We start from the raw sequence: 57,671 nt of genomic DNA on the forward strand, positions 1-57,671 counted from the left end.
CCAAACTTCCGTTGCCTCACTGCCTCCCGACCCCGCAATTTTTTGAAAAAAATTGAGTAAAACTTTAGATGCGAAACAGGTTCTAAGCTCCTGACTAGGGCGGGGCTGGCAAAGCTTTTCGTTTCGGGGTCAGCCGATCCAGGTGAAGCGGGGGATGGGTTTCCCGTCCCGCTCGACATCGCCGAGGAACATCTCAAGCGGACGCACCCAAAGTGCCTGCTCCCCATAGAGTGCGCGGTATACAACCAGCTCTTCGAGCGTCTCGCTGTGCCGCGCGCAGCCGACCACCTCGTATTCGTTCCCCTTGAAATGGCGGTAGCGCCCGATTTGTAACGTGCGGGGTTCCGGTCTGGCCGGTTCCGGCTGGGAAACCGCGGCAGGGAGGTCTGCCTGCTGGACATACTGCTCATAGACATGCGGCTCCACAAAAATCCGCGCTCCATATGCGGGCAGTTCGAGCTTGAAATTACCATCGTTGGTTTCAAACCGGGTACCGGTGAACAGATCAACCAGCGCAGAGGTCCTTCCGCGGAATTCGATATACTCCGGATGCTCGGAAAGGTTGAGCGCAACATAAACCTGTTGTTCAGGGGTGGCACGCAAAAACGCAAGCTGCTCGTTCTTCACGGTGAGCTGGTCGTACCCGCCATATTGGAGGGCAGGCAGCGCGTGACGGATTTTTCCAAGCGTTTTCAGGTGGTTGAGCAGCGCGAGGTTGGGGCTGGGAATGCTGCCCAGGTCGAGGCAGGGCCGCAGAGGCGCGTCTGAATGGTTTTGCCGGACCCCCTGAACGCCCCATTCGCTGCCATAGTAGAGCGATGGGACGCCGGGCATGGTGTAAAGCAGGGTATAGACATTGCAGAGATGGGAATGGTTGCTCAGGGTGGAAGCAAGCCGGTTGACGTCGTGGTTGTCCACAAAGTTGTAAAGGCAGAGCGAACGGTAGATACCGCCGTTCCCGCCCGACTGCCGGTTGAGCGAATAGGCAATCTCAAAGTAGTTTTTGTCGTTGTGGGAGGAGTAAAGCCCTTTGCGGCATTCGTAGTTGGTGACCGAATCGAGCGCACCGGGGTTCGCCCAACGGTTGTAATCCCCATGGATGATCTCGCCCATCAGCCAGAAATCGGGGTTTCTGCCCTTGCAGTAGTTCCGGAGCTGGTGGAAAAAGTCCATGTCCACACAGTCAGCCGCGTCAAGGCGCAGACCGTCGATCCCGAATTCGTCGATCCACATGCCCACCGCGCCAAGCAGATGGCTCACAACGTCCGGATTGCGCAGGTTGAGCTTGACCAGATTGTAATGCCCCTGCCAGCCTTCGTACCAGAATGGATCCCCCAGCGGGCTGCCGCCGCCAAAATTGAGGTTGTGGAACCAGCCGCAGTAGGGGGAGGCGGACCCGTTTTTCTGCACATCCTGAAAAGCCCAGAATTCGCGCCCAACGTGGTTGAATACACCGTCGAGCACCACCCGGATGCCGTTTTCATGCAGCTCGCGGCAGAGACGTTTGAAATCCTCGTTCGAGCCGAGGCGGCGGTCGATGTTATAGTAATCGCGGGTATCATAGCCGTGTTCGCTCGATTCAAACACCGGCCCGATATAGAGCGCATTGACCCCAAGTTCCCGCAGATGGGGAATCCAGCCGGAGAGTTTCCCGATCCGGTTAACAGGGGCGTCTTGGCCGTTCTGCTGCGGCGCCCCGCAGAATCCGAGCGGATAGATATGATAGAAGATTGATTCGTTTACCCAGTTCATAGATTACACCTGTCCTTTTGTGATTTTTTCCAGCACTGCCTATCATCGAAGGACTTCAGAAGAATCCGGACATCCTTTTGAAACCTGCGGCCCTCTGGCCACAGGAAGCCCACCAAAGGTGGCCCTGCTCCGTATTACAGCAGGCAATGCCTGTGCCTGGTGCCCACTGCTTGAAAACAGAATGTTTCAAGTGAGCTGCCTATACTATACGCCTATTTACTAAAAATAGCAATAAAAAAGGAGGAAGCCGCCTATGATTTGAGGCAGGCAGCTTCCTCAATGAAAAATAAAAAGAGTGGGAAGACAAGCTGGCGGGGTTGCGTAAAAGAGAAGGATAGGCAACCCTTAATAGTTTTTGGCCTGAATCTGGAAGTATGCCTGCGGATGATCGCAGACCGGGCAGATCTCAGGCGCTTTTTCGCCGACATGGATATGACCACAGTTGCTGCACTGCCAGATCATAACGCCGGTGCGTGCAAAAACCTGTTCGGTTTCAATATTTTTGAGCAGGGCGCGGTAACGCTCCTCGTGCTCCTTTTCAATCTTTCCAACCGCCTCGAAGAGGTACGCGATCCGGTCGAACCCTTCCTCTTTGGCTTCCTTCGCAAACTTTGCGTACATATCGGTCCACTCGAAGTTTTCGCCGGAAGCGGCATCCGCAAGGTTGACAGTGGTGGACGGTACACCGTCGTGCAGCAGCTTAAACCAGATCTTCGCATGTTCCCGCTCGTTGCCGGCGGTCTCCAGGAAAAAGTTCGCAATCTGTACAAACCCTTCCTTCTTTGCCTTGGAGGCATAATAGGTGTATTTGTTGGTCGCCTGGGATTCACCCGCAAAGGCGGCCATCAGGTTGGCTTCGGTTTTGGTGCCCTTCAAATTGTCCATGTCAATCAACCTCTTTCTGCGATATTTCTACCGCCTTGTTCCGGCAGATGTTTCCCAGCACATGCAGGACAGAACCCCTCAAACAGAATCTGGTAGCCGGTGATCGAGAATCCCGCAAGATTTTTCAGCTGTTCTTCCAGCCCTGCAAATTCGGCAATCGGCAGATCAAAAAGGTTGCCGCAGCCACAGCACCGCATATGGTGGTGCGAATCGGTCCGGCCATCAAACCGGTCCGAAGCAGCCGGCATCGGAATTCTGCGCAGTATGCCCTGCTCGGCAAGCAGGTTCAAATTGCGGTAGACGGTGCCAAGGCTGATATTCGGTTCCTGTTCGCGGACCATCGCATAGACGGTATCAGCAGTTGGATGGACAGGATTCTCCATCACCGTTTCGAGGATCAGTTCCCGCTGTCTGGAATATTTCATAGCCGGATACTTCCTTTACCGATAATAAGAATAATTTCTAAAATTATTTTATACCAGAATGGGAGGAATGTCAAGCCCTTTTCCCATTTTACTTTACATCCGAAAACAGTTGTGCTATCATAATTTGCAAAACAGATATAATACGGTATACTGGCTTTTTCCGTTCTGCGGGGCGGGCAGAAAGGCCGGGCCAGCGGCATCCGTTGAAAAACCGAACAATCCGGAGAGGACAAAAAGACAGGAGGCGACCTTCGCAGATGAAATCCTATCGAAAAGAGCTGCATTTTCGTTTGCCGGCCCGCCGTGGGCTGGTGAATATCACCCGGCAGGTGCAGGAAGCGATTACAGAGAGCGGTATTCAGGAGGGGCTGGTGCTGGTCAATGCGATGAACATTACCGCGAGCGTTTTTATCAACGATGACGAAAGCGGCCTGCACCAGGATTACGAGGTATGGCTCGAGAAGCTCGCGCCCGAAAAGCCGTACGACCAGTACCGGCACAACGGCTTCGAAGACAATGCGGACGCGCACCTCAAACGTACGGTGATGGGCCGGGAAACGGTGGTCGCGGTGACCGAAGGAAAGCTGGATTTCGGCAGATGGGAACAGATTTTCTACTTTGAGTTTGACGGCAAACGGGATAAACGGGTTCTCATCAAGATCATCGGTGAGTAGGAGGTGGAAGCACAATGACCGATCTGGAAGCGATCGAGCGGCGCGTTTCCCGCCGCGCCTATCGGCCGGAACCTCTGGAACCGGAACAGGTGCAGGCGCTCGAACTGCTGGCCCGCCAATGCAGCCGGGATGCGGAACTGAACATCCGGCTTGTGCAGGACGATCCCGCAGCGTTCAGAAGCCTGCGGCGCAGCTATGGGATGTTCTCCGGCGTGCGGCATTATTTTGCAATGGCAGGCAGTTCCGCCGACCTCTGCCTGAACGAGAAGGTCGGCTACTATGGGGAGAAGCTGGTGCTGGAGGCGACCAAGCTTGGCTTGGGAACCTGCTGGGTCGGCGGGACATTCGACCGCAAGCGGTGCGCAGTCCAGCCCGCAGCAGGTGAAGAGCTGGTCTGCCTGATCGTGGCCGGAAAACCGGCGACCGGGGAGGCAGCCGGAAAGGAACGGCTGGTTTACAGGCTCGCGCACCGCTCGGCCAAACCGGTGGAGCAGATGTATGAAGCGGCGAGCCAGCCGCCCGAATGGTTTCTGGAGGGGATGTGGGCGGTGCAGAAGGCGCCGTCTGGGTTCAACCGGCAGCCGGTGCGCTTCACATGGGCGAATGGGGAAGCGACTGCGCAGGTCCCGGATTATGCGACCCATCAGAGCATCGACCTCGGGATCGCGAAGCTGCATTTTGAGCTTGCCGCCGAGCGGGGGCAATGGGGTGTTGGAAACGGCGCGGCCTTTCGCAGATAGGTGCATGAACCCTTTGGCAATGGGCATTTTATAGTCAATCGGAAAGAGAACCGAAAAGGAGAGAGGCAGATGTTACAGGCGGGGACAAAAGCACCCGGGTTCATCCTGAACGACAAGGAGGGGAACCCGGTCAGCCTTGCGGATTTCGCAGGCAAAAAGGTGGTCCTGTATTTTTATCCGCGCGACAATACCCCCGGCTGCACCCGGCAGGCATGTGCTTTCCGGGATGCTTGGCCGGAATATGAAGGGCGCGGGGTGGCGGTTATCGGGGTCAGCAAGGACAGCGAGCGCTCCCATCGGAATTTTGCGGAAAAACAGGGGCTTCCGTTCCTGCTGCTCGCGGACCCTGCGCTCGAGGCAATCCAGGCATATGATGTCTGGAAGGAAAAGAAGCTGTATGGAAAGGTCAGCATGGGGGTGGCCCGCACCACCTATGTGATTGATGAAAATGGTATGATCGAGAAGGTCTTTGAGAAGGCCAAGCCGGACACCAATGCCGCGGATGTACTGGCGTGGCTGGATGGGGAGCCCCATCCATGACCGGCAAGCTGCGGAGCAACATCCGGCCCGGCGCACTGGTGGACATCGTGCTGAAAAAGGACCAGCCCACCGGGAAGCTGACCCGCGGGCATGTCAAGCGTATTCTGACCAACAGTCCCAGCCACCCCCACGGGATCAAGGTGATGCTTGAGGAGGGGGACCAGGTTGGACGGGTACAGGAGGTTCTGGAGGCGTGAACGGGCTTTGCCGTTCGAGAGAAAAAGGGAGGGTATTTGTGGAAAACAGCATTGTTGAGATTTACAGTAAGGCGACCTATCTGCCATTCTTGAAATATTGTCAGGAGCGGCGCTATCAAACGATGGAGGACCTGGCGCGCTGCCCGTTCCATCTGCTCGGCAAGGAACCGGGTTTTACACCGCTTCTGGCCAGCCGGGTCAAGGCGGTTTACGATTCCTACTGCAAAACACAGGGAATTGCACAGCCGGTCCGGCAGGCCGTGGAACCCGCCGGCAAGGCCTTTGCAGAGCCGGAACTGGTCAAATGGCTCTATGCCTATTTCCAGAAACACCAGGAGAAGCTGGTCACCGTCTCCGAGCTGGTCAAAGAACTGAGCGGGCGCGCCGGACGTCCGGCAGTTTTGAAGGTCCTGCAAAATGTGTCGTGGTGCAGCGCGGTCGATAAAAACACCTTTTTCTATTCCGGAAAACAGGAGGAAGCCTGAAATGCTGGCATTGACCCACAGTGGAAAATTTCATGCGGACGATGTTTTCGCATCCGCGCTCCTGCGCATCTGCTATCCCGGCATTGAAATCCGCAGGACGTTCGAGATTCCGGAGGGGTTCGACGGGCTGATATTCGACATCGGCGGAGGCGGGTTTGACCACCATCAGACAGGCGCTCCGGTGCGCCCGAACGGCGTCCCCTACGCCGCTTTCGGCCTGCTCTGGCGGGAGTATGGGCCGGGGCTGGTCGGGGAAGAGGAGGCTGCCCGGATTGATGCTCACTTTGTCCAGCCGCTCGACCTGGATGACAATACCGGATGTGGGCATCCGCTGGCTGGGATGGTTGCTTCGTTTAATCCGAGCTGGGATTCGGAGGCGTCCTCCGACGAGTGTTTTGCACAGGTGGTCGGGATCGCGCAGTTGATCCTGGAAAAACGGTTTGAACTGGTGTGGAGCATCCAGCGCGCCAGAAAGATGGTGGAGGGCGCGCTTGCGCAGATGCAGGACGGGATCGTCCTGCTCGAACGGTTTGCCCCGTGGAAAGCGGTGCTCTGCCCCTCTGAAGCGCAGTTTGTAGTCTATCCGTCCCAAAGGGGCGGGTTCAGCGCACAGGGGGTGCCGTCCGAGCCGGAGGGGAATGCGCTCAAATGCCCGTTCCCGGCGGCCTGGGCGGGCCGTTCGGCCAGCGAGCTGAGGGAGTTGTCCGGGATCCCGGGGCTGCGGTTCTGCCACAACAACCGGTTCCTGATTACCGCTGAAACACAGGAGGACGCGGTCGCGGCCTGTAAACAGGCGATGCACAGTCCCCACCCCTCCTGCCCATGAAGAAAAAGACCTGCTGCAAGAGATGCTGACATGATATCGCAAAAGGGGATGGTTCTCGATGAAGGGATTTGTGGAGACGTTTTTGGCGTGTCTCTTGTTCATTATGGTCTTTGGCTGCTTCATTCTGCCGGTTCTTATGGGCAGCTTCTGGCTGCTCCTGCTTTTTGGTTCGGCGGTTCTGGCGCTTCAGGTCTCCGCTTTGATGCATCTGCTTACCAGCATCGACAGCCTGGAGAAACGGGTCGAACAGCTCGAATCCCATAGAGAACCGGAGGATTAGGGCCTGTCGCCAAAATTCGCAGGAAGGACAACTTTCGTTCAAAGAATATTCACCAAAGCCGGTTGTTTTGCTGTATAATTGTGGTATAACAGCTGCAAAACAGCTATTATACCCGAGTTATGGCCAGGACGATGCGCAGGCAGAGCCTGCTCCCGTCCCGATGGCCAATTATACCATATCGCTCCGCGATTCTGGTATAATAGCTGCAAAGCAAGCCATTATACCAGAGCTATGGCTAATGATACCATATACACAAGGGCTGGACCTGGCCTGCATCCCTGTGCCTGATCCGATTTTAAAACGGGAGGAACAACATCATGTCAATCGGAAAAATCCTGATTTGTGACGACGACCGCAACATCTGTGAATTGCTCCGGCTTTATCTCGAGAAGGAGGGGTACACCCTCTCAATCGCGAATGATGGGGAAGAAGCGCTCGCAAAGTTCAATGCGGACACCCCGGACCTGATCCTGCTCGACATCATGATGCCAAAACTGGATGGATGGCAGGTCTGCCGCGAGATCCGCAAAAAGTCCAACTGCCCGATCATCATGATTACCGCGAAGGGCGAGACGTTTGACAAGGTGCTTGGGCTGGAGCTGGGATCGGACGATTATGTGGTCAAGCCGTTCGACCCCAAGGAGATCGTCGCGCGGATCAAGGCGATCATGCGGCGCACCGGCAAGAGCGCGTCCGACTCGGACATCAAGGAGGTCAGCTATGACAGGCTGGTTGTCAACATGACCAGATACGAGCTGAAAGTGGATGGCAGGGTGGTGGATACCCCGCCCAAGGAGCTGGAGCTTCTTTACCATCTTGCGAGCAACCCAAACCGGGTCTATACCCGCGACCAGCTGCTTGATGAGGTGTGGGGGTTCGAGTACTATGGGGATAGCCGCACCGTTGACGTGCATGTCAAGCGGCTCCGTGAGAAGCTCGAAGGGGTTTCGGATCAGTGGACGCTCAAAACGGTCTGGGGCGTTGGCTATAAATTTGAAGTGAAAGAATAAGAATCGAGAAGGCTGCCTGTTCCGGCGGCCTTTTTTAAAAGACGGTGGTTTTATGCGGAAGACGTTGTTTAGCAAACACTTCATAATGGTTTCAGCCATTATCCTGTTGAGCCTGGTTGTTCTGGGGGCGGTGCTGCTGACCTTTGCCTCTCAGTATTTTAAGCAGGACCGTTACAAGCTGCTGGGGCATAATGCAGAGCTGGCGGCGACCCTCACCTATTCCAGCCTGAAAAACAATGAGTATCAGGCGGTCAATGCGCGGATTGTCCTGCCGTCCTACGCAGTGCTTGCCAATTCGATCGACGCGGACATCTATCTGGCTGATACCAACGGCAAGATACTGCTGTTTGCAGGCGGCTCCTCCTCCGAACGGGAGGAAAAGGAGATCCCGCAGGAGGTCTTGAATGCTGCGTTTGACAAGGGCGAGTATGAAGAGCTTGGCAAGATGAACGGAATCTACAAGGATGGGCATTATACAGTCGGCACGCCGATCTATACCGAGGATGGAAAACGTGCGGCCGTAGTTTTTGTCTCCGCTTCGGCGGGCGCATTGAGCGTATTCCTCTCCGAGATTCTCCGGATGTTTATTGTCAGCTCCCTGGCGGTTCTGATTCTGGCATTTGCAGGGGTCTATTTCACCACTGCCGATCTGGTGCGCCCGCTGCGCAAGATGGTCGCTGCAACCCAGAGCTTTTCCAAGGGGGACTTTACCATGAGGGTCCCGGTCGAGAGCTATGACGAGATCGGCCAGCTTGCGATTTCGTTCAACAACATGGCTTCCTCCCTCGCGACCACCGAGGTTGCCCGGCGGTCGTTCACCGCGAATGTATCCCACGAGCTGCGCACCCCCATGACCACGATCGCCGGATTTGTAGACGGCATCCTCGACGGCACTATCCCCCCTGAAAGGCGGGATGATTATCTGCGGATCGTCTCGGACGAGATCAAACGGCTTTCCCGCCTGGTGCGCTCGATGCTCAACATCGCCCGGATTGAGGCAGGGGAACTGGAGATGAAGCCCGACCTGTTCGATGTGAACGATACCGTTATCAAGACGGTGTTCACCTTTGAGCAGCCGCTTGAGGCAAAACAGATCGAGGTGCGCGGGCTGGATCGCGGAAAGGTGATGGTCGAGGCCGACCCCGACCTGATCCATCAGGTCGTCTATAACCTGATCGAAAATGCGTTTAAATTTGTCAACGAAGGTGGATATATTGAAGTAAATTATACAGAGAGTGATGCAGGCACCGCAGTCGGGATCAAGAATTCGGGCGATGGCATCGCGAAGGACGAGATTCCCCACATCTTTGACCGGTTCTATAAGACCGACAAATCCCGCAGCCGGGACAAGGGCGGCGCGGGGCTGGGGCTGCATATCGTTCGCTCGATTATCAACCTGCATGGCGGAGACATCATCGTGCGCAGTGTAGAGGGGGAATACAGCGAGTTTGTCTTTACCATCCCGAACCCACAGTCCAAGGCGCGGGCGAAAAAGGAGAAGGAGAAGGAAAAGGACAAGGACAAGGAAAAAGAGAAGGAACCGCCGGTTTCCTGAGAACCTGCCCGCATCCAAGCGCATGGTAAAATCAGAATCACAAATTGAAATTTGGACAGGAGGCTATTATGATGCTTGATCTTATACCTGGTGCGGAAGAGATGGTAATTTTAGTGGGGGGATCGCTGTACGATATTTGGAATCAATTAAATGCTGCTATTGATGAAAGATATGACATGGAGTGTTCGTGGGATCAAGGCGGGAAAGCGTGGAAATATGAATATAAATACCGTCGGGGAGGAAAAACGCTGTGCGCATTATATGCGAAGGAAAACTGCGTAGGATTTATGGTGATCTTAGGGAAAGACGAAAGGTTAAAATTTGAGGCAGACAGGGAAAATTATTCCAAAGAAGTGCAGAGGATTTACGATGAAACGCAAACGTATCATGACGGGAAATGGCTGATGTTTGAGCCAACGGATACCGCTTTGTTTGATGATTTCATCAGACTGTTGAGAATCAAAAGAAAACCAAACAGAAAGTAGTTTCGCACCACACCATACAAGGGAGGGCGCGGGGCTGGAGCCGCATATCGTGCGCTCGATCGCCAACCTGCTCGGAATTGGGGGAGGGCAAACAATGAAACGAGAATTAGGAATCGCAAGATGTGGACTTGCTTGTTGCCTGTGTTCAGAAAATATAAAATGCAATGGCTGTTATTCGGATAACTGTCCGGACTACACCCAATGTGAAAATAGAAAATGCTCCATCGAAAAGGGATTCTTAGGCTGTTATGCCTGTGAAATGGATTGCAAAAGAGGATTACTGAACAAAATCAAGCCATATGGTTTTACATTGTTTATAAAAAGATATGGTATAGAGAAACTTCTTGACTGCCTTGAGGAAAATGAAAAAAGAGGAATCCGATATCATCGTAAAGGAATCATTGGTGATTATGATAATTTTGATGATGTGGAAAAGCTAATTGAATTTATTAAGACAGGAAAACGATAAATTCCGGTTTATCGGGGAGCTGTCTGCAAGGCTGTTCCCCTTTTTCATATTTTGGCAGCAGACAGACTGGTTTGTTAACCGGTATTTCACAAAATCAGACAATCTTTTCAAATACCGTTTATTTTAATTTCACAATTATCCGATATACTATAATCAAACAAATCCAAAGAATCAGAGCAGACTGAACTGGACCAGAAGGGATGAAATATATGAGCGATAATATGAATTATAACCCCAACGAGATGCAGGATTCTCCGGAATCCTCCGGCGGCGGATACGGTCAGCCCAGCCAGCCCAACCAGCCGCCAAACGGCAACCCATACGTCTGGCAGGCGCCGCCCCAGCAGGAGGGTAAGGGTTATCAGCCGCCCTTCACCCAGCAGCCGGGTCAGGGATGGGGCAACCCGAGGGCCGGGTCCGGCGCAGGCCCTGAAAAAGAGAAAGAGCCGTACCAGTGGAACTACGCCGAATATGAGCAGGCACAGGCCGCAGCGGTCAAGCCGCGCAAAAAACGTAAGGGACTGATGGTGTTCGGCATCCTGCTCGGGACAGTGCTTGCCGCTTCGGTGCTCGTCTTTGCGGGGGTTGGCATCTATTCCACCTTTGCCCCGGCTCCGTCCGATACGGTACAGCTTCCGGATGACCAGCAGACGGTGCGGGTTCCGGCATCCGACCTGCCCAGTATCACGCTCAACAACAAGCCACAGAATGTGCCGGATGAGCAGCTTTCCAACGGGCGTCTCACGACCGAGCAGATCGTCGAAAAAATCCAGCCTTCCATTGTGGCGATCACCACCTATTTCGAGACCCAGGGCTACAGCGGGCAGGGGCTTGGCAGCGGCATTATCATGCGGGAGGACGGCTATATCGTCACCAATGCACATGTGGTGGAAAACGCACAGGGGATTACTGTTATCCTGAGCGATGCGGAAACCAAGTATGAAGGCCGGGTCGTGGGGATTGACACCAAGACCGACCTCGCGGTCATCAAGGTGGATGCCACCGGCCTGGCCCCGGCGGAATTCGGCAATTCGGAAGAGACCAAGGTGGGTGAGAAGGTGCTGGCGATCGGCAGCCCACAGTCGCTTGAGTTTGCCGGCAGTGTGACCCAGGGGATCGTCTCGGGGCTGAACCGGACCCTCACCGCTAGGGACGACCTCGGCTCAATGACAACCTATTCCAACCTGATCCAGACCGACGCGGCGATCAACTCGGGTAACTCGGGCGGCGCTCTGGTGAACGAATATGGGCAGGTAATCGGGATCAACTCGGCAAAGGTGATTGCAACCGGCTCGGACGGTATGGGTTTTGCGATCCCGACCAGCGAGGCCAAACCGATTATTGATGACCTGATCCAGTATGGACGGGTTACCGGGCGGGTCATGCTCGGGATCACCGCTTCGGCGGTGGACGAGGTGCGCGCACGCCTGAACCAGTGGCCGACCGGGCTTCTGGTGCAGTCGACCGAGGAAGGCTCGGACATCTCGAAAAAAGGCGTGGTACCCAATGACATCATCACCAAGGCGGATGGGCAGGAGCTGGATGGGTTCCAGTCGCTCAGTGATGTGCTTGATGGGAAAAAACCGGGCGACACGGTCGAACTGGAGGTTTACCGTCAGGGCAGCCGCTATGGAGAGAGCGGCAGGTTCTTCAATATCACCGTTGAGCTGATGGAGGATATGGGCGGGACGTCCACCCCTGCCAACCAACAGCAGATTCCGCAGCAGCAGGCCCCCAATAACACGCAGACCCCCGACAGCACCCAGAATCCTGGCTACGACCAGTTTGAAGAGTTCTTCAACTACTTCTTCAACTGACGCATAAGGGGAACCATCTCCCCCGGATGAACAAATCCGGGGGAGATATTGTATATGGAAAAGTGTGTGGTTACCAGGTGAAATTCCGGTAAAATTTTTTGAAATTCCCGCAGTTTGCATAGATTTGTTTACAAATATGCTGTATACTTGAATTATGAAATGCAAACCACTGCTGAGAGTGACAATGATGAAAAGGAGATCGCCATGAATCGCACACAGATGTCCGCATATGCCACGCTTGTTCTGGTGACAGACCAGTTTGCCTGTGAACGTATTATCAAATCCGCCAGGGTGATCGCCGACCTTTCCGATACCGAACTGCTTGTTCTGAGCGTTATGAAAAATGGTTCGCAGACCAACCCTGCTGCATTGGAACACCTGTTTGAAGTAGCCAAGGAGTACAGCGCACAGATGACCGTACAGTTTTCAGATAACCCGAAGAGCGCCATTGTCCATTATATCCGGGAAAACCATGTGGTCAATGCGGTGACCGGTATGCCGCAGAACGAACGCTCGATCCTTGTGCAGATGTGGAAGCGGCTGCTGAACGTCCGTTTTTATACGGTGACCCAGCGCGGGGAGCTGCACGAGGTAGTCGACCGGACTTTCCACCGGCCGCCGGCCAAGATGGACCCGGCCTCGGACGCCGCCCCCGCTGTCCAGTAAAGCGAGCAAAGGAAGATGAGCTTTGAATATTACTGTCAAACAGATTGAGTATAAAAGTACCAATGGGCTGAACACCATCTTCGGATGGCTTTACATCCCGGCAGGGGAGATGCGGGGTATCGTGCAGATCTGCCATGGGATGTCGGAGCATATGGGCCGTTACCATGATTTTATGCGGTTTCTGGCGCAGCATGGCTATGTCGCCTGCGGGGTTGACCACATCGGGCATGGGCGCTCGTCCTACGAGAACAAGTTTGGCTGGTTCGGGGAAAAGGACGGCTGGCGCACCCTTATCGAGGATCAATACAAGTTCCACAAGATTGTGCACAGCGAGGTGCCGTTCTGTGAACGGTCGGTGCTCCTTGGGCACAGCATGGGTTCGTTTGTCACACGGCTTTATGCGATGAAATACCCTTCTACGCTCAGTGGGATGATCCTGAGCGGCACTGCCAGAAGCGGGCTGAAGGTGGAGCTGGCGCAGCGTGCCGCGGCGCGGTCGGTCCGCAAATACGGGCCGGGCGCGATCGACCGGGACCTCAATCGGATGGTCTTTGGCCCGTTTCTCAAGGGGTTCCAGCCGTGGCGCACCAAATCCGACTGGCTCTCCCGGGATACCGCATGGGTGGACCAGTATGTGTCGGACGAACGCTGCGGGTTCCTGTTCACCTCCGCGGGGTTTTACGACCTGTTCACCCTCGTGAGCCGGTCTAACGACCGTTCCTGCTTCGAGGGGGCCAGAAAGGAGCTGCCGATCCTGCTGTTTGCGGGGACAATGGACCCGGTAGGGGAGTACGGGAAAGGCCCTTCCCAGGTGTATGAGCGCTACCGGAAGGCGGGCGTGCGGGACGTGGAACTCAAGCTGTATGAGGGCGGGCGGCATGAGATGCTCGGGGAGGTCAACCGGGTACAGGTGTACGGAGACCTGCTTGGCTGGCTGAATGCACATCTCCCGATGCCGGAGCCGCGGAAAGAGGAAGGATTCCCGGAAGATGCGGAATTCGAATAAAAAAATACGGACGCCAAATGTTCTATCTGGCGTCCGTATTTTTTCGTCACTGCTTGCGCACTGCAACCCAGATTTCGAAGGTATATCCTTCCTCGTTGACCCGATCGCTCTCATAAAGCTCGAGAGAAACCCCATGTGCGGGCTGGAATTCACTTGTGGGGAAGAATTCGGAGTAAATCTGCTTCCAGAGTGCCTGAAACGAGTCGGAAATTGGCTCCTGTTTTTTCGTGCACCGGAATGCCGCCCAGCTTCCGCCGGGAATCTCTTCGACTGCAAACCCCTCGGGCACTTCGCCGCCGTCGTAGGGTACGCCGATCGCGTAGTCGAAGTCCCCGCGCTCCGGGTCGTTGAAACAGACCCCGATGATCGCATCACCGAACATGCTGTCCGGGCGGGTGCGCCGGCTCAGGATGGAGGTGGTACCGTCGGCGTTGCACTGGCCCCAAAACTGGTGGATCTGCGGCTTGGTAATCTCGCTGCCCTGTTTGAAACGGGTTTTTTTGAGAAGCATCCGGAATCCTTTGCTGGTCTCGATTCTGTAATCCATGAGAGACCCTCCTTCTAAAATGAGTTTCACAGAGAGGCGGGAAAAGGATTTGAGCGGGATTGTCCCGGATTTGACCCGGGAAGGGAGGACCCCGTGGAATCTGGCAAACGCCCGGCTGAAGCTCTCGGGGGAGTCGTAGCCGTATTTGAGCGCAACGTCGATCACCCTGCTGTCGGTTCTGAGCAGTTCATTCCCTGCGAGGGTCAGCCGGCGGCTGCGGATATACTCGCCGAGCGTATAACCGCATAGAATACTGAAAATCCGCTGGAAATGAAAGCTCGAGGAATATGTCTGCCGCGCAATCTCCGCATAGTCAAGCGGCTCGGTCAGATGATCCTCTACATAGTCGATCGCCCGTTGCAGCCCGGTCGTCCAGTCCATCCCCACAGCCCCCTTTCGTTTCTCTCTGTGCCTCCATTATAGAACAGCCGGAAAGATCATGCGTGACTTTTTGTGCGGATCGGTGTCGGGCTGTCCAGCGGTTTCCTGCCGTAAACCACCCGCGCGATCCCGCCGAGATCGTGCTCGACGCCGACACCGATGTAACCGGCGGCAGCGAGCAGGTTGGAAACCTGCTCCGCCTGGTTATAGCCGACTTCGAATGCGATCGTGCCGCCCGGCTTGAGCCGCGGCAGATAGAGGGCGGGCAGCGCCCGGTAGAAGTCATACCCGTCCTCGCCGCCGAACAGCGCCATCCGCGGCTCGTGCTTCACCTGCGGCTGGAGGGTTTCCATCTCACAGCGCGGGATATAGGGCGGATTGGAGACCACGCAGTCCAAGGGGGGCAGTACAGGCGGGGAGAGCGCGTCGCCGAGGAGCGCCCGCACGCCCTGGGCATGGTTCTTTTCGATATTGGTTTGCAGATAACCGAATGCCTGCTCCGAGCGCTCAAGCGCGTAGACGGTGGCATCCGGACGCTGGCTGGCGAGTGCAATGCCCACACAGCCGCTGCCGGCACAGAGATCGGCAATGATAGGGGAGGCAGTCCCGCGCAGGAGCGAAAGCCCGGTTTCGACGAGGGTTTCGGTGTCCGGGCGGGGGATCAGCACCCCTTCGCCGACAGCAAAGGGCAGGCCGAAAAATTCCCACTCGCCGAGCAGGTATTGGAGCGGTTCCCCGGAAAGATAGCGGGCACAGAGGGCCTGGAACTGTTCTGCCTGTGCAGGGGAAGCCTCCCGGCTGCCGCAGGAGGGCAGATGGAACCGGTCAAAGCCAAAGACCAGTTCGAGCAGGCAGGACAGATCAAACGCACAGGAACCCGGTTCCTGTGCGTTTTGCAGAATCGTCTGGTATGCAGTTTGATAAAGCTGTAAAACCGTCATGGAAAGACCTCAATAGTTGTCGGTGCCATCGTCCGGGATGCAGGGCTTCATTGCCGCAATCGCCACTTCGAGCTGGCTCTCGTCCGGCTCAAAGGTGGTGAGGTTCTGAAGCCACAGCCCCGGAGCGGAAACCGCGCGGGTCAGCGGGTTGTCGTGACGCCCGGCAAACCGGATAATCTCATAGGCAATCCCTACCACCACCGGCAGTAGAAGAATTTTGAGTGCGACACGCATCCAGACGCTCGACCAGGTGACCACCGAGAACACGAGGATCGAGATGACCAGAACGATCAGCAGAAAGCTCGTCCCGCAGCGCGGATGGAACCGCGGATAGTTTTTGGCGTTATCAGGGGACAGTTCCGCAGCGGCCTCGTAGCAGGCGATCGTCTTATGTTCCGCGCCGTGGTACTGGAATACCCGGTAGATGTCCTTCATCCGGCTTACCGCGAAGAGGTAGAGGATGAAAACAGCAATTTTAATCAGCCCCTCAATGGAGGTCAAGACAAACGCGGGGGCGGCAAACCGGCTGCCGACCCATTTGACAATCGCGGAGGGCAGGAGCATGAACAGGCCGATGCTCAGGAACATCGCCAGCACTGTCACCAACAGGTTGAACACCCAGACCGCCTTGTCGCCGAGGTGCTTGTCGACCCACAGGTCAAATTTGGAGGGCTGTTCCTCCTCTGCCATGCCTGAAATCTCGGCGGACTTCATTAGGCAGCGATAGCCGGTCGCCAGCGAAAGGAACAGGTTGCAGACTCCGCGCAGGAGCGGTACCTTTGTGTACCAGCCGGTTCCGTTGGTCTCCCAGGTTTCGAGATAGATTTCACCGTCCGGCTTGCGCACCGCCATTGCGGAGGTGTATGGGCCGCGCATCATGACCCCTTCGATCAGGGCTTGCCCGCCGATCGAGGTCTTTTTGGTTGAACTGGATTGTTTAGACAAATCATCACCTTTTTCCGCCGTTCGGCAGGTATCTGGTCAGGGACTGCTTGAAAAATCGGGACAGCCGCTTTTTCTGCCAAAAGCGGCATCTGCTGTATCAAAGAATGCGCGGAGTACGCCAGATATTCCCGCGCTTTTTCCTTGCGGCCGCTCGTTTTTACCAAGCATCCACCATTTCTCTCGCTGCTTATTTTATCCCGCCGCCGCTGCAGCGGTGCAGCCCTCGAAAGGGCTGGCGAAGCGTTTATGCAAATGGGGCGGCTGGGGGACCGTCAGGGCGCTTTCCAGGAAAGGATGCAGGATCTATTATACGCCGAACCGCGCCGGCAAGTCAACCCTGCCCGACCGGCAGCCGGATGGTCACCCGGGTGCCGACCGTCTCCTTTGAGGTGATCTCGAGCGAGCCGCCATGCATCGAGACGATCTCGTCCGCCATCGCAAGACCGATCCCTGAGCCGCGCCGGGTCGCGTTCGCCTTGAAAAATTTTTCCTTGATCCGGGGAAGGTCGGCTTCCCGGATGCCGCATCCGGTGTCCGCCACCTCGATACAGGTCATCCCTTCCGACAACCTGGCCTGGATGGTGATGGTGTCCCCTTTGTCGGAATATTTCAGGGCATTGTCGATGATGTTGACAAACACCTGGCGCAGCCGGTTACGGTCGCCGTAAAAAGGAGCGATCAGGTCCGGTTCCTCATAGACAAGCTGTTTGCTTTCATGTTTTGCACGCTCTTCGTACATCATCACAGCATCCGAAAGCTCGGCGATCAGGTCGAGATTCTCCCGGATCAGCTGGATGCGGCCGCTCTGAAGCCGGCTGAAATCGAGCAGCTCCTCGACCATCTGCGTCAGGCGCTCGGTCTCCCCGTTGATGACCCGCATCCCCTTCCCGAGGGTTTCCCGGTCGATCTCCTCGTGCATGTCGTTCAGCGTTTCCGCCCAGCCCTTGATCGCGGTCAGCGGGGTGCGCAGTTCGTGTGAAACCGACGAGATAAAATCGTTTTTCATCCGTTCGTTGGCCGAAAGTTCCTCGGCCATATAGTTGATGGTATCACAGAGCTCGCCGATCTCGTCGTCGTTCTTTTTGTGCAGGCGTGCCCCGAAATCCCCCTGAGCGATCTTGCGAGCGGTTGCGCCGATCTCGCCTACTGGATTGACGATCGAGTTGATAAAATAGGAGCTGGAGAAGATCACGAAAAACAGGATCGCCACACACACAAGGGTGATAACGAGGATAAACAGGATGATCTGCTGGTCAATCCGGTCGAGTGAAACCGCGATCCGCATGGCCGCGAGCTGTTCCCCGACAACCGGGGAGATCACGGTAATGGCCATGATCTTCTCGCCGTTGACGACATCGACCATTTCGGCTGTGCCGCTGTTCGAGCGCAGCGCCTCAGTGAAATCGGGCATATAGACCTCATTGCCCGGTTCAAACCCACTCGACGTAAAGGTGACCTTGCCGTTGATGTCGATTGCCATCAGTTCCATCCGTTCGCGCTCCTGGAAGTTTTCGACCAGCGTGCGCACCTGCGAGGCAAAGACCGCAGAACTGTCCTCCGCATAGGAGGTGAGCTGGCTGGTGATCACGCTTGACTGTGCCAGAATCGTTGAACGCACCGAGCTGTAGTAAAATTCCCGGATGCCAAACGCAAAGATGACTTCCAGCGCGATCAGGATCACCAGAATGACCCCCAGATTGTTGAAAAGCCATCGTTTCGTGATCTTTTTGACAGCCATCGGGCGCACTCCTTTCTGTACAGCGGTGAGGCATCTTTTGTATGCGGCGGCTCCCTCGCCGCCAAATGCCCCCGAGCGTCAAAGCTGCGCGAGAATACGGAAAACAGAAACTGTTTTGGCTGGGATGGGGACGTTTTGCACTTGTAAAGCCGGCCCGGAACCAAGCTTACGCTGTCACTGGACCCACTTGTAGCCGAAGCCCCAGACGGTGAGCAGATGTTTGGGGCTGGATGGTTCATCTTCGAGCTTCATGCGCAGCCGCCGCACGTTGACATCCACAATTTTGATGTCCCCGAAGTACCCCTCGCCCCAGACCTTATCCAGAATCTCCTGCCGCCCCAGCGCGGTGTTGGGGTTGTGGAAAAAAAACTCAAGGATCTGGTATTCCACCTGGGTCAGCTCGATCGCCTTGCCGTTTTTGGTGAGGGTGCGGCTCTTGGTATTGAGTACAAACGGTCCGGAAGCCATCTCGCTGACCACCGGGGCCTGTGCCTTTTCCGCCGCCATCGTGACCCGGCGATGGATCGCATCGACCCGCGCGACCAGTTCGGACGGGGAGAACGGTTTGGTGACATAATCATCCGCGCCGATCATCAGGCCGTTGACCTTGTCCATCTCCTGGCTTTTGGCGGTGAGCATGATAATGCCGATCGACTGGTTTTTCTCCCGCATCCGGCGGCAGACCTCGAATCCGTCGATGCCCGGCATCATAACATCGAGTAGAGCAACATCGAAATAATACGGATTGCGATCGAAAACAAGCATTGCCTCTTCCCCACTGGGGACATCGACGACCTCATAACCCGAACGTTTGAGGTTGATAACTTCAAAATCGCGGATGACATCTTCGTCCTCAACGACCAGAATACGCTTCATAAACCGGAAAACCACCTTTCTGTTGGAAGATTGGGGGCCTGCTTTTTCAGACAACCCCTAGATGAGGGAAAACAGTTCGTCTTTCAGCACCTCAGCGGTAACGGCAAGTGTGCTGTTGGGCGTCTCCGGGACATACCCATAATAGCTGAATGCCCCGCGCGGCTCGCATAGCCGGATGTAGCTTTCGAGGAATTTGTCCTGATAATCCGAGGTGCTCACCACCCGGATCCGCGCCAGCTCCCCCGAAAGGGCTTCAAGCGGCCGGCGCAGGGTGTCGTTGTAGACAATAAAAATCCATTCACCGTTTTCAATCTGGTTGACCACCGTGACAGTATCGATCCACTCGGGCGGGAACTCGACCCGGTAACCCGCCTGCCGGTTAAATGCACCGGCGAATACCCGTTCCAGGGCGTCTTCGGAAAACCGGTGGAACTCGGTCAGATAAATCCGCTCGGATTCGTCGCTGACCCGGTCTTCATAACCGGGAAGGGGACGGGCGGTCGGGATTTCGACCACCGAATCGCCGTCCACATCCATGCAGACCGGCGCGGGCGGCTCCCCGGAGGAGACGGTGTTGGACCGGCGGGTCTGTTCATAGAGGGAAGGCCGGGATTCTTCGGTCACCGGGTCAGGGCCAGGCTGTTCCATCTCTTGAAAAATGACCGGGGTCAGGGAACCGGCTTCCATTGTGAAAACCTCGGTCACAAGTTCGTTTCCGGCAAGCAGCTCGTCGATGAAGATGCAGAGCCGGCCGTCTGTGGGGAACAGCCTGCCCGCGGCCGCCCCCGCAAACTGGACGATCGAGTCCGAAAGCGGCAGGTCATCTGTCACCCCGACGTTGTAGCCGATGTACGAAACCATCTTGATCCAGGAGGAGTTGGTGTTGTGGGTCAGCAGGAAAATGTCATCCAGGCCGTCGTTGTCAAGATCGCTGATGAGATAGCGGTTGAAGGACACATCCTCCGAATGGCTCAAAAGGCTGTTCAGATGGGGGCGGCTCCCTTTCAGGGTGTCGTAGGTGTAGACGCCGAGCGTCATCTTCTCCTCATCGGGGTTGCTCCAGCCGATCACAATATCCGGAGAGCTGCGGCCCGATATGTTGGCAAATGCGATGAAATCAATGTCCTTGTCCGCGCCCGCGATCTCACAGGGGGAGTACCACTGCCCGGATGGGTCGCGGTCCAGCAGGCAGGCGCGGGTATAGTCGTTCGAATCGGTCGCATAAAAGGCAATCGCTTCTTCGTCACCGTCCTGATCGAGGTCATAAAAGACAAACGCCGAGCGGTAGTCACCGCTTTTGGGGTATTTCAGAATCGGGTTCGCAGTGACCGCAGCGGCAGACAGCGCCTCCTCAATCTCCTTCTGCCCGGCGGTCAGGCGGGGTGGGCTCATCAGGTTTTCAAGCACCGGATCAAAGCCATTGCAGGAGGACAGGGTCAGACAGAGGGACAGTGCCGCCGCAATGCGCAGCAGTTTTTGGACCATCGGCCTTTCCTCCTTCCCCGAGCCGGTATGCTTTGTGTGCTGGCGGGCAAAAGCCTGCCGCTGGGAGCCATGTGTTTGTGTTTCAGTGCTTTATCTATAGTATGATACACCAGTTTGATTTTATAGCAAAACCACCGATCTGTCAATGTCGGGACAGTCCCCTTTTCCCGTGGTTACAGGCGGTTCTGGCGGTATATCTTGCGATCGGCCGCGGCATGTCCTATAATGGGGAGAAGGGAGGAAGGACGGATGAAAGAGCTTATAAAAGACAAAATCGAGGAGCTGCTGTCAAAGGAGTATGCCTGCAGCCGGGCGGAATTAAACGGAAAACAGACGGTCTATTCGGTGCACCCTGAGGAAGGGCAGCGCATCCTAAAACTGCTGGCATATCGGAACTGTGTGGTCATTTGTACCTCAAAAGACCTGCATAAAAAGGTCCGGGAACTCTTACAGGGCAAAAGCAGGGACGAAATGTTTGAGGTCCCGCTTTATAATGTCCGCTTTTTTGGGCTGGTCAAGCGTTTATTGGCATCTCTGGAAACGGATGCCGCTGCGGGCAGTCCTATTTCTTTTTGTGGAAATAGCCGCCTGCCAGACTGCCCAACAGGGCAATCACCCCAAAAAAGCACGCGTAGAAAACGGCTGAACTGTTGTAATAGAGGGGGATGCTCGGCAGGAACATCCCGCCGATCAGCAGGAAATACCACCAGACCAGCCCGTGACGGAACGCAAACACCACCGCGGTAAACAGGCAGATCAGCGGGATGAGCACCAGAAGGATCAGGATGAAACTGCCGGTATCCCGCCCCGCAAGCGGAAGCAGATAGAATGCCAGTGCAGTCACCCCGATATAGGGCAGCAGTTTTTTGAGGATTGGGTCTTCATTCAGCAAGGGGATTCCCTCCTTTTTCGATCATGGCGCGCAGCTCGTCTTCCCCGATTACCGGAATCCCCAATGCGTTCGCTTTGGTGAGCTTGCTGCCCGCCTCTTCCCCGGCTACCACATAGCCGGTCTTTTTGGATACGCTCCCGCTCACCTTGCCGCCCACTGCTTCGATCATCGCTTTGGCCTCGCTGCGGGAGAGGGTCGGCAGGGTGCCGGTCAGCACGAAGGTCTTTCCCGAAAGGGTGCCGGCAGCAGGGACGGTATCGCAGCGCATATTGAGTCCCAGCTCTTTCAGGCGTTCGATCAGCCGCCGGTTCTGTTCGAGCGCGAAGAAGTCCGCCACGCTCTGTGCCATGATCTCCCCATAGCCTTCGATACCGGCGATCTCCTCCGCTGTGGCGGACATCACCCCGTCCATCTCCCCGAACCGCTGCGCGAGAAGCTGCGCGGAACGCTGGCCGATCCCGCGGATGCCGAGCGCGAAGAGCAATCTGGAAAGGTCGCGGCTTTTGGAGGCTTCGAGGGCATTTACGAGGTTTTTGGCGCTCCGCTTTCCCATCCGCTCCAATTTTGCGAGCTGGCCTTCCTCCAGCGTGTAAAGGTCGGCAAAGGACTGCACTAATCCCGCGTCAAGAAGCTGGTGGACGATCGCCGGGCCAAGCCCATCCACATCCATGGCATCGCGGCTGGCAAAATGCACCAGATTGCGCGCCACCTGTGCAGGGCAGGCCATATTGACACACCGCAGGACCGCTTCCCCTTCCTCGCGTTCAGCGATACTGCCGCAGGAGGGGCAGATGGAGGGGATCTGGTAGGGCGGCGCCCCCTCCTGATGGTGCGCAACCGCCACCACTTCGGGGATGATGTCCCCCGCCTTGCGCACGATGATCCGGTCCCCGACAGCCACCCCTTTTTCGTTGATAAAATCCTGGTTGTGGAGAACCGCGCGGCTGACCGTTGTTCCAGCAAGGGTGATCGGCTCAAAAACCGCGGTAGGGGTGAGCGCACCGGTACGCCCGACCTGGATCAGGATGTCGCGCAGGGTGGTTTCCTTTTCTTCGGGCGGGTATTTGAACGCGACTGCCCAGCGCGGGAACTTCGAGGTTGCACCCAACAGTTCCCGGTCGGCGAAACTGTCCACCTTGATGACCGCGCCGTCAATGTCGAACGGGAACTGGTACCGCGCTTCTCCAATCCGCTCCACCTCGGCGATCGCAGATTCTATTTCGGAAAACCGCTTACAGGTCGGGATCACCTTGAATCCCTGTTCCTGTAAGAAATCGAGCGATTCCCTGTGCGCCGAAAGGTTTTTCCCTTCGACCTGTTGGATGTTGAATACGAAGATGTCCAGGCCGCGCTGGGCGGTGACCCGGCTGTCCTTCTGCCTGAGGGAGCCGGCTGCCGCATTGCGGGGATTCTTGAACGGCTCCTCTTCGTTCTCGAGCTGGCGGGCCACCACCCGGTCAAAGCTGGCGCGCGGCATATAGACCTCCCCGCGCACCTCGAGGAATGGCAGCGGCTCCCGCAGCGACATCGGGATCGAGCGGACGGTTTTTAAATTTTCCGAGACATCCTCCCCGGTGATCCCGTCCCCCCGGGTGGAACCGCGCACAAACTGCCCGTTTCGATATTCGAGCGAGACCGAAAGCCCGTCGATCTTGGGCTCCACTGTATAGACCGGGCACGCGACCGTTTCCCGTACCCGGGTATCAAACGCACGCAGCTCCTCCACGTCAAACACATCCTGAAGCGACCCCATCTGCACCTCGTGGCGCACCGGCGCAAAGGTGTTTAAAGCCGCGCCGCCCACCCGCCGGGTCGGGGAATTTTCAGCCGCAAGTGCGGGGAATTCCGCCTCCAGGTCGATCAGCTCGTGCAGAAGCCGGTCATAGTCATAGTCGGAAATGGTTGGGTTATCCAGAACATAATAGCTGTGGTTGTGGCGTTCGATGGTTTCGCGCAGCTCCTTCACCCGCTCCGCGGCGTCTTCTAATTTCATCCTGTTCTCCTTCCTGTCTGCATCCCTGTGCGCGCTGTGGACTGCCTGAACCGTCAAAGCCGATTCCTGGTCCTCAGGCAGGTTCCGGCACATCCGGACATGTAGATGTAGTATAGTATAACACTTCAAGCAGAAAAATCCAATCCGCAAATCTTGCACTTGGCAGATATTTATGCTAGGATTAGGGAAAGGCCGTTTCTAAATTTTAGAACCCGTATTCACAACCATTCGACACCGTCTGAGCGGGTCTTTTGCCGGCCTGCCGCGTTGAAAAATCTTGCAATACACAAAGTATTGTCTGCGTTTTTTCGCCTTGCAGGGCAGCAAAATCCCTCGCCCATCCGGCATCCTCTGATTATGAATACAGGTTCTTACTTTGAAAATAGAAAAAAGGAGATGCCGTTTTGAAAAAATTAGCGGTTTTACTTGCCCTGCTCACCCTGCTGACCGCGTGCAGCAGCACCGCAGCCCTTTCCGAATCCTCTGGACAGCCCCAGTCCTCCTCCGTACAGACAGCGCCGGATGGGGAAACCAATGGGAGCAGCATGTCTCAGGTGCTGTCCGCCGAATCCCCTTCGGACGGTGCGGGATTCCAGAGCGCAGTGGAAGAACAGATTATCGAAAAAATCAATGCCGAGCGCGCCCGGATCGGGCTGAATGAGCTGGTCTTTATGGAGGAACTTCAGGAAGGCGCACGCATCCGCAGCAAGGAGCTGTTTGACAGTGACACCTTTGCCCACCGCCGCCCGGATGACCGCAGCTGGTTTACGGTCCTTCAGGATGATGTGCCAGTCGCGTATGACAAGCTTGCGGGTGAAAACCTCTGTACCACCAGATATGACGACCCAAACTGCAATGATGCACTTTCCGCTGACTTCTGGTTCGATGAGTGGGTCGAGAGCCAGTCCCACTACGAGAACATGATCAAAGAGGGCTATACCCATGTTGGGGTCGGCGTTTATGTCGGGGAGCGCAACGGCTATACCCATGGCTATGCCTGCACCCTTTTCGCCAAAATGCCGGAATAGGAGCCTGCCAAAACCAGGGATGCTGATGGCACCGCGAGCGTATGAACGCTTGCGGTGCTTTTTTCCGCCCCGCATCCCTGTGCATTACCGAAACCGGCGCCCCAGTTCTTTTGCGTCTGGAAAAGAACTGGGCGTTGTGGTCTGGATAAATTTGTGATATAATGGTTACAAGCGGCCATTATATCACAATTATCTGTGGCCCCGGACAGCCGGCGGGGCGGGTACCCGCGGCCATCCGGACGTTCAAAGAAGAAAGGCCGGATAAAGGTTCCGGCAGGCGGCAGGAAGGAAAAGAGGGGGCTTGAGATGGAATGGGGGATGGCCTGCGGGCTGGGGTATCTGCTGGCGGTTAATCTGGCGGGGCTGCTCCTCTGCGGAGTGGACAAGCGCAGAGCGAAACGGAAACGCTGGCGGATTCCGGAGCGCAGTTTTTTTCTGACCGCGCTGCTTGGCGGCGGGCCGGGTGTCTGGGCAGGGATGTACCTGTTCCGCCATAAAACAAAACACTGGTATTTTGTGTGGGGCATACCGCTGATTACGTTGGCGGAGGCCGCTATACTGATATGGCTTTTCTGGAGACACTGAAGACAGGAGGAATGGAACATGGCAAAAAGAATCGGTATTTTGACGGCGGGCGGGGACTGCCCTGGGCTGAACGCGACCATCCGCGGGGTGGCGAAAGCAATGTACCAGAAGATGGACGATGTGCAGATGGTGGGGATTGTCGATGGGTATAAGGGCCTGATCGAAGGGGAATACCACGAGATGAAGCCATCCGATTTCTCCGGAATCCTCACCCAGGGCGGCACCATCCTCGGCACTGCGCGCACCCCCTATAAAAGCATGAAGGTTGTCGAGAACGAGGTGGACAAGGTTGCACAGATGAAGGAAAACTACAAGCGGATGAAGCTCGACTGCCTGCTTACGCTCGGGGGAAACGGCACTCACAAGACCGCCAACCTGCTCTCGCAGGAGGGAATGAACATTATCGGGCTTCCCAAGACGATTGACAACGACATCTGGGGCACCGATGTGACGTTTGGGTTCCACACTGCGGTGGATATCGGCACCGAGGTCGTTGACCGGATCCACACCACCGCCAGCAGCCACAAACGGGTCATGGTCATTGAGATCATGGGAAACAAGGCTGGGTGGCTCACCCTCTATACCGGGATTGCGGGCGGTGCGGACATCATCCTGATCCCGGAAATCCCCTATGACATAAAAAAAGTGATTAAGGCGGTGGAGCGGCGCGCCAATGATGGCAAGAGCTTTTCGATCATTGCGGTGGCAGAAGGAGCCTTCGACACTGCTGAGGCCAAAATGAAAAAGAAGGAGCGCTCCGAGCGGCGGGCAGCCGCAGGTGAGACCACCGCTACCAACCGGATTGCGCGCCAGATCGCTGAGGCGACCGGCTTTGATACCCGTGTGGTGGTGCCGGGGCACTACCTGCGCGGCGGTTCTCCCTCGTCTTATGACAGGGTTCTCGCTTCCCAGTTTGGCGTATATGCCGCCGAGCTGGTCAGCAAGAAGATATTCGGGGTCGCGGTCGCGGAGCAGAACAACCGGGTAATGCATAACAGCCTCTCCGATGTAGCGGGCAAGACCAAATTTGTCACCCCGGACGACCAGATGGTTTTTACTGCGCGGAGCCTTGGCATCTCGTTTGGGGACTAGGGCCTGCCTGAATCCCCGCACAGGCCGGGATTTTTGTACATCCCGGCCCGGATTTGGCATTGACATTTCACAAAAAAAGCGATATGATAAAATGCACGTGAAAATTAACAAGTGCTGTATAGGAGTCTTTTTCAGATGAAACTGTTCAACCGTATTCTTCAGATGGTCTGTTTGACGGTGATCCTTTCCACCGCCGTATCCGCTTATCTCGACCCCTCGGTCATGACCTATACCATCCAGGTGGTAGCAGGTGTCATTGTTGCAGTGGGTGCAGTCATCGGCATCTATTGGCGCAGGGCCAAGAAAAAGGTGCAGGACAAGCTGGGCATTGATGAAAATGCCAAAAAAGAAGTCGAAGAGGATGTTATCGCATTTACCGAAACTTCCGACGAAAAATAAGACGTATGCATCCAATCCATGGTTCTGCTGCTGGCAGTGCCATGGATTCCAGCGTGTGTACCTGGCGCAGGAGAGGGATTCCAGCGCCAGTTTTTTGTATCGCCGAACCATTTTAAATCGTCCGCAGGGTGTGGTATTTGGCCGCCCCTGATACGGCTGGGGGAAAGCCTATGATCGAATATACAACGGTCCGTTCGGACGCTTCGGACGAATTCACCGAACGGCGCTCCCGGTTCATCGGGTACATCCGGCCGGCGCGCACCGAAGAGGAAGCTGTGGCGTTCATCAATGAGAAAAAGTCTGCGCACTGGGATGCTGCCCACAACGTTTATGCCTATATCCTGCGGGAAGGGCAGACCCGGCGTTATTCGGATGACGGAGAGCCGCAGGGCACCGCCGGGATGCCGGTGCTCGATGTGCTGCAAAAGGAGGGGCTGACCGACATCGTAGTGGTGGTGACCCGTTATTTTGGCGGGATTCTGCTGGGCGCGGGCGGATTGGTACGCGCCTATTCGCATGGGGCAAAGCTCGCGGTCGATGCGGCGGAGCGGATGACAGTGAGCGAATGCACCGAGCTGGCGTTGGAATTCGGCTACGACCTTTATGGGAAAATCTCCTATATTTTGCCCAAATATCACGCCCGGACGACCTTTTCCGACTTTGGTGCAGTGGTACGGTTACAGATCCTGCTGCGGGACTGCGACCTCCCACCGTTTGAAAAGGAGCTTACCGAGCTGACTGCGGCGCAGGTGGTACCGCAGGCCATCGAAAAACGGTTTGCATGTATCGAAGGGTAAGCCGGTCGATTCCTGTCTTTTGCAAGAAATTTTTGCATAGGGCAGGAATTTTTCTTTTGGCGGAGTATAATATATTAGAGCGAAACCGGGAACCGGCCGAATGACAGCATTCAGGAAGGGTGGACAGCCATGACGATCCGAGAACAAACCGAACAGATGCAGGCGGAAAACCTCTCAAAATACGCCAGCCTTCCCCAAAATTCCCGCGGCCGGGAACGCCCGGTTGAGGACTGCCCAATCCGCACCGCCTATGCGCGCGACCGGGACCGGATTATCCATTGCAAGAGCTTCCGGAGGCTGATGCACAAAACACAGGTGTTCCTCTCGCCGGAAAGCGACCATTACCGCACCCGTCTGACCCATACGCTCGAGGTCAGCCAGATTGCCCGCACCATCGCATCTGCCCTGCGGCTCAACGAGGAGCTGACCGAGGCAATCGCGCTAGGGCATGACCTGGGGCATACCCCATTCGGGCACGCGGGGGAACGGGCACTCAAACATTGCTGTCCCTACGGCTTTTCTCATCCGGTGCAGAGCGTGCGGGTGGTGGAGAAGCTGGAAAATGGCGGCGCAGGCTTGAACCTCACCTTTGAGGTGCGCAACGGGATCGGCTGCCACTCGTATTCCAACCCATCCGCCGAGGGGGCTGCTCTGACACTCGAAGGCAGGGTGGTCTACTATGCGGACAAGATCGCCTACCTCAACCATGACCTGGAAGATGCGATGCGCGCCCAGGTGCTTTCGGAGGAAGAGATCCCCTGGACGATCAAATACGACTTGGGGCGCACCAAATCCCAGCGGATCACCGCTCTGATCGAGTCGATTGTCCAAAACAGCGGCGAAGACATCCGAATGGACCCCACCACAGGTGCGGCTTTCAAGCAGTTTCACAAATTTATGTACGATGCGGTCTACACCAGTCCCGCCGCCAAAGGGGAAGAGGGAAAGGCACAGGCGGTTGTAGAACAGCTATATGCCTATTTTACGGCACATCCTAAGGAGCTTCCGCAGGAATACCAGCAGATTCTGAAGGATTCGGACGAGGCGCGTGCGGCATGTGACTATATCTCGGGCATGTCCGACCGGTATGCAGTCGCGATCTATGAACGGCTGTATGTGCCACAGCCCTGGAGCATCTGAGCGCCCCCCATAGGCCCCACCCCGGCAGGCAGGGAGCACTTTTCCATCTGATCTTGATCCAAAAGTTTCGTCCACCTTTTCAAAGGTGGCGGGGTCGAGGGGCAGTGAGACAGTGAAAGTTTGGTTCCAGCCCAAACTTTCAGGCGCGAGGCGCCTTCCTCGGGGCTTCTCGGGCCTTTGGTCCCGAAGCGCGGCATACGCCGCGACGCCCCTGCGGGCTGTCTTATGGGATAGGGGGCAGTGCCCCCTCCCCATAGGCCCCACCCCGGCAGGCAGGGAGCACTTTTCCATCTGATCTTGATTCAAAAGTTTCGTCCACCTTTTCAAAGGTGGCGGGGTCGAGGGGCAGAGCCCCCGGTCCACCGGAACGGTGCTTTTCCGGGTGAAGCGCTGTTCGAAGGGCAACCAACAGTTGAAAAGGAGGGCAGCCCTTGATTTCTGACCTGTTTTTGCAGGAGCTGAAAAACAACAGTGACATTGAACAAGTCGTCTCCTCTTATGTCAGACTTCGCCGGCGGGGGCGGATTTCCACCGGGCTCTGCCCGTTCCATTCCGAGAAATCCCCCTCGTTTACCGTCTATCCGGACAACCAGAGCTTTTTCTGTTTTGGCTGCGGCGCGGGAGGGGACATTATCACTTTCATCCGCCGGATCGAAAACCTTGAATATGTGGAGGCGGTCAAGTTTCTGGCGGAGCGGGCCGGGATGGCAATGCCCGAGGATGTCGGGGATGACCGGGCCGCCCGGCTGAAGGTTCGTGTCTTTGAGTTGAACCGCACACTCGCCCGTTATTATCACGACCTTCTGAAACAGCCATCCGGCAGGACGGGTCTGGACTATCTGCATGCGCGGGGGCTCTCCAACCAGACGATCATCCGGTTTGGACTGGGGTTCGCGCCCAACGGCTGGGACCTGACTGCCCGGTATCTGCGCGGCAAGGGGTTCACCGATGAGGAGATGGTCACAGCTGCGGTTGCCGCCCGGAACAGCCGGGGCGGGCTTTATGACCAGTTCCGAAACCGGGTGGTATTCCCGATCATCGACCTGCGCGGCAATGTGATCGGGTTTGGCGGACGGGTCATGGGGTCGGACAGCGGGCCGAAATACCTCAACTCGGGAGATACGCCGGTATTCAAAAAAAGCCGCAATTTGTTTGCGCTCAACTTCGCCAAGGCATCCAAGCGCAAGGGGCTTCTGCTCTGCGAGGGTTATATGGATGTGATTGCTGTGCATCAGGCGGGGTTTGACAACGCGGTTGCAACCCTTGGGACCGCTCTGACCGGCGAACAGGCGCGGCTGATCGCCCAATATACCGATCAGGTGACGATCGCCTATGATTCGGATGGTGCCGGGCAGACCGCGACCAGACGTGCGGTCGGGCTGCTCGCGGAAACCGGGGTCAAAATCCGGGTGCTGACGATGAGCGGCGCCAAGGACCCGGACGAGTATATCAAAACATTTGGGGCCGAGCGGTTCAGCCTGCTGATCGAAAACGCTTCCAATGCGACCGAATTCGAGATTGCCAAGCTGCGGCAGAGATACCCGGTTGAGACAGCGGATGGCAAGGTCAGCTTTCTGCGGGAATTTGTCAAGCTGATGACCGGGGTTTCCAACCCGATCGAGCGGGATGTCTACATCGCAAAGACAGCATCCGAGCTTGAGGTCGATAAAACCGCGATTACCACCCAGCTAAACTACGAGCTGAAACGCGCCGCCCGTAAGGGGAAACGGCGGGAGGCTTCCGAACTGAAGGTCTACAGCGAGGCCCGCGGGCCAACATACGGGGCGGTGGACCTCCAGCGGTCGCGCAACATCAAGTATGCGCTGGCCGAGGACAAGCTGCTCGCGATCCTGATGAAAAATCCTGACTATTACCGGCATATTGCCGGGCAAATACAGATCGGGGATTTTGTAACCGACCGCAACCGGGAGCTGGCACAGGTGCTTTTCGACCGGCTGGAAAACGGGCAGTCGGTTGAACTGACCATGCTTTCTGCGGTGCTCTCGATCGACCAGATGGGGATTGCCGCAGAACTGCTGAATTCGATTTCGGGCATGGCGTTTGACCCCGCGGATGCGGACGCGTACATCGAGACCATATTAAGCTACCGGGAACAGAAATCGCAGGACGAGGTCGCTGCCATGTCGGATGACGACCTGATGGCATACATCACCTCGCTTGCATCCAAAAAAAACAGGGGGACAAAAAACTGATGGGAGCACAGGAAAAGAAAGCATTACTCAAAGAGCTGATCGAAACCGGAAAGGCCAAGGGCAAGCTGACCACCAAGGAACTGAGCGACGCGCTCGAGGAGCTGGACTACGATGTTGAGCAGGTGGATAAGCTCTATGATATGTTCGAGCAGAACAACATCGAGATCGTGGAGGATATGATCACGCCGGTGGAAGAGGACTTCAAAAACATCGGCAAGGACACCGATCTGGACGTGGCGCTCGCCGCCGAAGGCATCAATATCGATGACCCGGTCAAGGTCTATCTGAAGGAGATCGGTCGGGTGCCACTGCTCTCTGCCGATGAGGAGATCAACCTCGCGGTCCGGATGGCAGAAGGGGATATCGAAGCCCGCAAACGCCTTTCGGAAGCCAACCTGCGTCTGGTGGTCAGTATTGCAAAACGGTATGTCGGCCGCGGGATGCAGTTCCTCGACCTGATTCAGGAGGGCAATCTGGGCCTGATTAAGGCGGTCGAGAAGTTTGACCACACCAAGGGCTTCAAATTTTCCACCTATGCGACCTGGTGGATCCGGCAGGCGATCACCCGCGCAATCGCGGACCAGGCGCGCACCATCCGTATCCCGGTGCATATGGTAGAGACGATCAACAAGGTCAAGAAGGTCAGTTCACAGCTCCTGCACAAAAACGGGCACGAGCCGTCCGCTGAGGAGATCGCTGCCGAACTGGATATGCCCGCTGACAAGGTGCGGGAGATCATGCGGGTGGCACAGGAGCCGGTCTCGCTCGAAACACCGATCGGTGAAGAGGAGGACAGCCATCTCGGAGATTTCATTGAGGATGTGGAAGCCCCCGCTCCTGCGGAGGCGGCTTCCCACACCCTTTTGAAGGAGCAGCTTTCCGAGGTGCTCCAGACCCTCACCCCGCGTGAGGAAAAGGTGCTCCGCCTGCGGTTTGGGCTGGAAGACGGGCGCAGCCGCACCCTGGAAGAGGTGGGCAAGGAGTTCAATGTTACCCGCGAACGTATCCGGCAGATCGAAGCGAAGGCGTTGCGCAAGCTGCGCCATCCCTCGCGGAGCAAACGCCTCAAGGACTTTCTGGACTGAGAGGCTTTGTTCCTTGTGCGCTACATAGCATTGTTCATAATTTCTAGTGGACTTTTTCGGTAAACTGCGCTATAATGATGCGCAGAAGCCAAAAGGCAAAGCGGCGGTTCACACTGCGGAGCCTTGCCGGCGATTCGATGAAAAACCACTCTCGCGGAAGCCTGCTGCGGCGGTGCCGCAGGCTTCCTTTTGCAGTTGCCGGTTCGCAACACAAAACCGCACCGCAAAAACCCCATTAGGAGGAACGGAAAAGGATGAACTATTTGAAAAAAACCGCTGCGTCGGCGATGGCATTGCTGCTGGCGGGCAGCCTGGGTGCATGCAGCATCGGCGGCGACACCAACTGGGTCGCGAAATTTGGCGATCAGACGGTCCCGGCTGGCGTCTACCTGATCCAGATGGTCGAGGGTTACTATGGCCTGCTGGATGAATCGGGGGTCGAGGATGATGCACTGCTGAAAACACAGTTCGACGGGCAGTCCGGATCGCAGAAGGTCTCGGACAACGCGCGGGCCGCGCTCAATGCATACATCGCGGTGGAAGAAAAGTTCGACGAGCTTGGCCTGACGCCGGAACCGCTTGCGTTTGAGGCGATCCCCCAGAACGCGGAGATGTACTGGCAGTATGTTGGGCAGGTCTATGAGCGCAACGGTGTTTCGATCGACTCGTATACCAAAACCCTCGAGAATACCACCAAAAAATCGCAGGTGTTCAACGCGATCTATGGGGAGGGCGGCAGCCAGGAGGTCCCTGAAAGCGAAATCCGCGCCAAATTTGAGACCGACTACGCCAAGATCATCGTGATCCCGCTGAGTTTCAGCGGTTCCGAGGACGAGGAAACCAAGAAAGAGGCCGACCAGAATACCCGTGATACGATCAACGGCTATAAGCAGCGCGCTGACGCAGGGGAGGATATGGAAGACCTGGTTTACGAAGCGCGCAAACAGGCGACCGGTGACGAAGACCTGGAAAAACCGGAGGCGGGCAGTTCGTACACCTTTGTGAACCGCAACAATTCCCAGTACGGCCAGCCGGTGACCGATGCGATTTTTGCCGCGGCAAACGGTGTGCCGACCGTATTTGAGGATGAAAACAGCATCTTCCTGTTCACCCGTTATGACATCACCGAAAATGAAAATGATTTCACCTCCCGCAAAGCGAGCATCCTCGCGGAGATGAAAGCCGAGGAGTTTGATGCGCTGATCGCCGAGTGGGCCATCGCACTTTCGGATGTCACCTATAACGAAGCAGCGTTCAAGCGTTATTCCGCAGAAAAGCTGAAGCTCTCTTAAAGCCTGTTCAGCATTAAAAGTTTTACTCAATTTTTTTCCCAAAAATTGCGGTTTCCAAAGGCAGAGCCTTTGGCCGCGCTCCGCAGGGCGCGGAACGCTTTAGGAGCGACCCGGCAGAGGCTGGGCCGCTCTTTCCTTTCCCCGGCTCTGGTCCATTCGGAGCTGCGCCGGCTGCGTATATGGCATATAAGAAAAAGAATATATATGTCAGTATCTGTTTTCATTGCTTGTGCAATCTCTTTTCAACATTAAACTTTATGTTAGTGGTATTGGGATAAGCTCCTGTTGGACAGAGGGCTTTTTTGTAAGTAAAAGCCCTCTAAAATAGCTCTCAGAGAAACGTCAAAGCCCCGGCTTTTGCCGGGGCTTTTCCATCATTCCTATTTTGAAATCGGACAAACTGCCGGGAATATCAGAGCACAGTTGCACCATAGCGCGCAGCCACCAATTCCAGCTCTTCCTTTTCGAGCGCGCAGGAGGTTGAAACAACCAAAGCCTTTCCGTGGTAGTGCAGGAGCGCATTTTCGAGCGCCTCGAGCGACTCGGACTCAAACGCTACCGGCATATCCACCATATGGGCGTTGAGCGAAAACTGGTAGCCATCATCCGGGGTATCCAGCCGGATGAGCACCGCGTCGCAGCTTTCATGCGAGACTTCGAGCAGTGCATCCGCCATATCCATCTCGCAGGTGATCGGCTCGGAGTATTCGAGACCGTTATCGAGATAGTATACGTCGCGCGCTGCCGCCAGGATTTCATAATCAACCGGCTTGATCCTGACTTTCTCTACATCGAAATTATCGACCATATGCCGCAAGGCAGCGATGTACTCGGGGTCGGTGCCGCAGCAGCCGCCGATGATCGACACACCGCGCCGCATGAGCCGCGCACAGCGGTCGCTGAACTGGATCGGGGTGAGCGGCGGGTTTCCCGAATTGGGCTTGGCGATCAGCGGGACTTTGGCATAGGGTGCGATCCGCTCGAAAAGCGAAACCATATCGTCCGGGCCTTCCGAACAGTTCAGCCCAAAGGCCGAGATTCCCATGTCCTGAAGAATCAGCATCGAGGCGAGGATGTCGTCCCCCCACATGGTGCGCCCCTCTCCGTTGGCCGTCATGCTCAGAAAGATCGGCAGACCGGTTTTACGGGCAGAGATCACCGCGGCCCGGCATTCGGACAGTGAGCTCATCGTCTCAATTACCAGCAGGTCCACTCCGGCCTCTGAGAGCGCCTGCGCCTGTTCATCATAGATTTCGAGCAGACGGGCAAAGGGGACCTCCCCGAACGGCTCGCACATCAACCCGGTGGTGGACATATCCCCAGCAAGCTTGGCCGAAGCCCGCCCGTCGAGCGCCTCCCGCGCGATTCCGACGATCTTCCGGTTGAGGGCGGACACCTGCCCCTCCAGGCCGTAAGCCGCGAGGCTGCCGGCATTGGCGAGAAATGTTGGGGCATAAACGATGTCACTGCCCGCGTCGGCGTAGCCGCAAACCACCTGGCGGATCACTTCCGGGTGCTCGCTCGCCCACTGTTCTACACAGACGCCGCTGGGCATTCCTGCTTTCATATACTGGGTGCCGGTTGCCCCATCAAGCAGCAGGGGCAGGCACAATCGGCCGTTTTCGTTCATAACAGTTTTCCTGTTCCTTTCTTTTATTTGCAACCGTCACATGGATTCCGGGACGGTTATTTTCAGGATGGTCAGCACGTTGCGCAGCACAGTCCGCACCGCCAGGCAGAGGTTCAGCCGGGCCTGCATCAGCGGTTCTGCTTCGCCCCGGATCCGGCACTTGTCATAGAATTTGTGGAAGAGGGTGGCGGCTTCGATCGCATATTTTGTGAGTTTGGCAGGGTCATAGCTGCGCGCTGTCTCGACGATCTCCTGTGGGAACCGTGCCAGGCAGCGGATCAGTTCGGTTTCAAACGGGCCGTCCATTGCATCCAGCTCGTCAGCGGTACACGCGCGCGGCGATACCCCTTCCTCCGCCAGTTTGCGCAGGATCGAACAGATCCGGGCGTGGGCATACTGCACATAATAGACCGGATTCTGGGCCGACTGCTCGATCGCGAGATCGAGGTCAAAATCGAAAGTTGAGTTCGGCTCACGCATGTTGAAATAGAACCGCGCCGCATCCACCGGGACCTCCTCGATCAGATCGGTGAGCGAAACCGCTTTTCCGGTGCGTTTGGACATCTTATACGGCTTTCCATCCTTCATCAGCCGGACAAGCTGCATCAATACGATGTCGAGTTTGGAGCCGTCCAGGCCGATCGCATCCATCGCACCTTTGAGACGCGCCACATGTCCATGGTGGTCCGCGCCCCAGACGTTGATGACCCGGTCGAACCCGCGCACCGCAAACTTATTGTAGTGGTAGGCGATGTCCGCTGCAAAATAGGTCGGGAAGCCGTTCGCCCGGACAAGCACTTCGTCCTTCTCTCCGCCGTTTTCGGTTGCTTTGTACCAGAGCGCACCTTCTTTTTCGTAGGTCATTCCCCGGTCGGAGAGCCGCTGGATCGCCTGGTCGATCGCGCCATTGTGCAGGGTGCTTTCAAGGAACCACACATCGTAAGCAATCCGGTAGGATTCCAGGTCCTGCCGCAGTTTTTCGATATTCTTGGGGAGCGCGTAGCCGATCAGCTCCCGCCTGCGGTCCGGGCCGTCCGCCTGCACCAGCCGGTTTCCGTGGAGGTCAGCGAACTCCTGCGCGCGGGCTTTGATATCGTCCCCGTGGTAACCGTCCTCGGGAAATTCCACTGCATCCTCTCCCTGGTAAATCTGAAGATAACGCGCCTCGAGCGACCTGCCGAATTTTTCAATCTGGTTGCCCGCGTCGTTCACATAGAATTCGCGGGTCACCTCGTAGCCCGCCCAGTCGAGCGCGGCAGCAAGGCAGTCGCCGATAGCGCCGCCGCGGGCATTGCCCATATGCATCGGGCCGGTGGGATTGGCCGAGACAAACTCGACCTGGACTTTTTCCCCGTTGCCGAAACTGGTACGGCCGTAGGCGTCTCCCTGCGCGAGCACCGAATGCACCGCCTCAGAGAACCAGCCCCGGCCGAGGAAGAAGTTGATAAAGCCGGGGCCCGCGATCTCGACCCGCTCGATCCCAGAGCCTTCGAGCACAAGGTTCTGGCAGATCGCCTCCGCAACCTTGCGGGGTGCACATCGGAAGGTGCGGGCGCAGACCATGGCGGCATTGGTGGCAAAATCCCCGTGGGAGGTGTCCGCAGGGATCTCTACGACAAATGCGGGCAGCTCCGCACAGGCGGAAAGCGTACCGGAAGCTGCCGCAGCATCCAGTGCGGCGCGTACCAGCGCGGTGATTGATTGTTTGATGTCGGATACCGGGTTGCTCATCATCTTTTACACATCCTAATTATTAAATTGCCAGCGGGCAGCGGGGGCTCTGCCCCTCGACCCCGCAATTTTTTGAAAAAAATTGAGTAAAACTTTAGGTTGAGAAAAAAGGAGGCCGCTCTTAGCTTGCTGGGGAGGGGCACACGGGGAGGGGCCGCTGACCCCTCGCCCGTGAGGCGCATCCTGCCCGAGCGTCGCGCCGCAGGCGCGCTTCGGGCCGAAGGCCCGAGAAGCGAAGGGCGTTGTTTTGGTCGGGAGGCCAAAACAACATGCGCCCGGTGACCCCTAGCCCGCAAGACAGCCCGCAGGGGCATCGCGGCGGATGCTGCGCTTCGGGCTGAAAGCCCGAGAAGCCTCGAGGAAGGCGCTTTGCGCCTGTCAGTTGGGTCTGGAACCAAACCGACGCTGTCCCACTGCCGCCGCACTACGAGCCGCAGCGAGTGTTTCGGAGCGCAACCGTTGCGAAGAAACGGCTCTTAGCGCCAAGATCGGCGTGCGGCCAACCGGCACAAAGCGCCGGCTCTTAGACCGGAGCAAAGAATCGAGTAAAACCTTGGATAAAAGCAAACTTGAGAAGGAAGCCCAGGGATTACTGGCCAACCGGCAGAACTGGCGCGCCCGCACTCTCCCGGACGTTGATAAACACTTCATTTTCGCTGGCGAGCGAGGTGTTCACATCGAGCGAATAGGAGAACTGGAGCTTGCCGCCATGGTCATCCAGATCGGAGAAGACCCGGTCGCCCGAGACACCGATGGTCATTGCACCATATCCTGTGTCATAGTGGCACTGGTGCCGGACCCCCCGCTCAATGATGAGCTGGCTCTTGGTGCTGCCCGAGCGGGAGAGGGTCACCCGCTGGGAACCTTCGACCCGGAGTACCGTATGGGTACCGTCAAAGCCGGTCATCTCGGATTCGTCATAGGCGATATAGTAATCCCCATTGCGCTTATAGTAGGAACCGGTTGTGACCAGCTCCACCTGATCCTGTTCCCCGTCCTGGCGGTAGATCCCTTTAATATCAATCAGTACATCTTTTTTCATCTTTATTGTTCCTTTATCTGTCGGTTAAAAGTTCGAGGCTGATCTGGTGGACCTTTCCGCTCACCCGTTCCCCAAGGAAGAGTTCAGCGGTTTCGGCGAACAGCTCGGGGGAGTCGCTCACATAAAAGCTGATGGTTCCGCCAGACCCGTCTGAAAGCAGGTCCTCCGCCGAGAGAAACTGCTGTGCCCAGCGTGCAACCTCTTTTCCTGCATCAACCAAGGTCACCCTGTAGCCGAGCACCCGGTTGATCGTTTCATAGAGGATCGGATAATGGGTGCACCCAAGGATCAGGGTGTCAACCTCTGCCTGTTGGATCGGCTGAAGATAGAGTTCGGCAACTTTGGCGGTCACCTCATTATCCGGCTGGATGAACCCGTTCTCCACCAGCGGGACAAAGAGCGGGCAGGCATTCCCGAATACATGCACCCCCGGATTGATCGAACGGATCGCCCGGCCGTAAGCACCCGACCGGACAGTCGCGGTGGTGCCGATCACCCCGACCCTGCCGGTGGCAGTAGCGGCGCAGGCGGCCTGCGCTGCGGGGAGCACGACGCCCGAATGGGGCACCCCGATCTTTGCTGACATCTCGGGGGTAAGCTGGGAACTGACCGTCCCGCAGGCAATGATAATCAGTTTGACGTCATGCCGCTTGAGAAAGGCGATATCCTGCATCGCGTACTGACGAATCGTCTCCCGGCTGCGGGTGCCGTAGGGGACCCGCCCGGTATCCCCGAAATAGATCAGGTTTTCCTGCGGGAGCAGGCGGCGCAGCTCCTTAACGGTCGTCAGACCGCCCAGTCCCGAATCAAAAACACCGATGGCTCTGTTATCCATATCCGCTACCTCACAATCCAGATTCCGGCAGGCCGGTCACTGTTCCGCTGCACGCGCGAGCGCAAGCTGGATCAGCCGGTCGATCAGTTCGGGATAGGGGATGCCTGCCGCGTCAAACAGCTTGGGATACATCGAAATCGCGGTGAAGCCGGGCAGGGTGTTGATCTCGTTGAGGACCACACCGCCATCTTCCTGCGCGAAAAAGTCGATCCGGGAAAGTCCGGTGCAGCCCATCGCGGCGAATGCGTCGCAGGCTGTCTGCCGGATGACCTTGCTGACCGGCTCCGGAATCCGCGCTGGGATATAAAGGTCGGTTGAATCGTCGAGGTATTTGCCCTCATAGTCGTAAAATTCGTGATGGGGCACGATCTCGCCGACCACCGAAGCAGTGCAGTCGCCATAGTTGCCGAGCACCGCGCATTCGACCTCTGCACCAGTGATCGCGGTTTCGACAACCGCTTTGCGGTCGTACCGGAACGCCTCTTGCAGTGCGGCCTTCAGTCCGGCCCGGTCCCTGGCTTTGCCCACTCCCACAGAGGAGCCGGTATTCGCCGGTTTGACGAACATCGGATAGCCCAGAGACTTCTGGAGCGCAGGTTCCATCTCTTCAAACCGTTCCATCATCGGGCGGGTCATCACTCTGTAAGGCGCGGTCCGGATGCCTGCCGCTTCGAGCAGGATGTGGGTGACCTCCTTGTCCATACAGGTCGCTGAGGCGAGCACGCCGCACCCCACATAAGGGATTCCTGCCAGTTGGAACAGGCCCTGTAAGGCGCCATCCTCGCTGTTTTCCCCATGGACCACCGGGAAAGCCACGTCAATCCGGACCGCTTCGGTCCGCCCGTCTGGGAGGATGCGCAGCAGTCCGCCGGTTGAGCGGTCGGGCGAAAGGACCGCGGGCGTGACATGGCCGCTCTGCTGCCACTGGTCGGGCTGGATCAGTGCGATGTCCCCGGTATACTCCAGCCAGCGCCCGTCTTTGGTGATGCCAAGCATCACCACATCATATTTCTCGCGCGGGATGTTTTGCAGAACCGAAGTTGCGGACATCAGCGAGACTTCGTATTCACTGGAAACTGAGCCGAACAGTACGGCTACCACTTTCTTTTTCAAATTCAAACAGAACCTCTCTTAAATCTCAAATTTATAATCGAAAATAGCGCAAAATAGGAGTTTAAAACCTGCGGCCAAAAGTGGCCTTACCTCACATCGCATGGCCAGCGGCTTTCAAGATTCCGGCTCCCTGCAATGATACAATCTATATTCTAGCACAACTGAGAATAGTACGCAAGACAAAGCCTGTGGACATCCCACCTTCGGTGTGATATAATAGTTGCAAAGCAGCTATTATACCAGAGCTATGGCCAGGATGATGCGCAGGCAGAGCCCGCTCCCGTCCCGATGGCCAATGATATCTATCACATCGCTTCACAATTGTGATATCATAACAAAATAGCTGGGATAACCCACAGGTAGACATCCACGGCTAACACATTGCAGGTGAAAAGCGGCACCCGGGCCGCGCAAGCGGGTCTGGGTGTACAAATGAAATAACAGACAGGATGGAAAAAATGCCAAATGATTGCAAATTCGCGGTACTGATCGACGCTGATAACATATCGGATAAATATATTAAAATTATCCTGGATGAAATATCAAAGGATGGGATCGCCACCTATAAACGGATTTACGGCGACTGGACCAAACCCGCGCTTTCCTCGTGGAAGTCGATCCTGCTCGACAACTCGATCCTTCCCATGCAGCAGTATAACTACACGACCGGCAAAAACTCAACCGATTCCGCACTGATTATCGACGCAATGGACATCCTCTATTCGGGGCAGGTGGATGGATTCTGCATCGTCTCTTCGGACAGCGATTTCACCCGTCTGGCCGCCCGGCTGCGGGAATCGGGGATGCAGGTGATCGGCATGGGGGAGCGCAAAACGCCCAAGTCGTTCATTTCGGCGTGCAACCGGTTTAAATATCTGGATATCCTCTTTGCCAGCGCGGAGGAGGAGAAGAAAAAGAACACCGAAAAGTCCGCAAAACCGGCGAAACCTGAAAAACTGGAAAAGAATGAGAAGCTGCCGGGGGGCAAGCCCGTCAAGAGTGCCCGGACTGCCGACAAGCCCCAGCCGCAGATGGGCAATCTGGAAACCCTCAAAGAGGCAATCCTGAGCATCTCGGAGGAAACCTCGGACGAGGATGGCTGGATCTTCATCGGCACGATCGGAAGCCTGTTGGTCAAGAGGTACCCTGATTTTGATGTCCGCAACTTTGGATTTTCCAAGCTGACCCCGTTCATCGAATCGCTCGACCTGTTCGACATCAAAAGCGTGCGCACCAACGACAACAGCGCAAAGCTGATCTATGTCCGTCCCAAATAACCCGTTTCACCCAATGTCCTGCTTTTGAAAAATGCAGGGCATTTTTTTGCCTTTTGGGGGATGGGCTCTGTGCAAAATATCCTTCTTTATGAAACGTATGCAGAAGCAGGACTTTGGATAGGAGGTTGCTTCTGGTTCGGGATGCGGAACCGCTTCCCTGCCTTTTTATGCAGGTTTGTGCAGGCTGAATGAAAAATCGACGGTTTTAGTAGAATTTTCTGCGGCAGGGGGCGTTGACCACGGCGCATTTGACGTGTTAAGATAGAATCAGCTACCGGAGCCTGGCCTGTTTCCCAAAGGCGCGCCGCCGATTATCCGTAAGGCGGCGGGAGGAGGGCAGGGGTCCGGAATCATCGGAAAGGGAAAACAAAATGGGAATGACGATTGGAATTGACATCGGCTCGACCACCGTAAAAATCGTGGTCATCAAGTCGGGCGATGTCGTCTATGAACAGTACGAACGGCATCTTTCGCAGGTGCGCCCCAAGACGCTCGAGCTGATCCGGATGGCAAAAGATGTGATCGGCGACCGGGAGTTTACGATTGCGCTCTCGGGTTCGGCGGGGCTGGGGCTCGCGAAAGCGGCGAACCTGCCGTTCATTCAGGAGGTGTTCGCGACCGGCGAGGTGGTCAAGACGATGGCGCCTGATACCGACACGGTGATCGAGCTGGGCGGGGAGGACGCCAAGATCATCTTTTTCACCGGCGGGCTGGAGGAGCGGATGAACGGCTCCTGCGCGGGCGGGACCGGCGCGTTCATCGACCAGATGGCCACCCTGCTCGACGTGACCCCTGAACAGCTCGACACCCTCGCGCTCGGCAGCGAGAAGGTTTACACGATCGCTTCTCGGTGCGGCGTGTTCGCCAAAAGCGACATCCAGCCGCTGCTCAACCAGGGCGCGCGGCACGAGGATATCGCAGCTTCGATCTTCCGCGCGGTGGTTGACCAGACGATCACCGGTCTGGCGCAGGGCCGCAGGATCGAAGGCAAGGTGCTCTTCCTCGGCGGGCCGCTCTATTTCTTCAAGGCGCTCCAGCGGGAATTTGTCCGGGCGCTCGGGCTTTCTTCCGAGGACGCGGTGTTTCCCGATATGGGCCGGTACGCGGTCGCGATGGGCAGCGCGCTCTACGCGGAAAAAGCCGGGAAGCTGCTCACCTATGAGGAGCTGGTCTCCCGGATCGAGGACAGCACCGACAGTGCACCGACCTCCCGCCGGCTGGAGCCGCTCTTTGAAAATGCAGATGACTATGCAGCCTTCTGCAACCGCCATGCGCGCGCTTCGGTCGACCAAGCAAGCCTCGACTCCTACGCCGGCGACGCCTATCTTGGCATTGACTGCGGCAGCACCACCACCAAGCTGGTGCTGATGAGCGCGGACGACCAGATTCTGTATGAATACTACGCCCCGAATAAGGGCAATCCGGTGCAGGTCATCAAGGAGCAGCTTTCGCAGCTGCTGCCCCGCTGTGCGGGCCGGGTGACGATCAGGGGCAGCGCGGCCACCGGATATGGCGAAGACCTGATTAAACACGCCTTTTCGGTCGACGCGGGGCTGGTCGAAACAATGGCCCATTTCAAGGCTGCCCGCCATTTCAACCCGCAGGTCGATTTTATCCTCGATATTGGCGGGCAGGACATCAAATGCTTCAAGGTGCGCAACAACTCGATCGACTCGATCATGCTCAACGAGGCGTGCTCTTCCGGCTGCGGCTCGTTCATCAGCACATTTGCACAGTCGATGGGCTATAATGTCGCTGAGTTCGCAAAGCTTGGCCTGTTCGCGAAATACCCGGTTGACCTCGGCTCCCGCTGCACCGTATTTATGAACTCGTCGGTCAAGCAGGCGCAGAAGGAGGGAGCGGTGGTCGAGGATATCTCGGCGGGGATCTCGATGTCGGTCGTCAAAAACGCGATTTACAAGGTGATCCGCGCCGCCTCCGCCAAGGAGCTGGGGGAGCACATTGTCGTACAGGGGGGGACCTTCCTCAATGACGCGGTGCTCCGCAGCTTTGAGGTCGAACTGGGCCGGAAGGTGATCCGCCCGCAGATCGCCGGCCTGATGGGCGCGTACGGCGCCGCCCTCTACGCCAAAGAGCTGGGACTGGAAAAGTCCGGGCTTATCCAGTTGGAGGAGCTGGGGCAGTTTGTACATACCTCCAAATCGACCGTCTGCGGCCTCTGCGGCAACCACTGCAACCTGACGGTCAATTCGTTCGGACGGGGAAAAAAGTTCATCAGCGGCAACCGGTGCGAACGCCCGCTCGGCAACCGTGACCCCGAACAGATTCCCGACCTCTACAAATACAAGCTGGATAAAGTGCGCGCGCTGATGAAGTCGGGCAGCGCGAAACGCGGGAAAATCGGGCTTCCGCTCGGGCTGAACATGTTCGAGAACCTTCCGTTCTGGCACGCCTTTTTCACCCATCTGGGGTTTGAGGTGGTGCTGTCCGACCTCTCGACCCGCAATACCTACATCAAGGGGCAGTTCTCGATTCCGTCGGATACCGTCTGCTATCCGGCCAAACTGGTGCATGGGCACATTGCCAACCTGCTCGAGAAGGGGGTCACGGACATCTTTTACCCCTGCCTGACCTATAATTTCGACGAGCACAAGGGCGACAACCATTTTAACTGTCCGGTCGTTGCCTACTACCCCGAGCTGCTCCGCGCCAATGTCGCCGAGCTTTCGGATGAGCGGGTCCGGTTCATCTATCCCCATGTGGGCATCCATCTGGGCAAAAAGATGGCTCCCCGGCTCTATTCCGAGCTGTGGAACTATTACCCAAGCCTGCGGCTGCGGGAGGTGCGCGAGGCGGTCAAGGAGGCCAACCTCGCCTATGCCAGGTGGATGCAGGAGATTCGGGACGAGGGCAGGCGCGCGATCGAATACGCCCGCAAAAACGGCAGGCGGATTGTCGTGCTCTCGGGCAGGCCGTACCACATCGACCCCGAGATCAACCACGGGATCGACCGGCTGATCTCCTCGTTTGGGATTGTGGTGGTCAGCGAGGACTGTGTCTGTGATCTGGTCGAGCCGGTCCGGGTGAACGTCCTCAACCAGTGGACCTACCACGCCCGGCTTTATAACGCCGCAAAATATGTCACCACCCAGCCGGACATGGAGCTGGTCCAGCTCGTCTCGTTCGGCTGCGGGATCGACGCGATCACCACCGACGAGGTGCGTGAAATCCTTGAGGAGGGCGGGAAACTTTATACCCAGCTCAAGATCGATGAGATCACCAACCTCGGCGCGGTCAAAATCCGCATCCGCAGCCTGCTGGAAGCGGTCGAAGAAAGGAGGCGCAGCTATGCCGCAGAATGAGGAACGGGTGGTATTCACCAGGGAGATGAAAAAGGACTATACAATCCTGGTGCCCACCATGCTGCCGATCCACTTCAAGCTGATGCTCAATATCCTGCGGGCATACGGCTACAAATGCGAGCTGCTCGAAAATACCGGCAAGCCGGTTGTGGACGCTGGTTTGCGCAGCGTCCACAACGACACCTGTTACCCGGCGCTGCTGGTGATCGGGCAGATGATCGACGCGCTCGAATCGGGGAAATATGACCTGAACAAGGTCGCGCTGATGATCTCCCAGACAGGCGGAGGCTGCCGGGCGTCCAACTACATCCATCTGCTGCGCAAGGCGCTCAAAAAAGCGGGGATGGGGCAGATTCCGGTGATCTCGCTTTCGGCAAGCGGGATGGAGCCAAACCCCGGCTTCAAGCTCACCCCCACGATGATCGACCGGATTTTCTACGCGATCCTTTACGGCGACCTGCTGATGCTGCTCGCCAACCAGTGCCGCCCATATGAGATCGAGCGGGGCGAATCCGACCGTCTGGTCGACCGCTGGTCGCGGCGTCTCACCGGGGAGATGAAGGGGCGTGGCCTGCTCAGTTACCATCAGGTCAAACAGAACTACCGCGCAATCCTGCGGGACTTTGCCGCGGTCCCCCGCCGCAAAGAGGAAAAGGTAAAAGTCGGGATCGTCGGGGAGATCTATGTCAAGTTCTCGCCGCTCGGCAACAACAACCTGGAAGAATTCCTGCTTCAGGAGGGCGCAGAACCGGTGGTGCCCGGCCTGCTGGATTTCTGCCTCTACTGCGTCTACAATATGCTGATGGACCATAAGCTGTATGGGCTGAATTCCCGGATCAAACAGGAAATCCTCGAGCGGTTTTACCATATGCTGGTCAAAAAACAGGCGGATGTGATCGACGCGATCCTGTCGGAAGGCAGCTTCCGGCCGGGCGGGTATTTCCCCCACACCGTCGACCTCACCCGCGGCTATATCAACCACGGCGTCAAGATGGGGGAAGGCTGGCTGCTCACCGCCGAAATGCTCGAACTGATCGAGCAGGGGGTCTGCAACATTGTCTGTACCCAGCCGTTCGGCTGCCTGCCCAACCACATCGTCGGCAAGGGGATGATGCGGGTCATCAAGGAGCGGCACCCCGAATCGAACATCGTGGCGGTCGATTATGACCCCGGCGCCACCCGGATCAATCAGGAAAACCGGATCAAGCTGATGCTGGCAAATGCGGTTTCGATTGCCGAGGAGAAAAAGCAAAAGCCGGAGCCTGTACGGCGGCGCCCGCGCTATGCCGACGAGTTCCCGCCCGAGGAGGAGACCAGCCGGATGGCTATGACCATCAAAATGTAGCGGCAGGCAGAGGGAAAAACAGAGTGTTGACAGCGGTTTGTCCGCTGTGCTATAGTGAAAACAGAAAAGAGCATCCGCGAATGATAGGGAAGAATTCGCGGATGCTTTTTCTGTTATCGCCTGTTTCCGCATCCGGCAGGGTGGGAAAGAGGGTTTGATACACAGGATAATGATACAGAAGAAAGGGTGTTGCAGGATGGCGAACCAGACCAGGCTCCGGGAGGTTGGGATTGACCTTGCGGTGGAATTTTTCGGGAGCATCTGTATTGCGGTGGGCATCTACAACTTTGCAGTCCATGCCGAATTCCCGATGACCGGTTTTTCAGGCGTTGCGATGATCGTCAACCGGCTGACCGGTTTCCCGATCGGCATTATGACCATCCTGCTCAACCTGCCGGTGGCGGCGGTCTGCTGCCGGCTGCTTGGGCGCGGCTTTTTCATCAAGTCGATCCGCTGCATGGTGATTTCCTCGGTGATGATCGACTATGCAGCCCCCCTCTTCCCCGCATTCCAGGGGGACCGGATGCTCGCCGCGATCTGTACCGGCGTGATCGCGGGGTTTGGCTATGCGATCATCTTCATGCGCGGTTCTTCGACCGGGGGCACCGATTTTATCGTGATGGCGGTCAAGGTGCTGCGCCCGCATATGTCCCTCGGAAAGATCGTCTTTCTGGCGGATGCAGGTGTCGTGCTTGCGGGAGGCATCCTCTTCCGGGATGTGGAAGGGATGGTTTACGGCATGATTATCAACTACCTGTTTGCGGTCGTGGTGGATAAGGTGGCCTATGGGATCGACTCGGGCAAACTGGCTTTGATCGTCACCGAGCATGGGCAGCAGGTGGTGCAGGAGATCGAATGCTGCTGCGGGCGCGGGGCAACCATCCTGAAAGCGTCAGGCGGGTATACCCGCCAGGACAAACAGGTGGTCATGTGCGCGTGCAGCAACAAACAGATGTATACGGTGCAAAAACAGGTCAAGGCAGCTGATGCCGATTCGTTTATCATCATCCTTGAGTCGAACGAGGTGCTCGGGGAGGGGTTCAAAGGCGCTTGACCGGGCAGCTTCAGGTGGGGAACCTATCTGACAACGTTGACCGTTTTGACCCCATAAAGCCGGAGGGACTCCAGCTCCGCGGGGCCGATCCGTTCACCGCCCATCACCACCGGGATTCCCGGCGGGCAGGGGGATGCTTCGGCAGCGGCAACCCGCCCCAGCGCCTGCCCCACCGGGACCTGTTCCTGCGGTGCAAACGCGGCCTCCCGCACCCCCATCACCCGCACAGGATGGGGCAGTACCGGTCTGACCGGGTCCGGGTTTCCTCTCGGCTTGATCCCTCTGACCGCGGCTTCCAGCCTTGCGAAATCTTCATCAGAATTCATCCCGTTCGCCAGAAAGACGCAGGCCGAGCCGCTGATGTATTCCGGTTCGATCCCATGTGCCCGTATGTAATCGCCGAAAGCCTGCTCCGGCCAGCCGAGCGCGCCAAACCCCAATGTGAGGCGGGCAGGATCGGTGACGCCCTGGGGCAGTGCAAACCCGTGTTGCTGCGCGAGGATACGCAGCGCATCCAGACGGGTGGTGGTCCGGGCGAACCCTTCCTTTGCCCCCTTCTGGGCATAACCGAGCGCCCGCTCGCAGGAGAGCATGATGGGATAGCTGGGGCTGGTCGACCCGAACATCGACATCATCCGTTTGGCATCGCCGGCGAACCGTTCTTCCCCGATTTGCAGCAGCGCCGCGCCGGTCATCGCGGGCATGGTCTTATGCAGGCTGTCCCCGCAGAGCGCCGCACCGCAGGCGATCGGGTGCAGGCAGCCGTACTGTTCAGGCAGGAACGGCAGATGGGCGCCGTGGGCATTGTCGGCCAGCAGCGGCACCCCATAATCCCGGCAGGCCTCCGCAATCCCTGTGAGGTCACTCATCACGCCGAAATAGTCGGGCGAGGTGAGGTAGACCGCGGCAGCATCCGGATGCGCCGCGAGCGCCTGCCCGACCGCTTCGGGGCTGTACCGCCCAAGGAACCAGTCCCCTGCATCCTGTTCGGGGTAGACCCACACCGGTTCCAGCCCGAGCAGGGCGCATGCATTGATCGCCGAACGGTGGATGTTCCGGCTGATGACCAGTTTACGCCCGGTCCCACACGCGAGCGCGAGCATGGTCTGGATGCAGAGGGTCGCACCGCCCGCACAGAGCAGGGTGCGCCGGGTCCCGTAAACCCTGGAAAATGCCTGTTCCAGCAGGTCGATCGGACCGTCCGCGTGAAACAGGCTGTCGCAGCCGTCCACCTCGGTCACATCCCATGGCAGAATCTCCGCGAATGCGCCGTCCCCGCGCCCCTTGTGGCCCGGCATATGGAACCAGGCGCGCCCCTTCGCAAGGTAACTGCCTACGGCTTCCTGCAGCGGCTTCATCCCCGTTTCAGCCTCCGTTTCAGCCCGCCCAGCTTTCCGTTCAGGGCGATTGCATGGCTGACCATCCTGGTTTTGAGCGGCTGGTAAAGATAGTCAAATTCCCCTGCCAGTTCGTCGAGCGTGCCGTTGAACCCCCGCTTAAACCGGTAAAGGCCGTACATATGCGCATTCTCGTCCAGATTGCCGCTGACCCCCTGGAAATCATAGACGGTGCATCCGGTCTCCACCGCCCATTGGATCATCTCCCACTGGATCAGATAGTTGGGCATCACATTGCGGTAGACGTTGTCCGACGCACCATAAACATAACAGGCTTTCCCCGCGTAGTTGGTCGTAATCGCGCCGCAGATCGGCTGATCCTGATAGAAGCCCATGTACATCCGTACATGCTCCCCCAAAGCATCGAGCATACGCTCAAAGTATGCTTTCGGACGGGTATTGAACCCGTCCCGTTCCCCGGTTGCCTGCATGATCCGCACAAATTCACCCAGATATTCTTTGCCGACCACCCGGATTTCCACCCCTTTTTTCATCGCTACCCGGCAGTTATAGCGGGTTTTCTGGGTCAGGTTGGCAAACAGCTCGTCCGCTGTGCGCCCGTTCAGGTAGAGCCGGTAGTTGAACCGCGCCTGAATCCCTTCAAACCCTTCCGGGCCGTAGTTCTGCCGGAAGCCCAGCCCCTTGGCAATCTCGATAAACCGGGTGTCGCCCATCGGGACATTGGGGTCGATCTTGAGCATATGCGCGTTGTGTTTGCGGGCAAGCTGGTCCGCGCCCGCTTTGAGGTCGGAGAGCACATCGCGGTCGTGCAGGTCGCAGACCGGGCCGCGGGGCGCATAGAGAAACGAGGTACCTATGAGCGGGATGCGCTGGATCAGCACCCCCATCGACCCGACGATCTTTCCCTGTGAATCCCGCGAGACAACCGCCTCGAATTCCCAGTTGTTTTTCACCTTCTGCCAGTTGATGCTCTGGGTAAACTCCCCGTTGGGATGGGAGCTGACAAATGTTTCATATTCGCCATACTGCTCGGGTTTTAAAATTTCCATTTTCCTTCTCCTAAAACTGCGGTTTTGTCCCTATAGTATATCACGAATTCAGGGAAACAACAATGCCGGCTTCAACCGGAAGGACGGTTCCCCTCTGTACCTGCCAGAAAGCAGCCTTCCTCGTGGGAACAGACCACGCCTACCGCCTGTAGATAAGCGTAAACGATGGTGGTGCCCACAAATTTCATGCCACGGCGTTTCAGGTCCCGGGAGATGGCGTCGGACAGCGGGGAGCAGCTTTCCCCAACCTCATGAACCACTTGTCCATCCGTCCAGTTCCAGAGATAATCCGAAAAGCTCCCGTATTCCTGCTGGATCGCCCGGAAAACCTTTGCATTGGCCACCGCGGCCCGGATTTTCAAACGGTTGCGGATGATGCCCGGATCCTGCCGGATTTCCTCCAGCTTTTCTTCCCCATAGGCGCAGACCTGCTCCAGGTCAAAGCCGTCGAACGCGCGCTGGAATGCCTCCTGCTTGTTCAGGACGCACTCCCACGAAAGCCCGGCCTGAAAGCATTCCAGGATCAGCATCTCAAAAAGTTTCTGGTCGTCGTGCACAGGGACGCCCCATATCTCGTCATGATAACGGATATACCGCTCGTTCTTCGGGTTCGCCCAGCTGCATCGTACCTTTCCATCCGGCCATTCCATCTCTGTTGCCCTCCTTCTGTCTTTCTCTTATTTTACTGGTTTCTCCCGTATCTGGCAAGGGTGTCTTTTTGTCCGCCCGGACACCCTTGCAGCTGAGATTTTCTGGAAGGGAATCTGGAAAACCTTTTTGGAAATTTCGCCAAAGGGCCGCTTGTCAAACCGGCTGGGAAGCCTTATAATAATACAGTAAGGGAAGATGCGCGGGTGAGCTGCCGGACAGAACCCGCAGTGAATAGGAGGTTTTGAGATGAAATTTATGGATGTGCAGGCAGTTGACGGGGTCATCCGGATGGCGAAGATCGCCAAGGGCGCGGATTATTTTGGTACGGACATCTCCGAGGATACCGCGTTTGCGCTGATGGACCGCTACCTTGAACTGGGCGGCAATACGATTGATACCGCGCGCATCTATGGCAAGGCCGGCCCGGAACCGGAAAGCCCTGCCTTGAGCGAAGGGGTTGTGGGGCGCTGGATGAAATCCCGCGGCAACCGCAGCAGCATCGTGCTTGTGACCAAGGGAGCGCACCCCGACCGGGCGGCGCTGACCAAAAGCCGCATCTGTAAAGAGGTGGTCGAGACCGAACTGTGCACCAGCCTTGAGCAGCTCGGTGTGGACCACGTTGACGTCTATTTCCTGCATCGGGATAACCCCGACATGCCGGCAGGCGAGATCATCGACCTGATGGACGAACAGGTACGGGCGGGAAAAATCCGCGCATTGGGGGTCTCGAACTGGACGGTCAGCCGGATCAACGAGGCGAATGCCTATGCCAAAGCCAACGGGCGCACGCCCATCACCATCTCCCAGATCCAATGGGGGCTGGCGTGGTCCGATCCCGCAGGCTGGAACGACCCGACGATCGTCTGCATGAACGATACCGAATACGCCGGCTACCTCGCCAATAAAATCCCGGTGATGGGGTTTGCTCCGCAGGGGGGCGGCTATTTCACCAAAATGCTCGCCGGGCAGCCGGTGCGCGAACGGTTCCGCCTGCGGTACGATAACCCGGTCAACCGCGCCCGGCTCGAACGGGTGAAGGAGGTCTGTGAAGCGACCGGGCAGTCAGCCGCAGCGATTGCGCTCGCATTTCTGACCTCCAATCCGGTGGAAAGTGCAGCGGTTATCGGCTGCTCCACTGTCGCACAGCTTGAGGACAGCATGTCCTCCTGCGACCTGACCCTGGATGCGGAAACGGTCTCCGCACTGCTCAGGTGATTAAGCCAGTCCCGGTCATCCAGCCGGTGATGCGGGACCGGCCGCGTCCCCGGTTCCGGGACTATCTGAAACGGTGGTGGATTCTCCTGCTGCTCCCGCTCTCCGCAGGGATGATCCTCCTCGCACGCTCCGACCCGGCCCTCACCGAATCGCTCTATTCCAGCAGGGTCTATCCTTGTTTTGCCCGGACGCTTGGCAGGCTTACCTCTCTGCTGCCATTCTCGCTGCTCGAGCTGCTGGTCTGTGCCGCGCTTGCGGCCTGTGTGGTGCTGATATTCTGGGCCCTGATACATAAATCCCGTGTACGGCGCGGCCTGCTGCAGCCGGAGGAACCGCTGGGCTGGGGTCTGTTGCTCGAGCGGGTCATAAAGCTGCTCTGCTGCCTTTTGTTTGCGTTTGTCCTGCTCTGCGGGCTGAACTACTACCGCCCTGAATTTGCCTCTTTCAGCGGGCTGGACGTGCGGGAGTCACCGTCGGACGAACTGGTTGCTCTTTGTACGGACCTTACCTTGCAGGCAAACGCGCTGCGGGAGCAGGTGCAGACAGATGAGAATGGGGTAATGCAGCTGCAAAACAGCAGCAGCCAGACAGCCAGGCAGGCCCGGGAAGCCTTCGGCCGCCTGGCGCTGGAATATGAGGTTCTGCCCGACCTGCCGATCACCCCAAAACCGGTATTGAACTCCTGGTGGATGTCGATGTTGCAGATTACCGGCATTTTTACGCCCTATACCTTTGAAGCCAATATCAACATTGCCGCACCCGATTACAACATCCCGGCGACCATGTGCCACGAACTGGCGCACTCCCGCGGATTCATGCGGGAGGACGAGGCCAATTTTATCGGGTATCTCGCCTGCCGGGAGAGTGATTCGGCTGAGTTCCAGTACAGCGGCACCATGCTCGCGCTTGTGCATTCGATCAACCGCCTGTACGATGCAGACTATGACGCGTTTCTGGAGGTCAATGCGCTTATGTCCGAGGGGGTGCGCCTCGACTTTGCCGACAACAACGCCTACTGGGCGCGTTATGAGGGCCCGGTTGCCGAGGTTTCCACAGCGGTGAACAATACCTATCTGCGGGTTAACAACCAGTCGGACGGGGTGCAGAGCTATGGCCGGATGGTCGACCTCCTGCTTGCAGACTACCGCGCACGGCAGGACACCGCGCCGCCCGATTCCCAGCCGCTTTAAAACAGACAGCATATGGGGCGTCCTTTTTGGGCGGCTTGTGTGCTGTTTTTTCTGTATGAAAGGGATCAAAAAACAGGTTCGGGGAACGGGCCCGGAAGCCCGGAAAAAGGGCCCGCCGGGTCGCACTGCAAATAGTGGATGAAAGCCAGGTCTCTTTTCCAGTTTTTTGTGTGGATATGGGCGGAGAAAAACCACAAAGTTTGGCAAATCACACTATTGATTCCCTGTAGCGGAAATGATACAATAGATAAAATTATCTGGTGAACACCGAGTTATGAGAGACTGGATGGGAGGAACTATGCTGAACACAAATGCAAGCGAGAAGTTTACCAAGGAAGGCCTGACCTTTGACGACGTCCTTTTGGTTCCGGCGCGCTCAGAGGTGGTCCCGGCGGACGTGGACATCTCTACAGACCTGGTGAAGGGGATTCGGCTGAATGCGCCGTTTCTGACCTCTGCCATGGATACGGTCACCACTTCCAAAATGGCGATTGCGATTGCGCGTGAAGGCGGAATCGGCATCATCCACAAGAATATGAGCATCGAACAGCAGGCGGACGAGATTGATACGGTCAAACGTTCGGAAAACGGCGTCATTGCGAACCCGTTTTTCCTCTCGCCCGATCATTTTGTCTATGATGCGGACGAGATTATGGGCAAATATAAGATTTCAGGTGTGCCGATCTGCGGCAAGGACGGCAAGCTGGTCGGCATCCTGACCAACCGTGACCTGCGTTTTCTGGAGGACTACAGCATCCCGATCAAAGAGGTCATGACCAAAGAGAATCTGGTGACTGCCCCGGTCGGTACCGACCTCAAGGGCGCACAGGAGATCCTGCGGAAACACAAGATTGAAAAGCTGCCGATCGTGGACGATGAATTCCGCCTGCGGGGCCTGATTACCATTAAGGATATCGAGAAGGCTGTCCGCTACCCGCATTCGGCGCGCGACGTCAGCGGCCGTCTGCTGGCGGGTGCGGCAATCGGCATTACCCGCGATTTTATGGACCGGGTGGACGAGCTGGTCAAAGCCAGCGCGGATGTTCTGGTGCTTGATTCTGCGCATGGGCACAATGTCATGATCTTCAACTGCCTCAAACAGATCAAGGCCAAGTATCCGAACGTTCCGGTCATAGCGGGCAATGTCGCCACCGCCCGCGCGACCGAAGACCTCATCAATGCGGGCGCGGATGCGATCAAGGTCGGCATTGGCCCCGGCTCGATCTGCACCACCCGTGTGGTCGCGGGGATCGGCGTGCCGCAGCTCACCGCAGTTTATGACGCTGCCTGTGTCGCCTCTAAATACGGCATCCCGATCATCGCGGATGGCGGCATCAAATATTCGGGCGATGTGGTCAAGGCGCTGGCAGCCGGTGCATCTACAGTCATGCTCGGTTCGCTGCTCGCCGGCTGCGAGGAAAGCCCCGGCGAAATTGAAATCTATCAGGGCCGGAGCTTCAAGGTTTATCGCGGTATGGGTTCGCTCGGCGCGATGGGCGAAGGCTCGAGCGACCGCTATTTCCAGGACCCCAACAGCAAGAAAAAGTTTGTCCCGGAAGGGGTTGAGGGGCGTGTCCCGTTCAAGGGGGCTGTCTCCGAAACAGTTTACCAGCTGGTCGGCGGCCTGCGCGCGGGCATGGGTTACACCGGCTGTGCAACTATCCCCGAGATGCACGAAAAGGCACAGTTTATCCGGATCACCGGGGCGGGGCTGAAAGAGAGCCACCCGCACGACATCTATATCACCAAAGAGGCCCCGAACTATTCCATCAACCCGTAACGCCTCATTCGAAATAACCGGGCTTGTTTCCTCTCTAATAAGGGGTCTTTTTCCTCCGCCTGCAAGCAGGGGGAAAAGGCCCCGGGTTCGTTTCCCGGCGGTCGGTCTGGCAGCGGAGTCCCACCCTCCGGCGCATAGTTTTCCGGGAACATCGGCTGAAGGGTTGGAGAAAAAACTGGTTCCCGAGGCAAGGAAAGTTTTTCAAAGAGACTGCATAATTCTATCTATGAACAGGGTATTTCAAAAGCGGCCGGACAGCGCTTTTGAGATCTGCACCAGGATAGAAGGATGCAGCCTTTTTTGTTTTCCCGGAGCCTGTGGACGGTCGGAATCCACATCTTTTTAACATATTGCACATAAATGAGGCTGAAAATGAAGATTTCTGAAGATTTTATTGGCAAAAGTGAATGAGTTTTTAATAAATAAGAGAAAAAATATGAACCCAGGGCCTGAAATGCTATAATTTTGATTGGAAAGACCATCCCAATTCTGTGAACAGACCGCCTTTTTTGTAGGCGGCTGGAAGATATGAAGGAGGAAAAACCATGAAAAAGACACGCAGAATTCTCGCGCTGTTGCTGGCGGCCATGCTGACCGTTTCGGCTGCGGGCTGCGGCAGTACATCGGCGCCGGCGAGCAGTGCCCCGGAATCCAGCGCGGCGCAGCCGTCCGAGCCTGCATCAGAATCGGAACCCGCACAGGAAGAAGTGCCGGAGGAGCCGGCGTATACCTCTCTGGACGATTTCGTCCTGTTTGACAAGGACGGACAGACCCTGCGCACCGGGCGTGACGCGACCGGCGAACAGGGCATCGTCTCCACCAGTAAATATGAGGCTTCCAAGATCGGACGCCAGATCATCGAAGAGGGCGGCAACGCGATCGACGCGGCGGTTGCAGCAGCGTTTGCACTCGGCCTGGTTGAGCCGAACTCGTCCGGCATCGGTGGCGGCGGGTTTATGACCCTCTACCTCGCGGAGACCGGCGAAACCCAGTTTATTGATTTCCGTGAGTGCGCCCCGGCAGCAGCCACCCCGGATATGTGGGTGATGGGGGATGACGGTAAGGTTGTCGGCAACGAGATGATGGAGGGCGGCAAGTCGATCGGTGTTCCGGGAGAGGTTGCCGGTATGCTCTACATCCTCGAGAACTACGGCACCATGACCCGTCAGCAGGTGCTCCAGCCGACCATTGATCTGGCGCGCAAGGGCGTTACGGTTACCCCGACCCTCGCAAACGACATGATGGATTCGTTTGACAAGATGATGAAATATCCGGAATTCGGCGAAACCTTCCTGCGTGAGGACGGGCTGCCCTACGGCGTCGGTGAGATCTTCCAGAACCCGGATTACGCCAGCACCCTTGAGCTGATTGCGGAACAGGGCGCAGACGGTTTCTACAAAGGCCCGCTGGCCGAGGCGATCGTTGCCGCGAACAACAAGTATGACGGCCTGATGACCATGGAGGACCTCGCAAATTATCAGGTCAAGGTCACCGAGCCGGTCAAAGGCACCTACCGCGGCTATGAGATCCTCTCTTCCCCGCCGCCGTCCTCGGGTGGCACCATCGTGATCGAGATCCTCAACATCCTTGAGAATTTCGACCTTCCAGGCATGGAGCCGAACTCCGCAGAGGAGCTGCACCTCTTCTCCGAGGCGTTCAAACTGGCGTACGCCGACCGCGCAAAATACATGGGCGACCCGAAATATGTTGACGTCCCGCTCGCCGGCCTGATGAACAAGGAATATGCAAAAACCCTTGCGGCACAGATCGACGTTGAAAAAGCGGCTGAAACGGTAGAGGCAAACGATCCGTGGCCGTATGAGCATGTTGAGACCACCCACTACTCGATCGCGGACAAAGAAGGCAACATGGTTTCGGTCACCAAGACGGTCAACGGCATCTTCGGTTCCGGCGTCTGTGTCGATGGCTACGGATTCATGCTGAACAACGAGATGGGCGACTTTGACTTCGGTCCCGACAAGCCCAACTCGATTGCAGGCGGTAAAGTCCCGCTCTCTTCGATGAGCCCGACGGTTGTCCTCAAAGATGGAAAACCGGCGTTCGTGCTCGGCTCCCCGGGTGCTACCACCATCATCTCCACAGTCGCACAGGTCATCTCCAAGGTGATCGACCATGGCATGACCATGCAGGAGGCGGTCGACGCGCCCCGCATCAAGGGCTTCAAGGACAACAAGATCGACTACGAAACCCGCATTGACCAGGCGGTAATCGACAAGCTGGTTGAGATGGGCCACATCTGCAACCCGCTCGAGGAGTGGAACCGTTCGTTCGGTTCGGTCCAGGCGGTCCTGTACGGTGAGGACGGCGTGCTCCAGGGCGCTGCCGACCCGAGACGTGACGGCAAAGCACTGGGTTACTAATCACAAACCGCATCAGGCAGTTTCCATCGCTTTTGTGTGGATTAAGGGGGCTTTTCTTCTTTAAAAAGCCCCCTCCCCGAAAAAATACGGAACCGGCCCCTGCCAGCCTGCTGTGACCAAAGCGGGCAGGCGGGGCCATACGGACAGATACTACGGAGGTAGATGAAATGATGAGAAAGAAATTTGCAGCGCTGGGTCTGGCGCTGATGTTGACCGTATCTTTGACCGCCTGTGGCGGTGGTTCTTCCGCTCCGGCGAGCAGCGCAGCTCCTGCCGCGCCCGCCACATCCGAAGCAGCCGATGGTACAGCGGCTGGCGGTGAGGTAAAAGGTCTGGAAGGGCCGATTGCCGAGTCCCCGATTCTGCTGACCTCGGTCGGGCAGAGCGCGGATGTCGAGATGGTCAAGGTGATGATGGATAAGGGCGGACTTTCCCCCGAAACCAACAGCCTGGCGACCGAAGCCGACCTGGGCGATAGCAAGACCCTGGTGCTGGCGATCGGCGGTTCCTCCAAGGGATTGGGCGCGGCCGGTATCGACGCGAACCAGGAGCTGGAGCGGGTCAACAAGCTGATCGCTGCGGCAGATGAGAAGGGCATGACGATCATTGCACTGCACATCGGCGGGGAAGCCCGCCGCGGAGACCTCTCCGACAAGTTTGTACCCCCGAGCTTTGAAAAGGCCGATTACGCGATCGTGGTTGCGGACGGCAACAAGGACGGGCTGATGTCCGATCTGGCTTCCAAAGCCGGCATCCCGATGGACGAGGTTACGACGATGGCGGACGTTGTTGAGCCGCTCAAGGCTGCTTTCAAATAAGGTTTGAGGCGTAATCAGCCGGGACAGGGCATTACGTCTGGTTCCGGCTGATTTTCTTTGCCCGGATACCGTCCCTGGGTTCCCACAGAGACGGACGGAGGCATCAAAAAATGTGGAACGGCAGAGCCTGTTTTGGAATCTGGAGTTTGTTTCGTATCTGAATTTTGATTCGGTTTTCCGTCCCGTCCCCCGGGCAGGATGCTACCCGCGGGGATATTAACGAATACCGCGTCCCGGCGCAAGCCGAGAGACTCCTGGGAGGGTGCCTGTGTCCGGGACCCTCCACGCAAAAGACACGGAACAGCTTTTTACGGGCAGGTGGCCCATCCGCAAGGAGGTTTTTGCATGAGTATAGAGTTAATGATCTTTCTCGCCATGGTTGTGGTGTTTGCGGGCGGCTGCTTCCTGCTCAAGCTGCCGGTCAGTATTTCGATGGTGCTTTCCTCTGTGGTCGGCGCGCTGGTCGGCGGACAGGGGGTCCCGCTGCGGCATCTGGTGGAGGGAACCTTCTCCTATGTCGACACCATCCTCGTCATCGCAACCGCGATGATCTTTATGAAGGTGATCCAGGAGAGCGGCGCGCTCGATGCGCTCTCTGCCCTGATTATCGAGAAATTCCACAAAATCCCGGCGCTGCT

Annotated in this window: 52 protein-coding genes (1 of these 52 cut by a window edge); 33 read left to right on the top strand and 19 right to left on the bottom strand. The window is 57.0% G+C overall.

Translation table 11 applies throughout. The annotated features are described in order from the left end of the window. Positions 1 to 129 precede the first annotated feature (129 nt). The 3 genes from C814_RS16385 to C814_RS16395 form a co-directional block, all read right to left on the bottom strand. Positions 130 to 1,752, bottom strand: a complete 1,623-nt coding sequence (locus C814_RS16385) for a DUF1653 domain-containing protein (RefSeq protein WP_016316505.1) — start codon at positions 1,750 to 1,752, stop codon at positions 130 to 132. Between the two features lie 345 nt (positions 1,753 to 2,097). Next, on the bottom strand, positions 2,098 to 2,637 hold the full coding sequence (gene rbr / locus C814_RS16390) for a rubrerythrin (protein ID WP_016316506.1): 540 nt from the start codon (positions 2,635 to 2,637) through the stop codon (positions 2,098 to 2,100). Between the two features lie 5 nt (positions 2,638 to 2,642). After that, complete coding sequence (locus tag C814_RS16395) at positions 2,643 to 3,062, bottom strand: Fur family transcriptional regulator (protein ID WP_016316507.1); 420 nt, start codon at positions 3,060 to 3,062, stop codon at positions 2,643 to 2,645. A gap of 257 nt (positions 3,063 to 3,319) precedes the next feature. Between C814_RS16395 and C814_RS16400 the strand changes: the two genes are divergently transcribed. The 14 genes from C814_RS16400 (at position 3,320) to C814_RS16455 (ending at position 13,812) form a co-directional block, all read left to right on the top strand. Beyond that, positions 3,320 to 3,736: a secondary thiamine-phosphate synthase enzyme YjbQ gene (locus C814_RS16400; protein WP_016316508.1), complete on the top strand. Its 417-nt coding sequence runs from the start codon at positions 3,320 to 3,322 to the stop codon at positions 3,734 to 3,736. A gap of 14 nt (positions 3,737 to 3,750) precedes the next feature. Further along, positions 3,751 to 4,476, top strand: a complete 726-nt coding sequence (locus tag C814_RS16405) for a nitroreductase family protein (protein WP_016316509.1) — start codon at positions 3,751 to 3,753, stop codon at positions 4,474 to 4,476. A gap of 69 nt (positions 4,477 to 4,545) precedes the next feature. Beyond that, positions 4,546 to 5,016: a thioredoxin-dependent thiol peroxidase gene (bcp, locus tag C814_RS16410; RefSeq protein WP_016316510.1), complete on the top strand. Its 471-nt coding sequence runs from the start codon at positions 4,546 to 4,548 to the stop codon at positions 5,014 to 5,016. Further along, complete coding sequence (locus C814_RS16415; RefSeq protein WP_016316511.1) at positions 5,013 to 5,213, top strand: YwbE family protein; 201 nt, start codon at positions 5,013 to 5,015, stop codon at positions 5,211 to 5,213. The genes bcp and C814_RS16415 overlap by 4 nt, the downstream gene beginning before the upstream one ends. Before the next feature lie 38 nt (positions 5,214 to 5,251). Beyond that, a complete protein-coding gene (locus C814_RS16420) occupies positions 5,252 to 5,698 on the top strand; it encodes a hypothetical protein (protein ID WP_155846410.1) in 447 nt (148 codons plus the stop codon). Position 5,699: 1 nt separating this feature from the next. After that, entirely contained in the window at positions 5,700 to 6,524 is an 825-nt protein-coding gene (locus C814_RS16425; protein ID WP_016316513.1) for an MYG1 family protein, read from the top strand. Between the two features lie 58 nt (positions 6,525 to 6,582). Then, a complete protein-coding gene (locus C814_RS16430) occupies positions 6,583 to 6,804 on the top strand; it encodes a hypothetical protein (protein ID WP_016316514.1) in 222 nt (73 codons plus the stop codon). A gap of 317 nt (positions 6,805 to 7,121) precedes the next feature. Continuing rightward, positions 7,122 to 7,814: a response regulator transcription factor gene (locus C814_RS16435; RefSeq protein ID WP_016316515.1), complete on the top strand. Its 693-nt coding sequence runs from the start codon at positions 7,122 to 7,124 to the stop codon at positions 7,812 to 7,814. Positions 7,815 to 7,866: 52 nt separating this feature from the next. Then, positions 7,867 to 9,369 (top strand): sensor histidine kinase, encoded by a 1,503-nt coding sequence (locus C814_RS16440; RefSeq protein ID WP_016316516.1) that lies wholly within the window; start codon positions 7,867 to 7,869, stop codon positions 9,367 to 9,369. Between the two features lie 71 nt (positions 9,370 to 9,440). Then, positions 9,441 to 9,854 (top strand): DUF3788 domain-containing protein, encoded by a 414-nt coding sequence (locus C814_RS16445; RefSeq protein ID WP_022788480.1) that lies wholly within the window; start codon positions 9,441 to 9,443, stop codon positions 9,852 to 9,854. Positions 9,855 to 9,948: 94 nt separating this feature from the next. Next, positions 9,949 to 10,323 (top strand): hypothetical protein, encoded by a 375-nt coding sequence (locus C814_RS23060; protein WP_016316518.1) that lies wholly within the window; start codon positions 9,949 to 9,951, stop codon positions 10,321 to 10,323. Between the two features lie 209 nt (positions 10,324 to 10,532). Continuing rightward, positions 10,533 to 12,140 carry a S1C family serine protease gene (locus C814_RS22430; RefSeq protein WP_016316519.1) on the top strand — a complete coding sequence of 536 codons (1,608 nt, stop codon included), beginning with the start codon at positions 10,533 to 10,535 and terminating at the stop codon, positions 12,138 to 12,140. Between the two features lie 204 nt (positions 12,141 to 12,344). Next, positions 12,345 to 12,806 (top strand): adenine nucleotide alpha hydrolase family protein, encoded by a 462-nt coding sequence (locus tag C814_RS22435; RefSeq protein ID WP_016316520.1) that lies wholly within the window; start codon positions 12,345 to 12,347, stop codon positions 12,804 to 12,806. Positions 12,807 to 12,828: 22 nt separating this feature from the next. After that, the gene (locus tag C814_RS16455; RefSeq protein WP_016316521.1) at positions 12,829 to 13,812 is read left to right on the top strand and encodes an alpha/beta fold hydrolase; all 984 of its coding nucleotides are present in this window, start codon (positions 12,829 to 12,831) and stop codon (positions 13,810 to 13,812) included. Positions 13,813 to 13,858: 46 nt separating this feature from the next. Here the strand turns inward: C814_RS16455 and C814_RS16460 are convergent, their stop codons facing one another. The 8 genes from C814_RS16460 to ligA form a co-directional block, all read right to left on the bottom strand. Continuing rightward, a complete protein-coding gene (locus C814_RS16460; protein ID WP_016316522.1) occupies positions 13,859 to 14,740 on the bottom strand; it encodes an AraC family transcriptional regulator in 882 nt (293 codons plus the stop codon). A gap of 56 nt (positions 14,741 to 14,796) precedes the next feature. Then, on the bottom strand, positions 14,797 to 15,681 hold the full coding sequence (prmC, locus tag C814_RS16465; RefSeq protein WP_016316523.1) for a peptide chain release factor N(5)-glutamine methyltransferase: 885 nt from the start codon (positions 15,679 to 15,681) through the stop codon (positions 14,797 to 14,799). Positions 15,682 to 15,690: 9 nt separating this feature from the next. Beyond that, a complete protein-coding gene (locus C814_RS16470) occupies positions 15,691 to 16,626 on the bottom strand; it encodes a DUF1385 domain-containing protein (RefSeq protein WP_016316524.1) in 936 nt (311 codons plus the stop codon). Between the two features lie 331 nt (positions 16,627 to 16,957). Beyond that, complete coding sequence (locus tag C814_RS16475; protein ID WP_016316525.1) at positions 16,958 to 18,364, bottom strand: sensor histidine kinase; 1,407 nt, start codon at positions 18,362 to 18,364, stop codon at positions 16,958 to 16,960. 174 nt (positions 18,365 to 18,538) lie between these two features. Beyond that, the gene (locus C814_RS16480; RefSeq protein ID WP_016316526.1) at positions 18,539 to 19,240 is read right to left on the bottom strand and encodes a response regulator transcription factor; all 702 of its coding nucleotides are present in this window, start codon (positions 19,238 to 19,240) and stop codon (positions 18,539 to 18,541) included. Positions 19,241 to 19,297: 57 nt separating this feature from the next. Beyond that, positions 19,298 to 20,725, bottom strand: coding sequence for a hypothetical protein (locus tag C814_RS16485; RefSeq protein ID WP_016316527.1), 1,428 nt, complete (start codon positions 20,723 to 20,725; stop codon positions 19,298 to 19,300). Positions 20,726 to 21,287: 562 nt separating this feature from the next. Beyond that, positions 21,288 to 21,617 carry a hypothetical protein gene (locus tag C814_RS16490; protein WP_016316528.1) on the bottom strand — a complete coding sequence of 110 codons (330 nt, stop codon included), beginning with the start codon at positions 21,615 to 21,617 and terminating at the stop codon, positions 21,288 to 21,290. Then, complete coding sequence (ligA, locus tag C814_RS16495) at positions 21,607 to 23,610, bottom strand: NAD-dependent DNA ligase LigA (RefSeq protein WP_016316529.1); 2,004 nt, start codon at positions 23,608 to 23,610, stop codon at positions 21,607 to 21,609. The genes C814_RS16490 and ligA overlap by 11 nt, the downstream gene beginning before the upstream one ends. A 404-nt stretch (positions 23,611 to 24,014) precedes the next feature. Between ligA and C814_RS16500 the strand changes: the two genes are divergently transcribed. From C814_RS16500 to C814_RS16540, 9 genes are all read left to right on the top strand, one after another. Further along, positions 24,015 to 24,638: a CAP domain-containing protein gene (locus C814_RS16500; RefSeq protein WP_016316530.1), complete on the top strand. Its 624-nt coding sequence runs from the start codon at positions 24,015 to 24,017 to the stop codon at positions 24,636 to 24,638. Between the two features lie 306 nt (positions 24,639 to 24,944). Next, positions 24,945 to 25,223, top strand: coding sequence for a DUF1294 domain-containing protein (locus tag C814_RS16505; RefSeq protein WP_016316531.1), 279 nt, complete (start codon positions 24,945 to 24,947; stop codon positions 25,221 to 25,223). Positions 25,224 to 25,241: 18 nt separating this feature from the next. Continuing rightward, positions 25,242 to 26,315: a 6-phosphofructokinase gene (locus tag C814_RS16510; protein ID WP_016316532.1), complete on the top strand. Its 1,074-nt coding sequence runs from the start codon at positions 25,242 to 25,244 to the stop codon at positions 26,313 to 26,315. Between the two features lie 135 nt (positions 26,316 to 26,450). Then, positions 26,451 to 26,714, top strand: a complete 264-nt coding sequence (locus C814_RS16515) for a hypothetical protein (protein WP_016316533.1) — start codon at positions 26,451 to 26,453, stop codon at positions 26,712 to 26,714. A 170-nt stretch (positions 26,715 to 26,884) separates the two neighbouring features. Continuing rightward, on the top strand, positions 26,885 to 27,511 hold the full coding sequence (locus tag C814_RS16520) for a YigZ family protein (protein ID WP_016316534.1): 627 nt from the start codon (positions 26,885 to 26,887) through the stop codon (positions 27,509 to 27,511). Positions 27,512 to 27,640: 129 nt separating this feature from the next. Next, positions 27,641 to 28,651: a deoxyguanosinetriphosphate triphosphohydrolase gene (locus C814_RS16525; RefSeq protein ID WP_016316535.1), complete on the top strand. Its 1,011-nt coding sequence runs from the start codon at positions 27,641 to 27,643 to the stop codon at positions 28,649 to 28,651. 431 nt (positions 28,652 to 29,082) lie between these two features. Then, entirely contained in the window at positions 29,083 to 30,864 is a 1,782-nt protein-coding gene (gene dnaG, locus C814_RS16530; protein WP_016316536.1) for a DNA primase, read from the top strand. Further along, entirely contained in the window at positions 30,864 to 31,949 is a 1,086-nt protein-coding gene (rpoD, locus tag C814_RS16535; RefSeq protein WP_016316537.1) for an RNA polymerase sigma factor RpoD, read from the top strand. The genes dnaG and rpoD overlap by 1 nt, the downstream gene beginning before the upstream one ends. A 254-nt stretch (positions 31,950 to 32,203) precedes the next feature. Then, positions 32,204 to 33,241: a hypothetical protein gene (locus C814_RS16540; RefSeq protein ID WP_016316538.1), complete on the top strand. Its 1,038-nt coding sequence runs from the start codon at positions 32,204 to 32,206 to the stop codon at positions 33,239 to 33,241. A gap of 412 nt (positions 33,242 to 33,653) precedes the next feature. Here C814_RS16540 and C814_RS16545 read toward each other — a convergent pair whose 3' ends face one another. From C814_RS16545 to C814_RS16565, 5 genes are all read right to left on the bottom strand, one after another. Continuing rightward, a complete protein-coding gene (locus C814_RS16545) occupies positions 33,654 to 34,871 on the bottom strand; it encodes a homocysteine S-methyltransferase family protein (RefSeq protein WP_016316539.1) in 1,218 nt (405 codons plus the stop codon). Between the two features lie 36 nt (positions 34,872 to 34,907). Then, positions 34,908 to 36,602, bottom strand: a complete 1,695-nt coding sequence (gene argS / locus C814_RS16550; RefSeq protein ID WP_031219816.1) for an arginine--tRNA ligase — start codon at positions 36,600 to 36,602, stop codon at positions 34,908 to 34,910. 589 nt (positions 36,603 to 37,191) lie between these two features. After that, positions 37,192 to 37,644 carry a YwiB family protein gene (locus C814_RS16555; protein WP_016316541.1) on the bottom strand — a complete coding sequence of 151 codons (453 nt, stop codon included), beginning with the start codon at positions 37,642 to 37,644 and terminating at the stop codon, positions 37,192 to 37,194. Positions 37,645 to 37,657: 13 nt separating this feature from the next. Next, positions 37,658 to 38,479, bottom strand: coding sequence for a glutamate racemase (murI, locus tag C814_RS16560; RefSeq protein ID WP_016316542.1), 822 nt, complete (start codon positions 38,477 to 38,479; stop codon positions 37,658 to 37,660). A gap of 36 nt (positions 38,480 to 38,515) precedes the next feature. Continuing rightward, positions 38,516 to 39,592 (bottom strand): D-alanine--D-alanine ligase family protein, encoded by a 1,077-nt coding sequence (locus C814_RS16565; RefSeq protein ID WP_031219817.1) that lies wholly within the window; start codon positions 39,590 to 39,592, stop codon positions 38,516 to 38,518. A 458-nt stretch (positions 39,593 to 40,050) separates the two neighbouring features. Between C814_RS16565 and C814_RS16570 the strand changes: the two genes are divergently transcribed. From C814_RS16570 to C814_RS16585, 4 genes are all read left to right on the top strand, one after another. Continuing rightward, a complete protein-coding gene (locus C814_RS16570) occupies positions 40,051 to 40,869 on the top strand; it encodes an NYN domain-containing protein (protein ID WP_016316544.1) in 819 nt (272 codons plus the stop codon). Positions 40,870 to 41,240: 371 nt separating this feature from the next. Next, entirely contained in the window at positions 41,241 to 44,192 is a 2,952-nt protein-coding gene (locus C814_RS16575; RefSeq protein WP_016316545.1) for an acyl-CoA dehydratase activase, read from the top strand. Beyond that, the gene (locus tag C814_RS16580; RefSeq protein ID WP_016316546.1) at positions 44,179 to 45,537 is read left to right on the top strand and encodes a 2-hydroxyacyl-CoA dehydratase; all 1,359 of its coding nucleotides are present in this window, start codon (positions 44,179 to 44,181) and stop codon (positions 45,535 to 45,537) included. Before C814_RS16575 ends, C814_RS16580 begins: the two co-directional genes overlap by 14 nt. A gap of 196 nt (positions 45,538 to 45,733) precedes the next feature. Beyond that, positions 45,734 to 46,591 carry a YitT family protein gene (locus C814_RS16585; protein ID WP_016316547.1) on the top strand — a complete coding sequence of 286 codons (858 nt, stop codon included), beginning with the start codon at positions 45,734 to 45,736 and terminating at the stop codon, positions 46,589 to 46,591. A 23-nt stretch (positions 46,592 to 46,614) separates the two neighbouring features. On the opposite strand, the gene C814_RS16590 is transcribed toward C814_RS16585, so the two are convergent. The 3 genes from C814_RS16590 to C814_RS16600 form a co-directional block, all read right to left on the bottom strand. Further along, positions 46,615 to 47,949, bottom strand: a complete 1,335-nt coding sequence (locus C814_RS16590; protein ID WP_016316548.1) for an Orn/Lys/Arg family decarboxylase — start codon at positions 47,947 to 47,949, stop codon at positions 46,615 to 46,617. Then, positions 47,946 to 48,998: a lipid II:glycine glycyltransferase FemX gene (locus tag C814_RS16595; protein ID WP_016316549.1), complete on the bottom strand. Its 1,053-nt coding sequence runs from the start codon at positions 48,996 to 48,998 to the stop codon at positions 47,946 to 47,948. Before C814_RS16595 ends, C814_RS16590 begins: the two co-directional genes overlap by 4 nt. A gap of 71 nt (positions 48,999 to 49,069) precedes the next feature. Next, positions 49,070 to 49,648 (bottom strand): DNA-3-methyladenine glycosylase I, encoded by a 579-nt coding sequence (locus C814_RS16600; RefSeq protein ID WP_016316550.1) that lies wholly within the window; start codon positions 49,646 to 49,648, stop codon positions 49,070 to 49,072. 247 nt (positions 49,649 to 49,895) lie between these two features. Here C814_RS16600 and C814_RS16605 point away from each other — a divergent pair, with 247 nt between their 5' ends. From C814_RS16605 to C814_RS16630, 6 genes are all read left to right on the top strand, one after another. After that, positions 49,896 to 50,864, top strand: coding sequence for an aldo/keto reductase (locus C814_RS16605; RefSeq protein ID WP_016316551.1), 969 nt, complete (start codon positions 49,896 to 49,898; stop codon positions 50,862 to 50,864). Further along, entirely contained in the window at positions 50,861 to 52,054 is a 1,194-nt protein-coding gene (locus C814_RS16610) for a DUF3810 domain-containing protein (protein ID WP_016316552.1), read from the top strand. The genes C814_RS16605 and C814_RS16610 overlap by 4 nt, the downstream gene beginning before the upstream one ends. 298 nt (positions 52,055 to 52,352) lie before the next feature. Continuing rightward, positions 52,353 to 53,834 (top strand): IMP dehydrogenase, encoded by a 1,482-nt coding sequence (gene guaB, locus C814_RS16615; RefSeq protein WP_016316553.1) that lies wholly within the window; start codon positions 52,353 to 52,355, stop codon positions 53,832 to 53,834. A gap of 545 nt (positions 53,835 to 54,379) precedes the next feature. Then, a complete protein-coding gene (gene ggt, locus C814_RS16620) occupies positions 54,380 to 56,215 on the top strand; it encodes a gamma-glutamyltransferase (RefSeq protein ID WP_016316554.1) in 1,836 nt (611 codons plus the stop codon). Between the two features lie 167 nt (positions 56,216 to 56,382). Then, positions 56,383 to 57,033, top strand: a complete 651-nt coding sequence (locus C814_RS16625; RefSeq protein ID WP_016316555.1) for a DUF6305 family protein — start codon at positions 56,383 to 56,385, stop codon at positions 57,031 to 57,033. 345 nt (positions 57,034 to 57,378) lie between these two features. Further along, positions 57,379 to 57,671: the start of a TRAP transporter large permease subunit gene (locus tag C814_RS16630; RefSeq protein ID WP_016316556.1), read on the top strand. 979 nt of this gene lie beyond the right edge of the window; only the first 293 of its 1,272 coding nucleotides appear in the window; its start codon is at positions 57,379 to 57,381; its stop codon lies off the right edge, out of view.

Source organism: Anaerotruncus sp. G3(2012) (assembly GCF_000403395.2).
Taxonomy (GTDB): Bacteria; Bacillota; Clostridia; order Oscillospirales; family Ruminococcaceae; genus Anaerotruncus.

Excerpts from the sequence above, each read along its gene's own strand:
- C814_RS16480 (WP_016316526.1), bottom strand. The coding sequence starts at position 19,240 with ATGAAGCGTATTCTGGTCGTTGAGGACGAAGATGTCATCCGCGATTTT.
- C814_RS16575 (WP_016316545.1), top strand. The coding sequence starts at position 41,241 with ATGGGAATGACGATTGGAATTGACATCGGCTCGACCACCGTAAAAATC.
- C814_RS16505 (WP_016316531.1), top strand. The coding sequence starts at position 24,945 with ATGGAATGGGGGATGGCCTGCGGGCTGGGGTATCTGCTGGCGGTTAAT.
- rpoD (WP_016316537.1), top strand. The coding sequence starts at position 30,864 with ATGGGAGCACAGGAAAAGAAAGCATTACTCAAAGAGCTGATCGAAACC.
- C814_RS16625 (WP_016316555.1), top strand. The coding sequence starts at position 56,383 with ATGATGAGAAAGAAATTTGCAGCGCTGGGTCTGGCGCTGATGTTGACC.
- C814_RS16485 (WP_016316527.1), bottom strand. The coding sequence starts at position 20,725 with ATGGTCCAAAAACTGCTGCGCATTGCGGCGGCACTGTCCCTCTGTCTG.
- C814_RS16395 (WP_016316507.1), bottom strand. The coding sequence starts at position 3,062 with ATGAAATATTCCAGACAGCGGGAACTGATCCTCGAAACGGTGATGGAG.
- C814_RS16515 (WP_016316533.1), top strand. The coding sequence starts at position 26,451 with ATGAAACTGTTCAACCGTATTCTTCAGATGGTCTGTTTGACGGTGATC.
- argS (WP_031219816.1), bottom strand. The coding sequence starts at position 36,602 with ATGAGCAACCCGGTATCCGACATCAAACAATCAATCACCGCGCTGGTA.
- C814_RS16600 (WP_016316550.1), bottom strand. The coding sequence starts at position 49,648 with ATGGAATGGCCGGATGGAAAGGTACGATGCAGCTGGGCGAACCCGAAG.
- C814_RS16585 (WP_016316547.1), top strand. The coding sequence starts at position 45,734 with ATGGCGAACCAGACCAGGCTCCGGGAGGTTGGGATTGACCTTGCGGTG.
- C814_RS16475 (WP_016316525.1), bottom strand. The coding sequence starts at position 18,364 with ATGGCTGTCAAAAAGATCACGAAACGATGGCTTTTCAACAATCTGGGG.
- prmC (WP_016316523.1), bottom strand. The coding sequence starts at position 15,681 with ATGACGGTTTTACAGCTTTATCAAACTGCATACCAGACGATTCTGCAA.
- C814_RS16570 (WP_016316544.1), top strand. The coding sequence starts at position 40,051 with ATGCCAAATGATTGCAAATTCGCGGTACTGATCGACGCTGATAACATA.
- C814_RS16555 (WP_016316541.1), bottom strand. The coding sequence starts at position 37,644 with ATGAAAAAAGATGTACTGATTGATATTAAAGGGATCTACCGCCAGGAC.
- C814_RS16430 (WP_016316514.1), top strand. The coding sequence starts at position 6,583 with ATGAAGGGATTTGTGGAGACGTTTTTGGCGTGTCTCTTGTTCATTATG.
- C814_RS16595 (WP_016316549.1), bottom strand. The coding sequence starts at position 48,998 with ATGGAAATTTTAAAACCCGAGCAGTATGGCGAATATGAAACATTTGTC.
- C814_RS16435 (WP_016316515.1), top strand. The coding sequence starts at position 7,122 with ATGTCAATCGGAAAAATCCTGATTTGTGACGACGACCGCAACATCTGT.
- C814_RS16405 (WP_016316509.1), top strand. The coding sequence starts at position 3,751 with ATGACCGATCTGGAAGCGATCGAGCGGCGCGTTTCCCGCCGCGCCTAT.
- C814_RS16545 (WP_016316539.1), bottom strand. The coding sequence starts at position 34,871 with ATGAACGAAAACGGCCGATTGTGCCTGCCCCTGCTGCTTGATGGGGCA.
- C814_RS16425 (WP_016316513.1), top strand. The coding sequence starts at position 5,700 with ATGCTGGCATTGACCCACAGTGGAAAATTTCATGCGGACGATGTTTTC.
- C814_RS22430 (WP_016316519.1), top strand. The coding sequence starts at position 10,533 with ATGAGCGATAATATGAATTATAACCCCAACGAGATGCAGGATTCTCCG.
- C814_RS16440 (WP_016316516.1), top strand. The coding sequence starts at position 7,867 with ATGCGGAAGACGTTGTTTAGCAAACACTTCATAATGGTTTCAGCCATT.
- ligA (WP_016316529.1), bottom strand. The coding sequence starts at position 23,610 with ATGAAATTAGAAGACGCCGCGGAGCGGGTGAAGGAGCTGCGCGAAACC.
- C814_RS22435 (WP_016316520.1), top strand. The coding sequence starts at position 12,345 with ATGAATCGCACACAGATGTCCGCATATGCCACGCTTGTTCTGGTGACA.
- ggt (WP_016316554.1), top strand. The coding sequence starts at position 54,380 with ATGAAAAAGACACGCAGAATTCTCGCGCTGTTGCTGGCGGCCATGCTG.
- C814_RS16520 (WP_016316534.1), top strand. The coding sequence starts at position 26,885 with ATGATCGAATATACAACGGTCCGTTCGGACGCTTCGGACGAATTCACC.
- bcp (WP_016316510.1), top strand. The coding sequence starts at position 4,546 with ATGTTACAGGCGGGGACAAAAGCACCCGGGTTCATCCTGAACGACAAG.
- C814_RS16510 (WP_016316532.1), top strand. The coding sequence starts at position 25,242 with ATGGCAAAAAGAATCGGTATTTTGACGGCGGGCGGGGACTGCCCTGGG.
- C814_RS16525 (WP_016316535.1), top strand. The coding sequence starts at position 27,641 with ATGACGATCCGAGAACAAACCGAACAGATGCAGGCGGAAAACCTCTCA.
- C814_RS16580 (WP_016316546.1), top strand. The coding sequence starts at position 44,179 with ATGCCGCAGAATGAGGAACGGGTGGTATTCACCAGGGAGATGAAAAAG.
- guaB (WP_016316553.1), top strand. The coding sequence starts at position 52,353 with ATGCTGAACACAAATGCAAGCGAGAAGTTTACCAAGGAAGGCCTGACC.
- C814_RS23060 (WP_016316518.1), top strand. The coding sequence starts at position 9,949 with ATGAAACGAGAATTAGGAATCGCAAGATGTGGACTTGCTTGTTGCCTG.
- C814_RS16590 (WP_016316548.1), bottom strand. The coding sequence starts at position 47,949 with ATGAAGCCGCTGCAGGAAGCCGTAGGCAGTTACCTTGCGAAGGGGCGC.
- C814_RS16540 (WP_016316538.1), top strand. The coding sequence starts at position 32,204 with ATGAACTATTTGAAAAAAACCGCTGCGTCGGCGATGGCATTGCTGCTG.
- C814_RS16460 (WP_016316522.1), bottom strand. The coding sequence starts at position 14,740 with ATGGACTGGACGACCGGGCTGCAACGGGCGATCGACTATGTAGAGGAT.
- C814_RS16385 (WP_016316505.1), bottom strand. The coding sequence starts at position 1,752 with ATGAACTGGGTAAACGAATCAATCTTCTATCATATCTATCCGCTCGGA.
- C814_RS16605 (WP_016316551.1), top strand. The coding sequence starts at position 49,896 with ATGAAATTTATGGATGTGCAGGCAGTTGACGGGGTCATCCGGATGGCG.
- murI (WP_016316542.1), bottom strand. The coding sequence starts at position 38,479 with ATGGATAACAGAGCCATCGGTGTTTTTGATTCGGGACTGGGCGGTCTG.
- C814_RS16415 (WP_016316511.1), top strand. The coding sequence starts at position 5,013 with ATGACCGGCAAGCTGCGGAGCAACATCCGGCCCGGCGCACTGGTGGAC.
- C814_RS16400 (WP_016316508.1), top strand. The coding sequence starts at position 3,320 with ATGAAATCCTATCGAAAAGAGCTGCATTTTCGTTTGCCGGCCCGCCGT.
- rbr (WP_016316506.1), bottom strand. The coding sequence starts at position 2,637 with ATGGACAATTTGAAGGGCACCAAAACCGAAGCCAACCTGATGGCCGCC.
- C814_RS16445 (WP_022788480.1), top strand. The coding sequence starts at position 9,441 with ATGCTTGATCTTATACCTGGTGCGGAAGAGATGGTAATTTTAGTGGGG.